This window comes from Dactylosporangium sp. NPDC049140, from assembly GCF_040648435.1.
The window spans coordinates 1-56839 of sequence record NZ_JBEZDS010000011.1 but is presented as its reverse complement, the minus strand read 5'-3'; the positions used below and the strand labels follow the sequence as shown (position 1 = coordinate 56839).

At 75.2% G+C, this 56839-nt stretch carries 48 protein-coding genes and 6 tRNA genes (1 of these 54 cut by a window edge); 25 read left to right on the top strand and 29 right to left on the bottom strand.

From position 1 onward, the window contains the following. The 6 genes from AB0B76_RS19860 to AB0B76_RS19835 form a co-directional block, all read right to left on the bottom strand. On the bottom strand, positions 1–1049 hold the 5' portion of the coding sequence (locus tag AB0B76_RS19860) for an AAA family ATPase (RefSeq protein WP_360376904.1). The gene continues 547 nt to the left of window position 1, outside the view; 1049 of the gene's 1596 nt are visible here — the first part of the coding sequence; the start codon lies at positions 1047–1049; the stop codon falls past the left edge of the window. A 1-nt stretch (position 1050) separates the two neighbouring features. After that, entirely contained in the window at positions 1051–1626 is a 576-nt protein-coding gene (locus tag AB0B76_RS19855; protein ID WP_360376902.1) for a 4Fe-4S single cluster domain-containing protein, read from the bottom strand. Then, positions 1623–1829 carry a DUF2997 domain-containing protein gene (locus AB0B76_RS19850; RefSeq protein ID WP_360376899.1) on the bottom strand — a complete coding sequence of 69 codons (207 nt, stop codon included), beginning with the start codon at positions 1827–1829 and terminating at the stop codon, positions 1623–1625. The genes AB0B76_RS19855 and AB0B76_RS19850 overlap by 4 nt, the downstream gene beginning before the upstream one ends. Before the next feature lie 188 nt (positions 1830–2017). Then, positions 2018–2986 carry an aldo/keto reductase gene (locus tag AB0B76_RS19845; RefSeq protein WP_360376897.1) on the bottom strand — a complete coding sequence of 323 codons (969 nt, stop codon included), beginning with the start codon at positions 2984–2986 and terminating at the stop codon, positions 2018–2020. 143 nt (positions 2987–3129) lie between these two features. Then, positions 3130–4119 (bottom strand): carboxymuconolactone decarboxylase family protein, encoded by a 990-nt coding sequence (locus tag AB0B76_RS19840; RefSeq protein WP_360376895.1) that lies wholly within the window; start codon positions 4117–4119, stop codon positions 3130–3132. A gap of 16 nt (positions 4120–4135) precedes the next feature. Then, complete coding sequence (locus AB0B76_RS19835; RefSeq protein ID WP_360376893.1) at positions 4136–5572, bottom strand: MFS transporter; 1437 nt, start codon at positions 5570–5572, stop codon at positions 4136–4138. 83 nt (positions 5573–5655) lie between these two features. On the opposite strand from AB0B76_RS19835, the gene AB0B76_RS19830 reads away from it, so the two are divergent. Next, on the top strand, positions 5656–6627 hold the full coding sequence (locus AB0B76_RS19830; protein WP_360376890.1) for an Lrp/AsnC family transcriptional regulator: 972 nt from the start codon (positions 5656–5658) through the stop codon (positions 6625–6627). A 1-nt stretch (position 6628) separates the two neighbouring features. Here AB0B76_RS19830 and AB0B76_RS19825 read toward each other — a convergent pair whose 3' ends face one another. Together AB0B76_RS19825 and AB0B76_RS19820 are read right to left on the bottom strand one after the other, a co-directional pair. Further along, on the bottom strand, positions 6629–7642 hold the full coding sequence (locus AB0B76_RS19825) for a winged helix-turn-helix domain-containing protein (protein ID WP_360376887.1): 1014 nt from the start codon (positions 7640–7642) through the stop codon (positions 6629–6631). A gap of 40 nt (positions 7643–7682) precedes the next feature. Next, positions 7683–8336 carry a class I SAM-dependent methyltransferase gene (locus AB0B76_RS19820; RefSeq protein ID WP_360376885.1) on the bottom strand — a complete coding sequence of 218 codons (654 nt, stop codon included), beginning with the start codon at positions 8334–8336 and terminating at the stop codon, positions 7683–7685. 107 nt (positions 8337–8443) lie between these two features. On the opposite strand from AB0B76_RS19820, the gene AB0B76_RS19815 reads away from it, so the two are divergent. Continuing rightward, entirely contained in the window at positions 8444–9148 is a 705-nt protein-coding gene (locus AB0B76_RS19815) for a DUF998 domain-containing protein (protein ID WP_360376883.1), read from the top strand. Here AB0B76_RS19815 and AB0B76_RS19810 read toward each other — a convergent pair. Then, complete coding sequence (locus AB0B76_RS19810; protein ID WP_360376881.1) at positions 9120–11948, bottom strand: glycoside hydrolase family 2 TIM barrel-domain containing protein; 2829 nt, start codon at positions 11946–11948, stop codon at positions 9120–9122. The two genes, AB0B76_RS19815 and AB0B76_RS19810, sit on opposite strands and share 29 nt — an antisense overlap. A 25-nt stretch (positions 11949–11973) precedes the next feature. Beyond that, entirely contained in the window at positions 11974–13434 is a 1461-nt protein-coding gene (locus tag AB0B76_RS19805; protein ID WP_360376879.1) for an RICIN domain-containing protein, read from the bottom strand. A 140-nt stretch (positions 13435–13574) separates the two neighbouring features. Between AB0B76_RS19805 and AB0B76_RS19800 the strand changes: the two genes are divergently transcribed. Together AB0B76_RS19800 and AB0B76_RS19795 are read left to right on the top strand one after the other, a co-directional pair. Next, positions 13575–16448, top strand: coding sequence for a BTAD domain-containing putative transcriptional regulator (locus tag AB0B76_RS19800; protein WP_360376877.1), 2874 nt, complete (start codon positions 13575–13577; stop codon positions 16446–16448). 63 nt (positions 16449–16511) lie between these two features. Beyond that, positions 16512–17654 (top strand): NAD(P)/FAD-dependent oxidoreductase, encoded by a 1143-nt coding sequence (locus AB0B76_RS19795; RefSeq protein ID WP_360376875.1) that lies wholly within the window; start codon positions 16512–16514, stop codon positions 17652–17654. A gap of 12 nt (positions 17655–17666) precedes the next feature. Here the strand turns inward: AB0B76_RS19795 and AB0B76_RS19790 are convergent, their stop codons facing one another. From AB0B76_RS19790 to AB0B76_RS19780, 3 genes are all read right to left on the bottom strand, one after another. Beyond that, positions 17667–19076, bottom strand: coding sequence for a hypothetical protein (locus AB0B76_RS19790; RefSeq protein WP_360376873.1), 1410 nt, complete (start codon positions 19074–19076; stop codon positions 17667–17669). Positions 19077–19143: 67 nt separating this feature from the next. Further along, the gene (locus AB0B76_RS19785) at positions 19144–19809 is read right to left on the bottom strand and encodes a response regulator transcription factor (protein ID WP_360376871.1); all 666 of its coding nucleotides are present in this window, start codon (positions 19807–19809) and stop codon (positions 19144–19146) included. Continuing rightward, complete coding sequence (locus tag AB0B76_RS19780) at positions 19806–20918, bottom strand: sensor histidine kinase (protein ID WP_360376869.1); 1113 nt, start codon at positions 20916–20918, stop codon at positions 19806–19808. Before AB0B76_RS19780 ends, AB0B76_RS19785 begins: the two co-directional genes overlap by 4 nt. 274 nt (positions 20919–21192) lie before the next feature. Here AB0B76_RS19780 and AB0B76_RS19775 point away from each other — a divergent pair. The 7 genes from AB0B76_RS19775 (at position 21193) to AB0B76_RS19745 (ending at position 22051) form a co-directional block, all read left to right on the top strand. Then, positions 21193–21265, top strand: a tRNA-Trp gene (locus AB0B76_RS19775). A 45-nt stretch (positions 21266–21310) separates the two neighbouring features. Continuing rightward, positions 21311–21385, top strand: a tRNA-Glu gene (locus AB0B76_RS19770). 1 nt (position 21386) lies between these two features. Continuing rightward, positions 21387–21458: transfer RNA gene (locus tag AB0B76_RS19765), tRNA-Gly, on the top strand. A 9-nt stretch (positions 21459–21467) separates the two neighbouring features. Continuing rightward, a tRNA-Gln gene (locus AB0B76_RS19760) sits at positions 21468–21539 on the top strand. A gap of 6 nt (positions 21540–21545) precedes the next feature. Beyond that, positions 21546–21617: transfer RNA gene (locus AB0B76_RS19755), tRNA-Thr, on the top strand. Positions 21618–21620: 3 nt separating this feature from the next. After that, positions 21621–21694 (top strand) — tRNA-Leu (locus AB0B76_RS19750). Positions 21695–21736: 42 nt separating this feature from the next. After that, positions 21737–22051 (top strand): hypothetical protein, encoded by a 315-nt coding sequence (locus tag AB0B76_RS19745; RefSeq protein WP_360376866.1) that lies wholly within the window; start codon positions 21737–21739, stop codon positions 22049–22051. A gap of 5 nt (positions 22052–22056) precedes the next feature. Here AB0B76_RS19745 and AB0B76_RS19740 read toward each other — a convergent pair whose 3' ends face one another. The 5 genes from AB0B76_RS19740 to AB0B76_RS19720 form a co-directional block, all read right to left on the bottom strand. After that, entirely contained in the window at positions 22057–23136 is a 1080-nt protein-coding gene (locus AB0B76_RS19740; RefSeq protein ID WP_360376864.1) for a hypothetical protein, read from the bottom strand. A 6-nt stretch (positions 23137–23142) separates the two neighbouring features. Further along, a complete protein-coding gene (locus AB0B76_RS19735) occupies positions 23143–25326 on the bottom strand; it encodes a hypothetical protein (RefSeq protein ID WP_360376861.1) in 2184 nt (727 codons plus the stop codon). Beyond that, entirely contained in the window at positions 25326–26027 is a 702-nt protein-coding gene (locus AB0B76_RS19730; RefSeq protein ID WP_360376859.1) for a hypothetical protein, read from the bottom strand. The genes AB0B76_RS19735 and AB0B76_RS19730 overlap by 1 nt, the downstream gene beginning before the upstream one ends. A gap of 145 nt (positions 26028–26172) precedes the next feature. Further along, positions 26173–26562: a PPOX class F420-dependent oxidoreductase gene (locus tag AB0B76_RS19725; RefSeq protein ID WP_360376856.1), complete on the bottom strand. Its 390-nt coding sequence runs from the start codon at positions 26560–26562 to the stop codon at positions 26173–26175. 24 nt (positions 26563–26586) lie between these two features. Next, positions 26587–26979, bottom strand: a complete 393-nt coding sequence (locus tag AB0B76_RS19720) for a pilus assembly protein CpaE (RefSeq protein ID WP_360376853.1) — start codon at positions 26977–26979, stop codon at positions 26587–26589. Between the two features lie 34 nt (positions 26980–27013). Here AB0B76_RS19720 and AB0B76_RS19715 point away from each other — a divergent pair, with 34 nt between their 5' ends. Then, entirely contained in the window at positions 27014–27736 is a 723-nt protein-coding gene (locus tag AB0B76_RS19715) for an NAD(P)-dependent oxidoreductase (RefSeq protein WP_360376851.1), read from the top strand. A gap of 10 nt (positions 27737–27746) precedes the next feature. On the opposite strand, the gene AB0B76_RS19710 is transcribed toward AB0B76_RS19715, so the two are convergent. Then, a complete protein-coding gene (locus AB0B76_RS19710; protein WP_360376849.1) occupies positions 27747–28196 on the bottom strand; it encodes a hypothetical protein in 450 nt (149 codons plus the stop codon). A 67-nt stretch (positions 28197–28263) separates the two neighbouring features. Here AB0B76_RS19710 and AB0B76_RS19705 point away from each other — a divergent pair, with 67 nt between their 5' ends. The 6 genes from AB0B76_RS19705 to AB0B76_RS19680 all read left to right on the top strand — a co-directional run bounded on the left by AB0B76_RS19705 (position 28264) and on the right by AB0B76_RS19680 (position 36692). Continuing rightward, on the top strand, positions 28264–32055 hold the full coding sequence (locus AB0B76_RS19705; protein ID WP_360376846.1) for a CHAT domain-containing protein: 3792 nt from the start codon (positions 28264–28266) through the stop codon (positions 32053–32055). A gap of 116 nt (positions 32056–32171) precedes the next feature. After that, positions 32172–32663 (top strand): sigma-70 family RNA polymerase sigma factor, encoded by a 492-nt coding sequence (locus AB0B76_RS19700; protein WP_360376844.1) that lies wholly within the window; start codon positions 32172–32174, stop codon positions 32661–32663. 41 nt (positions 32664–32704) lie between these two features. Next, on the top strand, positions 32705–33790 hold the full coding sequence (locus tag AB0B76_RS19695) for a hypothetical protein (RefSeq protein ID WP_360376841.1): 1086 nt from the start codon (positions 32705–32707) through the stop codon (positions 33788–33790). After that, the gene (locus AB0B76_RS19690) at positions 33787–34713 is read left to right on the top strand and encodes an ABC transporter ATP-binding protein (protein ID WP_360376838.1); all 927 of its coding nucleotides are present in this window, start codon (positions 33787–33789) and stop codon (positions 34711–34713) included. Before AB0B76_RS19695 ends, AB0B76_RS19690 begins: the two co-directional genes overlap by 4 nt. Further along, positions 34710–35549 carry an ABC transporter permease gene (locus AB0B76_RS19685; protein WP_360376835.1) on the top strand — a complete coding sequence of 280 codons (840 nt, stop codon included), beginning with the start codon at positions 34710–34712 and terminating at the stop codon, positions 35547–35549. Before AB0B76_RS19690 ends, AB0B76_RS19685 begins: the two co-directional genes overlap by 4 nt. Before the next feature lie 36 nt (positions 35550–35585). After that, entirely contained in the window at positions 35586–36692 is a 1107-nt protein-coding gene (locus AB0B76_RS19680; protein ID WP_360376832.1) for an FAD-dependent monooxygenase, read from the top strand. Between the two features lie 6 nt (positions 36693–36698). Here the strand turns inward: AB0B76_RS19680 and AB0B76_RS19675 are convergent, their stop codons facing one another. Both AB0B76_RS19675 and AB0B76_RS19670 read right to left on the bottom strand, forming a co-directional pair. After that, positions 36699–37214 carry a GrpB family protein gene (locus AB0B76_RS19675; RefSeq protein WP_360376829.1) on the bottom strand — a complete coding sequence of 172 codons (516 nt, stop codon included), beginning with the start codon at positions 37212–37214 and terminating at the stop codon, positions 36699–36701. Beyond that, positions 37211–38341 carry a TauD/TfdA family dioxygenase gene (locus AB0B76_RS19670; protein WP_360376826.1) on the bottom strand — a complete coding sequence of 377 codons (1131 nt, stop codon included), beginning with the start codon at positions 38339–38341 and terminating at the stop codon, positions 37211–37213. The genes AB0B76_RS19675 and AB0B76_RS19670 overlap by 4 nt, the downstream gene beginning before the upstream one ends. A 121-nt stretch (positions 38342–38462) precedes the next feature. On the opposite strand from AB0B76_RS19670, the gene AB0B76_RS19665 reads away from it, so the two are divergent. Further along, a complete protein-coding gene (locus AB0B76_RS19665; RefSeq protein WP_360377428.1) occupies positions 38463–40364 on the top strand; it encodes an ABC transporter ATP-binding protein in 1902 nt (633 codons plus the stop codon). Positions 40365–40371: 7 nt separating this feature from the next. Here the strand turns inward: AB0B76_RS19665 and AB0B76_RS19660 are convergent, their stop codons facing one another. Together AB0B76_RS19660 and AB0B76_RS19655 are read right to left on the bottom strand one after the other, a co-directional pair. Further along, positions 40372–41103, bottom strand: a complete 732-nt coding sequence (locus AB0B76_RS19660) for a class I SAM-dependent methyltransferase (protein ID WP_360376823.1) — start codon at positions 41101–41103, stop codon at positions 40372–40374. 69 nt (positions 41104–41172) lie between these two features. Continuing rightward, on the bottom strand, positions 41173–42108 hold the full coding sequence (locus AB0B76_RS19655) for a LysR family transcriptional regulator (protein WP_360376820.1): 936 nt from the start codon (positions 42106–42108) through the stop codon (positions 41173–41175). A gap of 102 nt (positions 42109–42210) precedes the next feature. On the opposite strand from AB0B76_RS19655, the gene AB0B76_RS19650 reads away from it, so the two are divergent. Continuing rightward, positions 42211–43098: a hypothetical protein gene (locus AB0B76_RS19650; RefSeq protein WP_360376817.1), complete on the top strand. Its 888-nt coding sequence runs from the start codon at positions 42211–42213 to the stop codon at positions 43096–43098. Continuing rightward, the gene (locus AB0B76_RS19645) at positions 43095–43460 is read left to right on the top strand and encodes a helix-turn-helix domain-containing protein (RefSeq protein WP_360376814.1); all 366 of its coding nucleotides are present in this window, start codon (positions 43095–43097) and stop codon (positions 43458–43460) included. The genes AB0B76_RS19650 and AB0B76_RS19645 overlap by 4 nt, the downstream gene beginning before the upstream one ends. 1038 nt (positions 43461–44498) lie before the next feature. Here AB0B76_RS19645 and AB0B76_RS19640 read toward each other — a convergent pair. Beyond that, positions 44499–45011, bottom strand: coding sequence for a hypothetical protein (locus AB0B76_RS19640; RefSeq protein ID WP_360376811.1), 513 nt, complete (start codon positions 45009–45011; stop codon positions 44499–44501). A gap of 349 nt (positions 45012–45360) precedes the next feature. On the opposite strand from AB0B76_RS19640, the gene AB0B76_RS19635 reads away from it, so the two are divergent. Then, complete coding sequence (locus tag AB0B76_RS19635; protein WP_360376808.1) at positions 45361–49014, top strand: helix-turn-helix domain-containing protein; 3654 nt, start codon at positions 45361–45363, stop codon at positions 49012–49014. 46 nt (positions 49015–49060) lie between these two features. Here the strand turns inward: AB0B76_RS19635 and AB0B76_RS19630 are convergent, their stop codons facing one another. From AB0B76_RS19630 to AB0B76_RS19620, 3 genes are all read right to left on the bottom strand, one after another. Continuing rightward, on the bottom strand, positions 49061–50353 hold the full coding sequence (locus tag AB0B76_RS19630; RefSeq protein WP_360376805.1) for a GNAT family N-acetyltransferase: 1293 nt from the start codon (positions 50351–50353) through the stop codon (positions 49061–49063). Then, positions 50350–51321, bottom strand: coding sequence for a TerC/Alx family metal homeostasis membrane protein (locus AB0B76_RS19625; RefSeq protein ID WP_360376801.1), 972 nt, complete (start codon positions 51319–51321; stop codon positions 50350–50352). Before AB0B76_RS19625 ends, AB0B76_RS19630 begins: the two co-directional genes overlap by 4 nt. A gap of 182 nt (positions 51322–51503) precedes the next feature. Continuing rightward, positions 51504–53381, bottom strand: a complete 1878-nt coding sequence (locus AB0B76_RS19620) for a protein kinase (protein WP_360376798.1) — start codon at positions 53379–53381, stop codon at positions 51504–51506. Positions 53382–53547: 166 nt separating this feature from the next. Here AB0B76_RS19620 and AB0B76_RS19615 point away from each other — a divergent pair, with 166 nt between their 5' ends. Further along, positions 53548–54216 carry a M23 family metallopeptidase gene (locus tag AB0B76_RS19615; protein ID WP_360376795.1) on the top strand — a complete coding sequence of 223 codons (669 nt, stop codon included), beginning with the start codon at positions 53548–53550 and terminating at the stop codon, positions 54214–54216. Here the strand turns inward: AB0B76_RS19615 and AB0B76_RS19610 are convergent. After that, on the bottom strand, positions 54149–54460 hold the full coding sequence (locus AB0B76_RS19610; protein WP_360376792.1) for a hypothetical protein: 312 nt from the start codon (positions 54458–54460) through the stop codon (positions 54149–54151). The two genes, AB0B76_RS19615 and AB0B76_RS19610, sit on opposite strands and share 68 nt — an antisense overlap. 42 nt (positions 54461–54502) lie before the next feature. Next, positions 54503–54931, bottom strand: coding sequence for a nuclear transport factor 2 family protein (locus AB0B76_RS19605; protein ID WP_360376790.1), 429 nt, complete (start codon positions 54929–54931; stop codon positions 54503–54505). A gap of 136 nt (positions 54932–55067) precedes the next feature. Between AB0B76_RS19605 and AB0B76_RS19600 the strand changes: the two genes are divergently transcribed. Together AB0B76_RS19600 and AB0B76_RS19595 are read left to right on the top strand one after the other, a co-directional pair. Next, positions 55068–55550, top strand: a complete 483-nt coding sequence (locus AB0B76_RS19600; protein WP_360376788.1) for a TrkA C-terminal domain-containing protein — start codon at positions 55068–55070, stop codon at positions 55548–55550. A 4-nt stretch (positions 55551–55554) separates the two neighbouring features. Beyond that, positions 55555–56748 (top strand): cation:proton antiporter, encoded by a 1194-nt coding sequence (locus tag AB0B76_RS19595; protein WP_360376786.1) that lies wholly within the window; start codon positions 55555–55557, stop codon positions 56746–56748. Positions 56749–56839 lie beyond the last annotated feature (91 nt).

Here is a 56839-nt window from a genome sequence, read left to right as displayed (position 1 = left end):
CCGCCGTCGAGCCCGCCCGCGGCGAGCGCCTTCTCGATCTCGTCGATCCACAGGACGCACGGCGCGACCGTCTCGGCGAGCTGCACCGCCAGCCGCACCCGCTCCTCGCTCTCGCCGACGAGCGAGCCGAACAGCGCGCCGACGTCGAGGCGCAGCAGCGGCAGCCGCCACTGCCCGCCGATCATCTTCGCGGTCAGGCTCTTGCCGGTGCCCGGGATGCCGATCAGCGCGAGGCCCTTCGGCGCCGGCAGGCCGTACTGCGTCGCCTCCTCCGAGAACGCGCGCTCGCGCAGGGTGAGCCACCGCTTGAGCGCGTCGAGGCCGCCGACGTCCTCGGTGCTCTCCTCGACGGGGTAGAACTCCAGGGCGCCGCTCTCCCGGACGACGGCCTTCTTCTCCTGCAGTACCGTGTCGATGCCCCGCTCGTCCAGGGCCCCGTCGCGCACGATCGCCTTCGCGAAGGCCCGCTTCGCCTGGGCCACGGTCAGCCCCAGCGCGGCCTGCGCCAGCTTGGCCCGCCCCGGCCCGGTCAGCGCCGCCCGCACGCCCGTGGTGCTCGCGATGAGCGCGTCGAGCTCCTGGCGCAGCAGCGCCTCGGTCGGCAGCGGCAGCTCGACGACGACGGCGTCGTTGCGCAGCTCGACCGGCACGCCGCGGGTCGGCGCGACGACGACGAGCGAGGCGCCGGTGTACACCAGCTGCTGGGCCAGGTTCTTGAGCTTGCGCCGGATGCGCGGGTCGCGGCCCCAGAACTCGTGGAAGTCCTTGAGCACGTAGATGTCGCGCCGCTCCGGGGCCTTGTTCGCCAGCTCCTTGATCTTGTCCAGCGCGGTGCCGGGGTCGCCGGTCTCCGGCAGCGGCCGCTGCCCCGAGGGCGCCTTGGCCGCGGACGTGAAGTGGTCGGCGACGTCCCACACGACGAGGTCGGCGCCGGGGTCCCGCTCGCGCCGCACCTCGTCGAGAATGTCGATGGCCCGCTGCTCCTCGATCGTGACGAGCACGATGAGCGCGACGCGGGCGCGCAGGTACAGCCGGATCTCGTCCTTCACGTCACGCCGCCCCTATGCCCGGTGCCGCCATGCCCGTGATCGTGAGGGTCCCGTCGGCGCCGACGAGCACCTCCAGGTCGGGCACGGATTCGAGGTCGATGTGGCGGTACCGTCCGGTGCGCCACCAGTACGCCTTGTTCGACGACCCGCGCAGCCCGCCCCCGAGGTGCGCCCGGCGCTGGTACCGCCCGGCCACGACGAGGTCCGCGTCGGCGACGGCCGACAGCCGGGCGGGATCGCTCTCGATCTCCGGCCGCGAGTACCCGGTGAGGATGATCAGCCCCAGTCCGGTGCGCCGCTTGAGCCCGGCCGCGAACGCGGCGACGGCCCCGGGCTGCTGCAGCGGCTCCCCGCCGGTGAGCGTGACGCCCTCGATCCGGTCCTGCTCGGCCTCGGCCGCGGCCAGCAGCTCGTCCACGGTGCGCCGATCGCCGCGCCCGCCGTCCGGATGCGTGTCAGGGTTGAAGCAGCCCGCGCACGCGAGCGAGCAGCCCTGAACCCAAACGGTCATCCGCTCGCCGGGCCCGTTGGCGCGGCTGCGCGGGATGACCGCGTGAATCAGCAGCGACCCGGTCAATGCCAGAGCCGGTTCGGCTGGTCGATCTCGGTCTCGGTCTGCACGTAGGCCTCGGCGGTGAGCTCCTGCGCCTCGACGTCCCCGCCGAGCAGGCCGACGAGCTGCTCGGTGTGCTCGACGCAGACCATCCCGTCGACGCCGGTGACGTGCAGCTCCACCTTGCCGTCGGGCCGGATCACGACATCGACGATCTCGTCAGCCATGCCGACACTGTAATCCCTGCTCGCTACGCTCGAGGTGGGGGAGCTTCGCTCCACCCACACCCCCTCGACATCTGCGCCGGCACATTCAAGCAACGAACAGGTGCGCGACAACCGGGCCGCCGCGTCATCGCGACCGCTCGCACCGGTCCCCAGCGGCGCACGCTGCTTCCTCGCTCGCTGACGCGCGCTCACCACCAGTAGTTGTCCTGCGGTGTGTAGGGCGCCTCGAGTTCGGCGATCTCGTCGCCGGTGAGCTCGACGGCGAGCGCGGCCACGGCGTCGCGCAGGTGGTGCGGCTTGGTCGCACCCACGATCGGACAGCTCACGGCCGGCCGGGTCAGCAGCCAGGCCAGGGCGACCTGCGCCATCGGCACCTCCCGGGCCGCCGCGACCCGCTGGATCGCGTCGACGACGGGCCGGTCGACGTCGCGGTCGAACGCCTTGGCGACGGCGTCGGACGCGGATCGGGCGGTCTGCGCGCCCCACGGTCGCGCCGCCCGGCCTTTCGCGAGGGGCGAGTACGGCGTGAGACCGACGCCCTGATCGAGGCACATCGGGATCATGTCCCGCTCTTCCTCGCGTTTGAGGATGTTGTACTGGTCCTGCATCGCCGCGAACGGTGTCCACCCGCCGAGCACCGCGACGTGCTGGAGCTTGGCGAACTGCCAGGCCCACATCGACGAGGCCCCGAGGTACCGGACCTTGCCCGCCTGCACCAGCCCGTGCAGCGTGGCCATGGTCTCCTCGGCCGGCGTTTCCGGGTCGAAGCGGTGGATGTAGTACACGTCGATGTAGTCGGTGCCCAGGCGCCGCAGCGACGCGTCGGCCTGCTCCAGGACGGCCTTGCGGGACAGGCCGCGGCCGCCGGGGCGGTCGTGCATCTTCCCGCTGACCTTCGTCGCGAGCACGACGTCCTCGCGCCGGGAGAACCGGTTGATCGCGCGGCCGACAAACTCCTCCGACGTGCCGCCCTGGTACACGTTCGCCGTGTCCCAGAACGTGACGCCGAGCTCGACGGCCTGGCGGAAGAACGGCGCCGCGGCGTCCTCGTCCAGCGTCCACTGGTGCATGCCCTCGGCGGCGACGCCGTAGCTCATGCAACCCAGCCCGATCCGGCTCACGCGCAGGCCGGTCCGGCCCAGCCGTGTGTACTCCAACGTAGTGCCCTCCTCCTGGCGTCCGCCGACGTGCACCTCCAGGGTGTCAGCGCCGGACCGGTGCGGGTACCCCGGGGGTCGCGCGCACCGGCGGGAGGGTCGGCCATAGCAGGTAATGACCGAACCCCCGTGCCGGCCGCCGGTCAGGCGCTCCCTTCGGTGACCACCATCCTCCCGGCCAGTTGCCGCACCGCCGCGAACGCCCCGTATGCGAGCACCCGCACCAGCTCCTCGTCCCCGCGCGGCCCGACCGAGCTGCGCCACGCGGCCACGGCGGACTCGGTCAGCCGGTACGGCGCCAGGGCCGCGAGCAGGGCCAGCCGCGCCCCCGCCCGCTCTTCCTCCGGTACCGCGTCCAGCACGGTCCCCGGCCACCCGCCGAGCTCCGGATGCTCGCCCCGCCACGCGGCCACGGCCTCGTGCAGGACCGCCCGGGCGGCGTCGCCGAGCAGGTCGCCCCCGGCCGTGGCGGCCCGCTCGAACGCCGCCCACGCCACCGCGACCGGCCCGTCCCCGGCCCAGGGCGAGGCGACCGGGCCGGCGACCGGCTCCAGCAGGGCCAGGCTCTGCCCCGGCGTCAGGGTGCGGCGCACCGTGCGGGACAGCACGAACCCGGCCGCCCGGCGCGACGGGGAGCGCAGCGCCCCACCCGGCAGCGGCGAGCCGGGGCGCAGCGCGTCGACCATGCGGTTGATGAAGTGGTTGGCCAGCGCCGTGCCGACGTACTCCGGAGCGAGCGCGACCGGGAACGGCCAGGGTGCGGGCGCGGCCGAGCGGGTCGAGCGGGCCCAGGCGACGAGCGCGTCGGGCTCCTCGCCGCGCAGGACCGCGGCGGCCAGGCCGTGCTCGCCGGTCGCGTGCAGCATGGCCGTGTGCGCGTCGATGCAGAACGGGCAGCGGTTCACCACGGCCACGGCGGCCGCGACCGCCTCCTTGCGGGCCCGCGGGGCGGTGCCGGTGAGCATCGACTCGCGCAGCACGGCCCAGAGCGCGGCGTGCAGGTCCGGTGCGGGTGAGAGGTGCGGTGCGAAGAGCGCGCCGAGCTCGTGGGCGGACGCGGCGTACACCGCGGCGACCGTCCCGGTGGCGGCGCGGCGCGGCACCGGGACGACGAACCGATAGGGCGAGGACATCGGAGAGGACCCCCTTTCAGGAACCGATCCTTTCCGGTTCGGGGGCGGCTGTCGTCCGTCCAGGGTCGGCACTTTCGCGTACATCCGTGGTGGTACGCAGCAGCGCCAGCACGGCGATGCCGCCGGCCAGGGCGATGGCCGCGCCGATGCCGAAGATGCGGTCGAGGCCCTCGGCGAACCCGGCCGCCGAGACGCCGCCGCCCAGCACGTCGCCGGCCCCCGCGGCGAGGACGGACGCGAAGACGGGCAGCGCGAGCGCGTACCCCATCTGCCGGAACGTGTTCGACGCGCCGCTGGCCATCCCGGCGCGCTCGGCGGGTACCGCCGCCAGGGTCGCCGACGCGAGGACCGGCGTGCTCAGCCCGACCCCGACGCCGATGACCGCGAGGGCGGGCACCACCGCGGGCCAGCCCGAGCCGGGCCCCACCAGCAGGCCGAGGGCGTCGCCGGCCGCGATGAGCAGCAGGCCGACGCCGATGCTGAGCCGGGCCGGCACCGCGTGCAGCAGCCGCCCGCCGGCCCCGGCGACGACGAACGCGACGAGCGACATCGGCGCGAGGACGAGCCCGGCGTCCATCGCGTCGAGGTGCAGCACCGACTGCGCCCACACCGACACGAACACGAGCCCGGCGAACGCCGACGCGGTCAGGGCCGCCGCGCCGAACATGAGCACCGAGAACGCGGGCCGCCGGAACAGCGAGAGGTCGAGCATCGGCTCCCGGCGGCCGCGCTCCACCAGCACGAAGGCGAGCACGGCGAGCGCCCCGGCGACGAGGGCGCCGATGGTGAGGCGGTCCCGCCAGCCCGCGTCGCCGGCCCGGATCAGGCCGTACACCAGCAGCGTCGCCGCCGCCGTGAAGCTCGCGATGCCGGGCAGGTCGGGGCGCCCCGCCGGCCGGGTGCTCCGCTCGCCGGGCACGACCCGCGCCAGCAGCAGCGCCGCGGCCGCGACGGGCAGGTTGACCAGGAAGATCGAGCGCCAGCCGACGTGCTCGGTGAGCAGCCCGCCGAGGATCGGCCCGGCCGCGGCGGCGGCGCCGTTGGCCGCGCCCCAGACGCCGAACGCGAACGAACGGTCCCGGCCCTGGTACGCCCGGCCAAGCAGGGCGGCGTTGGTGGCGTACATGGCCGCGGCGCCGAGGCCCTGCACGCCCCGGGCGGCGATGAGCGCGCCGACGTTCGGGGCGAGCCCGCAGGCCAGCGACGCGGCGGCGAAGACGACGAGCCCGGCGACGAAGACACGCCGGTGGCCGGCCCGGTCCGACAGCGAGCCGGCCGCCATGAGCATCGCGGCGAGGACGAGCACGTACAGGTCGACGGTCCACTGCAGCGCGCCGAACGACGCGTGCAGGTCCCGGGCCAGGGCCGGGGCGGCGATGCTGACGATCGTGATGTCGATCAGCAGCATGAGGGTGCTCAGCGAGACCGCGAGCAGCGGCAGCCATTTGCGCATGCGCCGAGCCTCCCGCGCTTCCCCGCCTGCGACTCCGTGAGGCCGGATTTCGGCGTTATCCGGCACGCGGTACCGTTGCGGCGGTGGATCCACTCACGTTCGACGAGCTCGACCGGCGCATCGCGCACGCCCTGCAGATCGACGGCCGGGCCCCGTTCAGCCGCATCGGCGAGGTGCTCGGCGCCTCGGACCGCACGGTGGCCCGGCGGTACCGCCGGCTGCGCTCGGAGGGCCTGCTCCGCGTGGTCGGGCTGCCGGACGCGGCCGCCCTCGGCCACGTCGACTGGCTGGTGCGCATGCGCTGCACGCCCGACGCCGCCATGCCGGTCGCCACCGCCCTGGCCCGGCGCGCCGACACCTCGTGGGTGCTCATCCTGTCCGGCGGCACCGAGATCTCGTGCATCACCCGGACCCGCCGCCAGGCCGAGGAGGGCGACCTGCTGCTGCAGAAGCTGCCCCGCTCCCCCAAGGTCACCGCGGTGACCGCGCACTGCGTGCTGCGCGGCGTCGCCGGCCTCGAGGGCTGGCCGGGCCGCACCTCCGCGCTGACCCCCGGCGAGATCGCCGCCCTGCGCCCCGAGCCGACCGCCCCCGGGCCCGGCCCGGTCACCGCGACGCCCGCCGACAACGCGCTGCTCACCGAGCTCGCCCGGGACGGCCGCGCGGACTTCCCCGCGCTCGCCCGCGCCACGGGCTGGTCGGAGACGACGGTCCGCCGCCGCCTGGAGGAACTGCACAGGAGCAAGGTGTTGTACTTCGACGTCGACGTCGAGCCCGCGTCGTTCGGCTACCACGCCGAGGCGCTGCTCTGGCTGACCGTCGCCCCGTCCGCGCTGACGCCGGTCACGCGGGCGCTCGCGGCCCACGAGCAGATCGGGTACGCCGCCGCCATCACCGGCCCGGCGAACATCTCGGCCACGGTCGTCTGCCGCGACCTGGACGCGCTGTACGACTACCTGGCCGAGCGCGTCGGCGCCCTGGAGGGCGTCACCGGCGCCGAGACGTCCCCGGTCGTACGCCGCCTGAAGGGCGCGGGCACGCTGCTGGTCCCGTAGCTCAGGCGGCCGGGCCGAGCAGGCGCAGCAGCACGGTGGCGTCGGGGGTGAGGGCGTACAGGACCGAGGTACCGGCCCGGTGCCGCTCGGCCAGCCCGGCCGCCAGCAGTGTCGACAGGTGCTGCGACACGGTGCTGGGGGCCAGGCCGAGCTCCCGGGCCAGGCCGGTCGTCGTCGCCGGCGCCACCAGCGCACGCAGGACGGCGGCCCGCGCCGGGCCCGTCAGCAGCGCGAGCCGATCGTCGCCACCACCACCGGCGCGCGCGGCCCGCCGCGCCGCGAGCACCCCGGCGCCTCGGGCCTGGTAGGTGACCATGAGCACCTCCGGGTCGTCGGTGGAGCACATGAGCACGTCCTGCGCGAACAGCACCGGCACGAGCAGCAGCCGGCGGCCGGCGGCGTCGACCGCGGACTCGACCGGCTTGACGAGCCCGAGCACCGGCGGCTCCCACCGGACCCGCCCGCGCAGCTCGCCGAGCACCGCGGCCGGCCCGGCGGTCGCCAGCGAGCGCGACCGGGCGAGCACCTCCTCGTCGAGCGCGGTGCGGATCGCGGGCCAGAACGGCGCCATCGCGGCCTGCCAGAACACCGCGAGCGCGGCGGCGAGCCGGTCGAGCGCCGCGGCGGGATCGTCCCGGTACGGCGCGAGCGCCGCCGGGCCGCCGCCCGGGTAGTGCTTGGCCAGCTGTGCGCGGACGGTCGGCGGCGGCGTCGAGCGCAACGCCGCCAGCTCCTCGTCGATCGAGGGCCCGGCCGACGGCGGCGGCGGCGAGAACACGTCCGGCGTGGGGCGCTCGTGCCATCGGCCGTGCAGCGCCGGGTACAACCGCAGCGGTCCCAGCCGCGGGTCGTCGCGCAACGCGGCCCGGGCCCGCTCCGCCCACGCCGTGTAGGGCCACGGCACCGCTCCCGGGCTGCGCAACAGCAGGTAGAGCGCCCCGACGACCTCATTGAGCGGGCTGGTCGCGAGCCGGGTCCGGGCCAGTGTCCGCGCGTCGAGCCGAATGCGAATCACGGCCCGGACGCTTCCCGGCGGCCGGCCGTTTGTCCAGCCCTCACCGCACCCGGGCGATGGTGATCCCGTCGGCGACGGGCAGCATGACCGAGTCGACCCGGGGATCGGCGAGCACCTGCCGGTTGAACTCGGCCACGATCCGGCTCGGCTCGTCGACCGGTTCGAGCACCCGCCCGCCGCGCAGCACGTTGTCCACGACGATGACACCGCCGGCCCGCATCCGGGGCACGACCTCCGCCCAGTACCGCGGGTACGACACCTTGTCCGCGTCGATGAACGCCAGGTCGAACGCGGGCCCGGCCGGCATCGCGGCGAGCGTCCCGGCCGCCGGCCCGAGCCGCAGCTCGACCCGTGGCCCGACCCCGGCCCGATCCCAGTACCGCCGAGCGACCGCTGTCCACTCGGCCGACACGTCGCAGCACACGAGCCGGCCGCCCGCCGGCAGCGCCCGGGCGATCGCGAGCGACGAGAGCCCGGTGAACGTGCCGATCTCCAGCGCATCCCGCGCCCCGGTGATCCGGGTCAGCAGGGCGAGCAGCCCGGCCTCCTCCGAGGACACCTGCAGGTCGTACTCCTCCGGCAACGCGGCCCGCGTCTCCTCGATCAGCTCGACGGTCAGGGCGTCGCGGGCGCTGTCGAACGCGGCGACGTAGTCGAGCAGCGCATCGGTAAGGGCAATGGTTCGAGTCGTCATACCGCGGACCGTACGAAGGGCGGGCCGCCCTCAGGAAGCCATTCGGCTCCCGCCGAATCACGTCAACTCGGGTTGACGCGCCATCGCCTGTCAACTATGGTTGACACATGACGGGGACTCAGACTCTCGTGGCGGCGGCGACGCCCGGTCGCCCACCGCGCCGCCCCAACCGCCTGCTCCGCGCCGGCCTGCTCGCCGGCCCGCTGTTCACCGTGACCTTCCTGGTCGAGCCGGTTCTCCACGCCGGGTACGACCCCCTGCGGCACCCGGTCAGCTCGCTCGCGCTCGGGCCCGGCGGCTGGGTGCAGACCGTCAACTTCGTGGTCGCCGGCCTGCTGTGCCTGGTCTTCGCCGTGGGCCTGCGCCGCGCCCTGCGTCCCGGGCCCGGCGCCGTCGCCGCCCCGCTGCTGCTGGCCGTCTGGGCCGTGGGACTGCTGGGCGCGGGCGCGTTCACCACCGACCCGGTGAGCGGGTACCCGGCCGGCACGCCGCCCGTGCCGGACCCGCCGACGTGGCCCGGGCGGCTGCACGACCTGGCGTTCTCGCTGCCGGGCTTCGTCGCGTTCGCCGGGGCGATGCTCGTCCTCGCCTACGCGTACGCCCGCCGCCGCTCCCCGCTCCGGGCGGCGTACTCCGCCCTGAGCGCCGTCGCCTTCGTCACCCTCTTCGTCCTCGCGACCGCCGGCTTCGGCCAGAGCCCGCACCTCGTCGACATCGCGGGCCTCCTGCAGCGCCTGACCATCGGCGTCGGCTGGCTGTGGCTGACGCTGGTCGCGGCCGGCGCTATGAGAAGGCCCGCAGCGTCACCGTGAAGGTCGCGGGTTCGGGGCGCAGCTCGTACTGCGGCAGCACGCCCGGCCCGCAGGCGGCGCTGCCCAGCCCGTGGTGGGCGTGGTCCAGGTGCAGATGGATGCGGTCCTCCGCCACCAGCTCCGAGCGGTGGCGGGCCGCGTCCAGGGCCGCCGTCGACCAGCGCCGCGCGGTGAAGTCGATGCGCGGCGCCGCCTCGACGCGCAGGCCGTGGCCGTCCGGCCCGGTGAGCGTGAGCCAGCGCGCGTCGGCGCGGTTGCCGTTCTCCTGCGGGTACACGTAAGGCGTCGTCAAATCGTCCACAGTGGACTCGTAGCGGCCGGTCAGCGCGGCGGTGCGCGAGTCCGGGTACGCCTCGCCCGGGCCGGCCCCGAACCAGGCCACGGCGCCGAGGTCCGCGGGCAGTTCGAGGTGCACGCCGAGGCGCGGGAGCGGCACGTCCCAGTCGCCGGCCGGCTCGACCCGCACGGTCAGCTCGACGGCCTCGCCGACGGTCCGCCAGGTGTACCAGGCCAGCAGCGCCCGATCCGCCGCCGCCGGCGCCACCCGGGTCGCCACCACCAGGGCGTCGGGGCCGAGCTCGAGGCCGAGCAGCCGGTGGGTCATCCGGTGCAGCCCCGCGGCCCGCCAACGGTCGGCGACCGGATCGTGGCCGAGGCGGTCGTTGTCGATCGGCGCCCGCCAGATGTCGAGCACGGGCCCGCGCAGCGCGAGGTTCCCGAGCCTCGTGAGCGTCCCGTGCACCGGATCGAACTCGGCCGCCCCGAGCCGGATGACGCCCCCGTCCCGCCGCGGCCCCGCCCCGGCCGGCACACCCGGAACGGAGGCGGCCGCGCGGAGCTGGACCTGCCCACGGCCCAGCACAAGCCCGTCCGGCGCAACGGCGTCCACGGTCAGCCAGGCCTCGGATCCCGCTGAGTCGGGCGCTCCGCTCCCCGACTTATCGGACATATCATTTAGTGCGACGACGACCGTCTCCCCCGCCGCCACCACCGGCAGCGGCACCGCCCCCTCCGCCCCCGGACCCCCGTCGACCGTGACCGACCAGCGCAGCTCCGCCCCGGCCAGGCTCCGGAAGACGTACCGGCTGCGCACCGTCACCGCGCCGGCCCCGACGTTCAGGCGAACCGGCGCGTACACGGCCGCCAGCTCGGTGAGCCCCGGCGACGGCGTGCGGTCCGGGAAGACGAGCCCGTCGATGACGAAGTTGCCGTCGTGCAGCGGCTCGCCGAAGTCGCCGCCGTAGGCGTAGTCGCCCTCGGGCCGGCGGATGCCGTGGTCGAGCCACTCCCACACGAAGCCGCCCTGGCAGCGCGGATGGCGGTCGAACAGCTCGTCGTACTCGGCGAGCCCGCCCGGCCCGTTGCCCATCGCGTGCGCGTACTCGCACAGGATGAACGGCAGGTGCGGCACGTGGCCCTCGCCGCGCCCGATGGCGTCGACCTCGGCGTGGCCGGCGTACATCCGGCTGTAGACGTCGACGTGCGCGCAGCTGCGGTCGCCCTCGTAGTGCAGCGGCCGGCCCGGGTCGCGCTCGCGGGCCCAGTCCGCCATCCGGCCCAGGTTCGCCCCGACGCCGGCCTCGTTGCCCAGCGACCACATGATGACCGAGGGGTGGTTCTTGTCCCGCTCCACCATCCGCCGCATGCGGTCGACGCACGCCTCGGCGAACCGCGGGTCGTCGCTGGGGTTGCCGCGCCAGCCCACCGGCTCGAAGCCGTGCGTCTCGTAGTCGCACTCGTCGATGACCCAGAAGCCGAGCTCGTCGCACAGGTCGAGCACCGCCGGGTGGGGCGGGTAGTGGCTGGTGCGGATCGCGTTGACGTGGTGGCGCTTCATGAGCTCGAGCTCGGCGCGCACGACGTCGGGCGGCACGACCCGGCCGAGCTCGGGGTGGAACTCGTGGCGGTTGACGCCGCGCAGGACGATCCGCCGGCCGTTGACGGTGAGGATGCCGCCAGTGACCGCCACCGTGCGGAAGCCGATGCGCAGGGTCGCCGTCTCGGTGGCGGTGGCGACGACGAGCTCGTACAACCGCGGGGTCTCGGCCGTCCACGGCTCGACCGGGCCGGCGTCGTGCGCGGTCCCGGCCGGCAGGCGGTCGAGCCCGAGCTCGGGGATGCTCACGACCGCGTCCGCCGGACCTTCGACCCGCAGCCGGCCGCGGCCGTCGGGCTCGTACGCCGCCTGCACGAACACGTCGTCGACGCCGCCGGCCGGCCGCGCGAGCAGGGTGACGTCGCGGAAGATGCCCGGCAGCCACCACTGGTCCTGGTCCTCGAGGTAGCTGCCCGCCGACCACTGGTGTACCCGCACGGCGAGGACATTCGCGCCGCCCGGCCGCAGCGCGGCGGTCACGTCGAACTCGGCGGGCAGGCGGCTGCCCTGGGTGACGCCGAGCTCGACGCCGTTGAGCCACACCCGCCCGCACGAGTCGATGCCGTCGAAGCGCAGCCGCGCCCCGAGCCCCGCGAACCCGGCCGGGACGTCGAAGACGAGGCGGTGGTCGCCGGTCGGGTTGTCGGTCGGCACGTGCGGCGGGTCGACCGGGAACGGGTAGACGACGTTCGTGTACGCCGGGCGGCCGAACCCGTGCATCGGCCAGCTCGACGGCACCGGCAGCTCCGCCCAGCCGGTGTCGTCGAAGTCGGGTGCCCAGAACCCGGCGGCCGCCTCGGCCACGGTGGGCGCGAGCCGGAACCGCCAGGTGCCGTTGAGGCTCAGGCGGGGCGCGTCGGTGCCGAACGCGGCCCGCGGCGCGGTGGTGCCGAGCGGACGGCCGAAGCCGGTCAGGTAATCCACCCGGTCACCGTAGCGCCACGGGCCTTCAGCCGGCCGCCACGATCGACCATTGCTGGTTGGCGGAGCTGCTGTCGCCGTACTGGGCCAGGTCGGAGCCGTTGGCGGTGCGGCCCATGCCGTCCAGGTACAGGCCGGTGCCCCGGTTCTTGATCCGCACGGTGTTGGCCACGGTGACGACCGTCCACTGCTGGTTGGTCGCGTTGGTGTCGCCGTACTGGCCGGCCGCGCTCCCGTTGGCGGTGCGGCCCATTCCGTCGAGGTACAGCCCGGTGGCGCGGTTCTTGATCCGCACGTAGCTGCCGTCGTTCTCGATGACCCACTGCTGGTTCGTGGCGCTGCCGAGCGCGTACTGGCCCGCGTTCGACCCGTTGGCGGTGCGCCCCATGCCGTCGACGGCCAGGGCGGTGCCGCCGTTGCGGATGGTGACGTACGTGCCGCCGCCGGTGCCGACGCCCCAGGCGTACTGCAGGCGGGCCAGCCCGGAGGCGTTGGCGAGCGTCAGCCGGATCCCGGAGCCGCTGCCCGTCTTCGTGGTCAGGCTGTACCAGTCGCCGTCGCGCAGGCCCGGCCAGTACACGCTGCCGACGCCGAGGCTGCGCAGCTTGCTGCTGACCCCGCGCAGGTAGTCGGCGAAGAACGTGCCGCTGGGCACGCTGTAGTCGATTTTGTCGTAGTTGACGCCGTTCTTGCTGCCCGGGCCCATCGGGCCGCCCCACTCGGTGACGATGGTGCGCGAGGCGTAGGAGCCGATGTAGTTGCCGACGTGGTTGGCCCAGTCGGTCTCGTCCTCGTACGGCGGGCTGACGAAGAACGAGTAGTCGTGCGCGGCCAGCAGCGTGTTGTCGAGCCGGCTGTCGCCGCCGACCGCGGCCAGGTTCTGCGCGTAGCCGGCGCCGTCGAGGATGACGCGGCCGCGGGGCACGGACGGGTACCGGGCCAGCCAGCCGTTGTAGAGGTTGTTCAGGTCGGTGGTGCTGTAGCCGTACGGCTCGTTGATGACCTCGAAGTAGGCGTTGGGGTTGCTGCCGTACTTCGCCACGACGGTGTCCCACATCTGGTTGAAGCCCGCCGTGGTCGCCGGCTTGCCGTTGCTGTAAGCCCAGTACGCCAGGATCACGTTGCCCTTGGCGAGCGCGGCGTCGACGGCGCCGGTGTACGTGGCCCAGTACCCGGACACCGTCGGCTCGTTGATTGGCATCCGGACGGTGTTCGCGCCGGTGATGGAGTACAGCTGCCCCACCACCTGGCTGGCGACGGTGCCGGCGGACGCGTACGTGTCCGAGGCGCTCAGGCCGGACACGTACAGCACGCCGTTGACGAAGTTGTCTCGGGTGTCGGCCCAGTTCACACCCTTCAGCTGGCTCGTCGCCGCGCCGGCCGGGGCCGGGACCCCCACGGCGGCGACGGCCACCGTGGCGAGTACCACGCACATCCGCAGCGCGGCGGTCAGGCGATGGCGGCCCGCCGCGGTTCGGGACAGATTCACAGCTCTCCTTCCGCTCGGTCGGAACCGACCGATGTCCGTGAGCACATCCGAACCGGCGCCGAGGGCGGTCGCCACGATTCGTACAGAACCGTTCGCGATCGTTCAGATTCGTTAGCCGCTGTGGCGGATAGATTGCCGGCATGCAGATCAGGCTGCTGGGTCCGGTCGACCTCACCGACGGCGGCGGCATCCGCACGCTCGCCGGGGACCGCCGTACGGCCCTGCTCGCCGTGCTCGCGCTCGCGCACGGTGAGGTCGTCGGCACCGGCCGGCTCATCGAGGCCGTCTGGGGCGCCGACCCGCCCGCGACCGCGCTCAACACGCTGCAACAGCACGTGTCGTACCTGCGGCGCGCCCTCGCCGGCGGCGGCGCCGTCACGGCCCGGGCGCCCGGCTACGTGCTGCACGTCGACGGCGGCGAGGACCCGACGGACGTGGCCGCGGCCGACCGGCTGATCCGCGCCACCGCCGACACCGACGACCCCCGCGAGCGGGTGCGGCTGCTGCGCGCCGCCGTCGCGCTGTGGCGCGGCCGGCCGCTGGCCGGCGTCGCCGGGCTCGAGGACGACGCCGAGCGGCTGCACACCGTCTGGCTGCGGGCGCAGGTCGCGCTGGCCGAGGACCGGCTGCGGCTGGGCGAGCACGCGGCCGTGGTGACCGACCTGGAGCGGCTGGCCGGGGACCATCCGCTCGACGAGCGGCTGCACGGGCTGCTCATGCTCGCGCAGTACCGCTGCGGAGACCACCGGGCCGCCCGGGAAACGGCCCGGCGGCTGCGCGAGACCCTCGGCGCCGACCTCGGGCTCGACCCGGGGCCGACGGTGCGCGACCTGGAGGCGGCGATCGAGCGCCGCGACCCCGCGCTCGCCGCCGGCACCGCCCCGGCCGCCGCGCCCCCGCCGGCCCCGGCCCAGCTGCCGCTGGCTGTGCGCGGCTTCAGCGGCCGGGCCGGCGAACTGGCCCGGCTGGACGCGGCCGCGGCGCAGGACGGGCCGGTCGTGTGCGCCATCACCGGGCCGCCGGGCGTGGGCAAGACCAGCCTGGCCGTGTACTGGGCCCAGGGGGTCGCGGACCGGTTCCCGGACGGCCAGCTGTACGTGAACCTGCGCGGCTTCGACCCGCGCGGCGCCGCCACCGACCCGGCCGAGGCGCTGCGCGGGTTCCTCGCCGCCCTCAACGGGCCGGAGACGCTGCCCGACGAGCCGGACGAGCTCGCCGCACGGTTCCGCGCCACCGTCGCCGGCCGCCGGCTGCTCGTGGTGCTCGACAACGCCCGCGACGCCGACCAGGTGCGCCCGCTGCTGCCGGGCTCCGGGCCGTCGGTGACCCTGGTGACCAGCCGCTCCGGCCTGGGCCCGGCGCAAGGACATCCGACCCCGCCGGGACTGCTCGACGACGACGTGCACCCGATCACGCTGGGCCTGCTCGACGACGCGCACCCGATCACGTTGGGCCTGCTCGACGACGCGCACCCGATCACGCTGGGCCTGCTCGACGACGCGCACCCGATCACGCTGGGCCTGCTCGACGACGACGAGGCCCGGGAGCTGCTCGCCGCGCGGCTGGGCCGGGACCGGCTGGCGGCCGAGCCGGACGCGGTGGACGAGATCGTCGCCCGCTGCGCCCGGCTGCCGCTCGCCCTGGCGATCGCGGCGGCCCAGGTGGCGACGCGGGCCGGGGTGTCGCTCGCCGACCAGGCGGCCCAGCTGCGCGCGGCCGGCGGCGGGCTGGACGCGCTCGACGGCGGCGACCCGGCCACCGACGTGCGGGCGGTCTTCTCCTGGTCGTACCGCGCGCTGAACCCGGCCGCGGCCCGGCTCTTCCGCCTGCTGGGCCTGCACCCGGGCCCGGACCTGACCGCGCCCGGCGCCGCGAGCCTCGCGGGCGAGCCGCTGGAGCCGGCCCAGGCCGGGCTGCGGGCGCTGCGGCACGCGAACCTGCTCGCCGAGCCCGTGCCCGGGCGCTACGCGCTGCACGATCTGCTGCGCGCGTACGCCACCGGGCTCGCGCAGACCGAGGACCCGCCCGGGGACCGGCGCGCCGCGGTGCACCGGGTGCTCGACCACCACCTGCACACGGCGCACGCCGCGGCGCTGGCCATCGACCCGGGCCGCCGCCCGCTGAACCCGCCGGAGCCGGTGGCGGGGCTGACCGTCCCGCGCCTCGGCGACCCGAGCCGGGCGCTGGCCTGGTTCGAGGCGAACCACCGGGTGCTGACCGCGGCCGTGCAGCTCGCCGCGGACGAGGGCTTCGACGTGCACGCGTGGCAGCTGCCGTGGACGATGACGACGTACCTCGACTGGCGCGGCCACCGCCCCGAGCTCATCGCCGCGCAGACCGCCGCGCTCGGCGTCATGCACCGCATCGGCGAGGTGCCCGGGCGCGCCAACGCCCACCGCGAGATCGGCCGGATCCTGCACCGCCTGGGCCGGCGCGAGGAGGCCGCCGAGCACCTCGCCGAGTCGGTGCGGCTCTACGCGGAGCTGGGCGACGCGATCGGGGAGGCGCGGGCGCGGTACAGCACCGGCATGCTCCTGACCGCGCAGGCGCGCCACAAGGAGGCGACCGAGGAGTTCGGCCGGACCCTGGCCCTCGCGGAGCAGGCCGGGGACCTGCTCTGGCAGGGCCGCACGCTGAACGCGCTGTCCTGGGCCCACGTCGAGAACGGCGACCTCGCCCTCGCGCTCGAGGTCGGCGCGCGCTCCCAGGCGCTGCTGCAGCGCGCGGGCGACCGGCACGGGGAGGCGTTCGCCTGGAACAACAACGCCGACATCCACCACCGCGGCGGCGACTACGCGGAGGCGACCCGCGCCCACCGCCAGGCCATCCGGCTCATGGACGACTTCGGCGACCGCGCCTCCCACGCCCGGATGCTCGTCGAGCTCGGCGAGACCCGCCTGGCCGCGGGCGACCGGGCGGGCACCCGGGAGGCGTGGCGACGGGCACTGCGGCTGTACGAGGAGCTGGGCGACGCCGGCGCCGAGCCGACCCGGCGGCGCCTCGACGACTTGTGAGGGTGTCGCGGAGGTTCGGTGCACGGGCGCGGATCTCAGCCTCGCCCGGCCTAGCGTCGGGGCGTGCGGACAATCGATGTGCTGGTCGTCGGGGCGGGCCTGGCCGGCCTGCACACGGCGCGGTTGCTGGCCCTGCACGGGCTCGACGTCGTCGTGGTGGACAAGCGGCGGTCGCTCGCGGCCGGGGTGCGCACGACCGGGATCTTCGTACGCCGCACCCTCGACGACTTCGACCTGCCGGAGCACCTGCTCGGGCCCGGGGTGCGGGACGTGGTGCTGTATCCGCCCTCGCGCCGCGACCCGGTCCGGCTCACCAGTGAACGTGACGAGTACCGCGTCGCCGACATGCCGGGCGTCTACGAGCACGCGCGGCGGCAGGCGGAGGCGGCCGGGGCCGAGGTGCGCCTGGGCACCCGGTACGACGGCGCGGACGGCGGGGTGGTCCGCCTGCACGGGTGGGAGCCGGTGCGGGTCCGCTTCCTCGTGGGCGCGGACGGGGCCCGCTCGCGGGTGGCCCGGGACCTCGGGCTCGACGTCAACCGGCGGCTGCTGGTCGGGGCCGAGCTGGTCCACCCGGTCGCCGCCGGGAGCCGGGTGCCGACGTTCCACTGCGTGCTCGATCCGCGGGTGGCGCCCGGGTACCTCGGCTGGGTCATCGACGACGGCCGTCACGCGCACGTCGGGGTGGCCGGGTACCCGCACGCGATGCCCAGGGGCGTCCGGCACCTGCTCGACGAGTTCGCCGCCGGCGCGCCGGGGCGGGCGGCCCCGACTGGCCCGGTCGACCGGCGCGGCGGCCTGATCCCGGTCGGCGGGGTGCTGCGGCGGCTGGCGGGCCCGGGCGGCCTGCTGGTCGGGGACGCGGCCGGGGCGGTGTCGCCGCTGACCGCCGGTGGGCTCGATCCCTGCCTGCGCCTGTCGCGGCTGGCCGCGTCGGTCGCCGTGGCCTATCTGCGCAGCGGCGATCCGCGGGAGCTCCGGCGGTACGACGGCGGAATCCTGCGATCCCGGTTCCGCGGGCGGCTGCTGTTGCGCCGGGCCTTCGCCGGGATGCGGTCACCGGCGCTGGCGGAGGCGGCGGTCGGGGCGATGCGTGGCCGGGCCGGACGGGCGGCGGCCGCGCGCGTGCTGTTCGGCGACGGCTCGTTCCCGGACGTCGGGCCGGGTTCCCGCCGGGGCGGCCGCACGGTGACCACCACCGGGTGACCCGCTCCCCGATCACGCCGGCACCAGCGTCGGGCCGCGCAGCGCCGCCGCGCCCAGGGCCGCCGTCAGCACCGCCAGCGCGGCCAGGAAGCCGCGGTCCAGGGCGCCGTCCGCCTGGCCCAGCAGCCCGAACACCGTGTGCGCCACGAGCGCCCCCGTCACCGCCGCGATCAGGTGCTCCCGCGACCAGGAGACGCCGGCGCTCCACCGGCGCATGCGGTACGCCAGCAGCACCACCACCGCCGTCGCGGCCGCCATCGGCAGCAGGGCCCACGAGCCGTGGGTGAACAGCGGCTGCCGCGCGCCGCCGAAGGGCCGGGCCAGCCCGAAGAACAGCAGGGCGGCGGCGCCGGTGGTCAGGGCCAGCGGCAGAGGGCTCGGCGCGCGCAGCGCAAGAGCCGGTTTCGGGTGTACCCGCAGAGCCACCACGGCCACCCCCAGCGCGACGGCCGCGAAGCCGAGCACCGCGCCCAGCGGCATCGTGTAGCCGGGGTCCTCCGCCGGCGGCACCGCCAGCCGCACGATCGCGGCCCCGGCCAGCGCGACGACGCCGGTCGCGACGAGGCCGCCGCGGCGCAGGTAGGGGCGGGTGCCGTGGGCCGGGAAGCAGAGCTCGACGAGCACGACCGGGATCGTGAGGCTGAACACCGCGTGGTAGACCAGGTTCAGCAGCGTGTAGTCGGTGTTCAGGCCGAACAGCCGCGGCGCCCAGTCCGCCGCGTGGTAGAGGTGCGGGCTGGTCAGGCTCTGCAGCACCAGGCCCTCCTCGACGATCCCGTAGGCGACGCCCATCAGCAGCAGGTTCGCGTAGCCGCCGCCGGTGCGCCGCACGATCTCGCGGAGGAAGAGCGCGCCCCCGCCGTACATCGGCGCGAACACGAGCAGGACCCAAGCCGTGCGCAGCGGGATCGTGCCCAGGCTGAGCTCGGCGACGAGCGGCGCGGCGAGCACGAGCAGCCACGCGGCCCGGCGGTTGCGGGGGCGCTCGTCCGGCACGGCCGGGAACGCCGAGCGCATCACGGGACGGTTCACCGCGACGATCAGCAGGGCCAGGAGCGCCAGTTGTACCCCCTGCAGGCCGCGCAGCCACGCCGGGTACTCGGCGGTCAGGAACAGGTACGCCACCGCGAGGAAGCCCACCGCGGAGACGATCCGCACCCGGCGGTAGGCCCCGGCGGCCCCGGCGCGGAGCCGGCGGATCACCCAGACGTAGAGCACCGTGACCGCCAGGATCGGGATCGGCCGCGTCCACAGGGTGCGTTCGAGGGCGGCGGGGTCGGCGCCGGGGTGCCGGGCGTGCTGGTAGGCCAGCACGTCGTGGCGGAAGACGAGCGTGAGCACGGCGAAGGAGACGCTCACCGTCAGGGCGGCGATGAGCAGGCCCACGACGAGGCGGATCGCGTTGCGCTGCTGCGGGTTCATGCCGTCGACGTTATGGATTTCGGCGGCGCGGCACCTCGGCCCGGGGACCGGTCTATCTCCTCATTCTTTAGGCTGAGGGGCGCGGCTTGACCAGCCCGAGGTCGTACGCGAGCACGACCGCCTGCACCCGGTCGCGGACGCCGAGCTTGCGCAGGATCGCCGACACGTGCGTCTTCACTGTCGCCTCGGTCACCACCAGCTGCGCCGCGATCTCCGCGTTGGCCGCGCCCCGCGCCAGCCGCCCCAGCACCTCCCGCTCCCGCTCGGTGAGCTGTGCGAGCGCCCCGACCGGGGCCGGCGGGGTGGTGTCCGTGGCCACGAACCGGTCCAGCAGCCGCCGCGTCGCCGTCGGGGCCAGCAGCGCCTCCCCGCGGGCCACGACCCGGATCGCCTCCACCAGCTCGGCCGGCCGGACGTCCTTGAGCAGGAACCCGCTCGCCCCGGCCCGCAGCGCCGCGTAGAGCGTCTCGTCCAGGTCGTACGTCGTCAGGATGATGACCCGCGGCGCCGGCCCGGCCGCGGTCAGCCGCTGGGTCGCCGTGACCCCGTCGGTGCCCGGCATCCGCACGTCCATGAGGACCACGTCCGGCGCCGTCTCGGCGGCGAGCCGCACCGCCTCCGCGCCGTCGCCGGCCTCCCCCACGACCTCGAGGTCGTCGCGCGCCTCGATGATCATCCGGAACCCGGACCGGACCAGCGCCTGGTCGTCCGCGATGAGCACCCTGATCGTCACGCCGTTCCTCCCGTTGCTTCCCCGATCGGCAGCCGCGCCTCCACCCGGAACCCGCCGCCCGGGTGCGGCCCCGCCGTGAACACCCCGCCCAGCAGCCGGGCCCGTTCCCGCATGCCCGCGAGGCCCTGCCCGCTGCCCTTGTTCGCCCACGGCGACGCTCCGCCGCGACCGTCGTCCTGCACGTGTACCACCAGCGCTCCGTCGTCGATCCGGACGTGCACGGTCGCCCTGGACCCCCGCGCGTGGCGCAGCGCGTTCGTGAGGGCCTCCTGCACGATGCGGTACGCCCCCAGCTGCACCGCCATCGGCACCGCGCCCTCGCCTTCCCGCACCACCTCGACCGCGAGCCCGGCCCCGCGCACCGACTCGGCGAGCCGCTCGAGGTCGTCCAGCGACGGCTGCGGCCCGCTCTCGTCGCCGTCGGACTCCCGCACGGTACGCAGGAACCAGCGCAGCTCCGCCAGCGCCTGCCGCCCGGTCTCCTCGGTGCGCCGCAGCGCCTCCCGCGCCTTCGCCGGGTTCACGTCGAACACGTCGCCGGCCGCGGCCGCCTGCACCACCATCACCGACACCGTGTGCGACAGCACGTCGTGCAGCTCCCGCGCGATGCGCGCCCGCTCCTCCAGCGCCGCCTGCCGCCGCTCCGCCGCCCGCCGCGCCCCGCGGGCCCGGGCCTGGGCGCCCCAGCTCCACGCGAGCAGGCACGCCCCGAGCCACAGCCCCGCCGCCAGCCACCGCTGCTGCGCCGCCGCCGGCCCGCACACCGCCACCACCGCGAGCCCGAGCATCCGCAGCGAGTCCGAGGCGGGACGCAGCCAGGCGTACGTGCACAGCACCACGAACGCGATCCCCGGCCCGAACGCCGGGAACAGCACCTGGAAGCCGGCGCCGGCCGCCAGCACGACCGCCGTCCCGGCCCACGGCCGCACATCCACGAGCCACAGCGCGAGCGCCTGTACCACCACGAGCACGGCGGCCACGACCCGCGCGCCGGCCACGCCGAGCACCGCCGGCTCGAACCACAGCACCGGCACCGACACGGCGAGCGAGGCGACCACGAGCAGCCACCGCCACCGCGGCGCCAGCCGAGCCGTGTACCCGTCGCCCATACGTCCGAACCTAACGCATTTAATGCGTTGCCCAGGCTCGAGCGCCGCGCGTACCGTTGTTCATGTAAGCGAACGGGGCACACACACCGAGAGGCCGCAGCGATGACGACGTGGACCGAGACCGAAGCCGGGCAGCAGCAGCTGCTGGGCACCGGGCTGTTCACGCCGGCCGAGCGGCCGGGACGGTGGCGAGGGTAAGCGCTCTTTCGAGAGCCTCCCTCAGCCGCCCGCCCCGCACCCGGGGCCGGGCGGTTTTGCTTATCCGCTTTTGCTCAGGGGCGTAGCTCAACTGGTTGAGCACCGGTCTCCAAAACCGACGGCTGCAGGTTCGAATCCTGTCGCCCCTGCGTCACGTGCGTTCGTTGACAACTCCACAGCGGATGGATCATCTTGGCGGGTTCGGCCAGCGGTCAGGCCGCCGCGTTCTCAGCGCGGAAACAGGGGTTCGACTCCCCTACTCGCTACCAGGCCATCGGGGTGTACACGGCGACATGCTTGGCTTCCACCCAAGAGTAACGGGTTCGATTCCCGTCGATGGCTCTCAGACCTTCCCTCATCGTCTAGCCGGCAGGACACAGCACTCTGGATGCTGGAAGCGTGGTTCGAATCCATGTGAGGGAGCGCGATGCCAGCGCAGCACGAACGGTGGTGCACCGGATTCGTAACCCGGAGGAGGGAGTTCGATTCTCCCCGTTGGCTCAGGCCCAGGTAGCCCAACTGGAAGAGGCCGCCGGCTCAGACCCGGCGCGTTGGGGGTTCGAGTCCCTCTCTGGGTACCGCAATCCATCCACTGTGGAGTATCGCCGGAAGGGGGACCCATGCACAAGCTGCGCACACTGCACGTCGGCCCGCGGGACTTCCTGTGGCGCGCCGCGGTCCGGTACGGGCCGGCGGCCGGCGGCGGGCTGCACCGCACCGTTCGCGTGCGGGTCTGGGACGGCGGCAAGAACGGGCGCGTGCTGCAGGCGCACCTGCAGCCGGCCGCGCCCGACGAGTCGTGCTTCGCGACGCCGCGCGACGTGCGCGCGGTCGTCGAGTACGCCCTCGGCCACGGCTGGCGCCCCGAGGCCCGCGGCGGCATGTTCGTCGTGCGCGGGACGCTCGCACCACGGGCCGCCGCGGCCTCGAACTAGCCGGCTCAGGAGTCCGCTGACGGCGGGATCGGGATGCCCGTGATCGTCTCGACGTCCGCGGTCAGGCTGGGCAGCGACTGGTTGGGGCGCGGCTGGTTGGGCAGCGGCGCCCCCGCCTCGGCGCGCACCTGCAGGACCTTCAGCGGGTCCTCCTTGACCGTCTGCAGGATGCGGCGCAGGTTCTCGTCGCGGATCTCCTGCAGGTCGATGTTCTGGATGAGGTTGTTCTCCATCATGCTCTCCAGGAGCTTGAACAGCCCGTCGCGGTCGGCCTCGTTGCTCTTGGCGACCATCTCCAGCGCGGTCCGGGTGTCGGCGGGGTTCTTCGCCATGTGCAGCATGAGCAGGCCGTGGTCGCCGTGGATGGCGTTGCGCACGGCCTCCATGCGGGCCGTCTCCAGCTCGTGCTGGTACGTCAGGCGCAGCTGCTCGAGGCGGTGCGACGTCTGCTCGTACTGGTAGTCGTGCTCGACCGCGCGGCGGCGGCGCATCGCCTCCTGGGTCTGCTGGTCCAGGGACAGGAACGCGGCGAACCGGTACACGGTGATGCCCTCGCTGAGCTCCAGCGGCTCCTGGCCGAGCGAGTCGTTGATCTCGTCGTTGGCGTCCGCGCACTCCTCCGGCGTGTAGCGGCGGCTGATGCGCCGCATGCGCTCCATGAGCCGCCAGCCGGCCACCATGAAGCCGTCCTGGACGCGGCGGCGGACGACCTCGGCCGGGTCGTGCACCCGGAAGCCGAACTGCAGCCGGGCGTAGAACCGGAAGATGTCCTCCTTGCTGGGCAGCTCGTCGCTGATGTGGAACTCGTCCTCGCGGTCCGCGGTGCCGACGTCGTAGCGGTAGCGGTAGCCGCGCATCGTGTTCTCGAACGGGTACAACGGACGCCCCAACGCGACGAGGTCGCCGTTGGGGCGGGCGTAGACGGCGGTCACGGCCGCGCGCAGGGGCTTGGCGCCCTGCCCGGGGCCGAGCCGGGTGAGCGGCTCCTCGTGCAGGATGACGCGGCCGTTGCGGCCGGAGAAGGGCGACGCCGTCCCCGGGACGGGGGCGGGCGACATCGGGACGTTCGGGGTCTGCTGGTTCATGACGCCTCACTTCGTTTCGGACAACGCCTGGATGACACTCGCCGCCACGCGCGGCGTCGGTTCGGGGTTGCGGCCCGTGGTCCAGTCATGGGCCAGCTGGAGCAGGATCTTGCGGGTGCGGATGTCGCGGGCGATCGCGCCGGCGAGGCGGCCCATCGCCTCGCAGGAGCGCCGGTCCGGTTCGACGGTCACGGCCCAGCTGCTCAGGGCCCACTGGGCGTCCTGGAAGATGGGGCCGTTGAGGGTGGCGTGCCACAGCCCCGCGATCGTCGGCCACAGCTCGGGGCGGGTCTCGGCGAAGTACAGCAGCAGCGGCCAGCGCAGCGTGTCGTCGTCCTCGCCGACGGCCTCGGCCTTGCGGGTCACGTCGAGCGCGATGCGCAGGAAGGCGATGTGGCCGTTGGTGATCCGTTCCGGGTACCGCCGGTCGCCGAGCCACCGCACGATGACCGTCAGCACCGCCGCGGCCAGCTTGTCGTCCCAGTCGATGAGCTCGGCGAGGCTGAGCCCGATCGCGTTGGCCACGTCGTTGTCCGGGGAGTCGGCGAGGTACTCCAGCCCGGCGAGGGCCTGGTGCGGGGCGGACGGGCCGAGCCCGGAGCCGTAGACGCGGGCGGCGGTGGCGCGCAGCTCGGCGGCGTCGTCGTCCTCGTCGTCGGGCGTGCTCCAGGCCCGCACGACCCGGCGGACCTGCTCGGTCAGGCCGCCGACGCTGGCCGGCACGCCGAGGGCGATGGCCGCGGCCTCGCGCTGGCCCTTCGCGCCGCTGCGGGCCCACGGTTCGATGACCGCGTTGAGCAGGTACTCGAACGCGCGGGTCGCGAGCAGGCCGACCGCGGTGGCGACCCAGGTGCGGACCTGCTCCGACGGGTCGCCGCCGAGCTCCCGGAACCAGTCGACCAGCGCCGGGCGCACGTCGTCGTACTCGTCCCAGACGCGGTTGATGACGGCCGGGCCGTACTCGGCGTCGTCGTAGGACATCACCTGCGCCGGGGTGTCGCCGTACCGCGACGGCAGCGTGGTGTGGGTGATCCGGGCCCGCAGGCGGCGCAGCCGGACCGCGCGGGTCTCGCGGAACGGGTCGGGGCGCGGCGCGAGCGGGTTCACCAGGCGGATGCCCGTGTCGGTGGTGCGCATGGCGGCCGGGTCGTCGAGGCGCGACCGCAGCCGCGCGGCCGCGTAGTTGACGATCTCGAAGGGCAGGCCGTTGAAGAGCGCGAGCGCGACCGCGGTGCAGCGCAGCGGCAGGTCGTCGAGGCGGTCGAACCACGCGTCGAAGTGCTCGGCCGCCCGCTGCCGCATCGCGTCGAGCACCCACGCGACGTCGACCGCGCCGCCGCCGGTGCCGTGCGCCTCGGCCAGCAGCCGGGCCAGGTCGGCGACGTCACGGCAGCTGGGCTCGCCCTGCAGGAACTCCCGTACCGCCACGGCCACCTCGGCGCGGCGCAGCAGCTCCTCGGCGGCGACGGCGCTGCGCAGCCGCCAGCGCAGGTGCGCGGTGAGCACGTCGGCGGCGGCCGGGGACGCGCCGAGGGTCCGCACGTAGCCGCGCAGGCCCTGGTCGGCGAGCGTCGCCCCGACCGGCACGATGATCACCAGCCGGGAGCCCAGCGGCCGCAGCCGGGCCTCCAGGCCGTCCACGTCGAGGCAGGTCAGCGAGCGCACGGCGGCGTCGGACAGGCCGGAGAGCAGATACCCGGCGGCCGCCTCGAGCGACTCGACGGCGAGGTCGGCCAGCGGGCGGCGGGGGTCGAGCCGGTACATCGGCCCGGCCCCGAGGTCCAGCAGCAGCCGCAGCGCCGCAGTGTCGGCGCCCTCGCGCGGGGTGGCCCGCAGCAGCACCACGTGCACGCCGCCGACCAGCCGGCTGAGCTCGGCGAAGCCCTCGGGCGGCACGAAGGCCGCGCGCACCGCGTCGGCGCTGTCGGGCCCCAGCCGCCGCAGCAACTCCGGGGCCTTGGCCTCGGCGCCGTGGTAGTGGACGGTGACGTCACGGCCGGCGACGGTGCCGCGGTTGAACGCGTACGCGCCCATGGTCGCCTGCGCGGCGCGCAGCAGCTCGTTGGTGGTGCTGACGGCGCCCAGGTTCAGCACGCCGCTGCCGACCCCGCGGGACGGGGCGTCGCCGTCGGCGGTGCCGGCGCCGGTGCCGGCGGCACCCACGGTGGGCGGCGGCGCCTCGTCGGCCATCAGTCGGTCCCGATGCGCAGGTCGCGGCCGATGGTGACGTCACGGCCGGCGATGATGCCGCGGTTGCCGGCGTGATCACCGGGCGGCGGTGCGGGCGGGGCCGATCCGGCCAGGCCGTCGGGGCGCGCGTAGCCGGGCACGTGAATCCACGCCGGGGTGTCGAGCTCCTTCTCGCTGACCCGCACCTCGTGGAACGAGTCGGGGTCGAGCCCGAGGTGGCCCTGGCGGACGATCGAGCGGTACATCTCGTCGGAGACGATGAGCGCCGTCTGCGCCCGCCGGCTCGCCGCGAGCGCCGCCTTGAGCGCGGGCGCGTTGAGCAGCCGGGCCGTCGCGTTGACCATGGTGCCGATCCAGCCGGCGCCGTCGATCGCGGCGTATCCGGCGTTGACGGCGACCCGCATCCGCACGGCCGCCTCGGCGCCGGCGAGCGCGTTGTGCCGGCGCAGCAGGCCGTCGAGGCGGGCGACGAACGGGTCGATGAGCCCGGTCACCGGCACGTACGCGGGGGCCAGCACCAGCAGGCTGTCGCCTTGGTCCTGCCGCTCGCACTCGTCCCACGGGATGCCCGCCTCGTGGGCGGCCTGCCGGACGGTGTCGTGCATCGCCCGGCGTACCGCCGCCTGCCCGGCTTCCGTGCGGCTCGCGTAGGCCTCGACGTCGACCGCGAGCAGTGAACTGTGGCGTGGCACGGGAGCCATCGCGCCTCCATGGGCCCGTTCGGCAGTGACGATTTCCGAACGGGACGTTATCGGGGCGCTACGCGGAGTGTCATCGGCAAACGGACCGCCACCGTCGCATGAACGGGGCGGCGGCCGCGTGTTTCGGGGATGCCGTTCCGGACTGTCAGTGGCCGGTGATGTGCTCCGGCTCGATGGTGAGCAGGAGGCGGACCTGGTCGCGGCCGCCGAACCACGGGTACGGGCCGCCGAGGTAGCGCTGGGCCAGGACGTCGATGTGCTCGGCCGCGCCCTCCTCGGTCACGGACACGACCCGGCCGCGGACCTGGAAGTAGCGGCGGGACTCGGCCGGGTCGCCGATGGCCACGGCGACGCGCGCGTCGCGCTCGATGTTGCGCACCTTCTGGTGGCCGCGCACCGTGTTGATCAGGACGTGCTTGCCGTCGGTGTCGGCCCAGGTCTGGGTGATCTGGGGCGAGCCGTCGGGCATGAGGGTGGTCAGGTAGCACAGACTGTTGCGCTCGAGCAGCTCGCGCAGGCCATCGGGAAGATCCACGGCGCCACGGTACCCCGGAGCCGGTCAGGCGCGCAGCACGCGCAGCAGCGCCAGGGCGTAGGCGTCGCCGGGCGTGGCCCCGAACGAGTCGGCGTGACCGTCCACGGCCACGCGCCAGCCGTCGCCGGAGCGCTCGAGGGCGCGGAAGCCGGAGCCGAGCCGTTCGCGCAGCTGGTGCTCGTGCGGCAGCCAGATGGCCTCGTCGCGCTCGATGTCGTCGAGGGCCCACTCGGTGGTGCCGTTGAAGCCGATGACCGTCTCGCCGCCGGGGAGGTCGTGCACCTGGATGATCATGTCGCTGAGCACGAAGGCCTGGTCGTCGAGGTCGCGGTCCGGGATGGCGAAGCGGTCGCCCGGGGCCGGCCGCCACTGCAGGCCCGCCGCGCGCAGCTCGACGGCCAGTTCGATACTGATCACCGTTCCATGGTGCCCGATCACGTAGGGTTTGTTCATGATCGTGATTACGGGAGCCGCCGGCGGGGTCGCGGGGCGGCTGCGCCTCGACGTCGAGGTGCGGCGCACGGACATCGCGGCGCGGCCGGGGTTCGTCACCGGGGACCTGACCGACGCCGGGTTCGCCCGCGAGGTCCTGGCCGGCGCCGACGCGGTCGTGCACCTCGCCGGGCAGGCGGACCCGGGCACGCCGTGGGCGGGGCTGCGTGGCCCCAACGCCGACGTCACCGTCAACGTGCTCGACGCCGCCGTGGCCAACGGCGTGCGCCGGGTCGTGCTGGCGTCCTCGCTGCACGCGATGGCCGGGCACGTCGACGCCGGCCGGACCTTCGTGGCCGAGGACCTCCCGCCGTACGCCTGCTGCCCCTACGGCGCCGCCAAGGTCCTCGCCGAGCAGCTGGCCCGCTCCTACACAGACGTGTGGGGCCTGTCGGCCGTGTGCCTGCGCCTGGGCGGCGTCGCCGAGCGCCCGCTCGGGCGCAGCTGGTGCGCCGGCTGGCTGAGCCCGGGCGACCTCAACCGCCTGGTCGCGGCGGCGCTCGCGGCCGACGTCGGCTTCGGGGTGTACCACGGCGTCTCCGCCAACACCCCGCGCGTCTACGGCTGCACGCTGCCCGGCTACGAGCCCCGCGACGACTCGGCCGCGTTCGGCGACCTGCCCGACGACCTGGCCCCACCGTCGGCGGCCCGCCCGCGCTGGGGCATCGCGCACCGCAGCTGAGCCCGCGGCCTCAGCGTTCGGCCAGCGCGGCCAGGATGCCGCGGCGCAGCCGCCGGGACGCGCCCGGCAGGTTGGTCAGCGCTCGCACCTCGGCGTCGGTGAGCTCGGGCCGGGCGGCGAGGGCGAGCACGGCGGCGTAGGGCCGCTCGACCGCCGTTTCGAGCAGCCGGGCCGCCGCCCCCCGCACCTCGAGCAGCAGCCCGCGGTCGGCGGCCGGGTGCACGGCGAGGAGACGCAGGAGGTGGTTGAAGTCGTACCCGTTGCACTCCCCCGCCTCCCACACGCGCCGCAGCGCGGCCAGGTCGGCGTTCGGGTGCCCGGCGACGGCGAAGCGGACGAAGAGGTACGGGGAGCCGGCCAGCTCGCGCAGCACCGCCGCCGGCAGCTCGGGATCGCGGGCCAGGCGCACGTAGTCGGCCGGTGACCGGTTGTGTGCCGGCAGCCGCGACTCGAGGTCCACCTGGGCATCCTGGCACGCGCCCACCGTGACGCAACCGGGTATCGACGGCCCTGCCATGATGGCGCGCATGGCGGTGATCACGATTGCCTTCGCGCCCGGGGACGCGGCGCACCTCGACGCGGTACGGGACCTGTGGGTGCTGGTCCGGGCGGCCGGCTTCGACGCGCGGCTGGAGGCCCGTGACGGCCTCGCCACCGACGGTGTCGTGTTCGAGGCCGGGTCGCGGCACCGGACGGTGACGAAGCTCGGCGACGACGACCTCGCGTGGCTGCGCGAGCACGACGCGGCCCGCACGACGCGGCACGACCTGCGCCTGGCCGTGGCCGTGGACGGCGGCCGGGTCCGGTGCACCGCCACCCTCGCCGGGGAGGTGCTCGGCGAGCGCGACGAGCCGCTGCCGTTCGGCCGCGACGAGGTGTGGGAGCTGCTCGACCGGCCCGACGCCGAGGCGCGGCTGGCGCGGCTCGGGCAGCGGCTGAGCGGCGCGCTGTTCGACGCCGACGCGCTGGACTACGTGACCGTCCTGCTCACCGCGGGCGTGGACGGCACCGTGCTCGACGTCGTCGTCGAGGGTGACGGGCCCGCGCACGAGCTGCCGTTCGAGCTGCTGCGCCTCACCGACCAGCGGGTGCTCGTCGGCGTCGGCGGGGTGCGGCTGACGCGGATGGTCACCGGCGTGCGGGTACCGTCGCATCCGGCGTCGCCCGGGCCGCTGAAGATCCTCGTGGCGGTCGGGGCGCCCGAGCGGACCGCCAACCCGCCGCTGGACGTCGAGGCCGAGATGCAGGCGATCGTCTCCGTCGCCGGCGGGGTCGGGCGGGCCGAGCTCACCATCCTCGAGGTGGCCGGGGTCGCCGAGATCGCCGCGGCGCTGCGCGCCGACGCCTACCACGTGCTGCACCTGTCCGCCCACGGCTCGCCCTACGGCGTGGAGCTCGAGGACCGCGACGGCAACGCGGTCGAGGTGAGCGCCGAGGACCTCGTGCGCGCGCTGCGCCGCGGCGGGCGGGCGCTGCCCCTCATCGTGCTGTCCAGCTGCGGCGGGGCCGCCGACGCCGACGCCGGGCTGGCGGTCACGCTGCTGCGCCACGGCGCCGACCGGGTGCTGGCGATGCAGACCTCGATCACCGACTGGTACGCGACGCGCCTGCTGACCGGCGTGTACCGCGCGCTCGCCGAGGACAACGCGACCGTCGCCGCGGCCGTCGCCCGGGCGCGGGCCGAGCTGTTCGACACGGCGGCCGGGCGGCGGCCCGAGTACGCGGTGCCGGCGCTGTTCGCCGCGTCCGACGGGCCGCTGTGGGACGGCGGGGCTCCCGCGGTACACCTGGAGAACCCCACCGATCTGCCGACCGGCGCGGGCGTGCGCGAGCTGCTGCTGGGCGACCTGGTCGGGCGGCGCGGGCTGCTGCGCACGGTGACGCAGACGCTGCGCGACGACGTCGCCGGCGCGCCGCTGGCCAACGGGGTCGTGCTCACCGGCCCGGCCGGGATCGGCAAGACGGCGCTGGCGGGCCGGGTCGTGACCCGGCTGCGCGACGACGCCGACCCGTGGGCGATCGTCGTGCACGCGGGCGTGTGGAACCCGCCGCAGCTCTTCGCGGACCTGGCCGCGGCGGGTGTCGCGGCGGCCGGCCCGGACGAGCTGGCCGATGCGCTGCGCGAGCGGCGGATCCTGCTCGTTTTCGACGACTTCGAGCAGAACCTGACCGTCGGCGGTGACGCCTTCGCCGACCCGGGCTTCGCGGAGGTGTTCGCGACGCTCACCGGCGCCGCCGAGCGGGGCAAGGTCCTGGTGACGAGCCGTTATCCGGTACCGGGCGCGGCCGCACTGTCGCGTGTGGACGTCGGGCCGCTGAGCGACGCCGAACTGGCCCGGCTCCTGCTGCGCCTGCCCGGCGTGCGCGCACTGTCCACCGAGGACATGCAGCTGATCGTGGCGACCGTCGGCGGGCACCCGCGGCTCGTCGAGTTCGTCGACGCGCTGCTGCACGGCGGCGCGCGCCTGCCCGAGGTGACCGAGCGGCTGCGCACGCTCACGCGGCTCGAGCACCTGCGGCGCGCCGCCGCGCCGGACGCCGCCCGCCAGGCGGTCGCCCTCGGCGCCCAGGACGTGCTGCTGACCGAGCTGCTCGGCCTCGTCCCGGCCGACGCCCGCGAGACGCTGCTGCAGCTGGCCGTGTCCCGGATCCCGGTGGGCGCCGAGGACCTCGCCTTCGCCGTGCTCGGCCGCGAACCGTCCACGGAGGACACCGCGGCCGTCGCCGCGCACCTGGACCGGCTCCGCGACCTGACCCTCGCCGGCCTCGCCGACGACGGCGCGGTGGTCGAGCCCTGGCTGCGCGAGGCGCTCACGAAGGCGCAGGGCGACCGGCGGCCCGAACGCCACCGGCGCGCCGCGGCCGCGTGCCGGCGCATCCTCGACGCGGGCCGGGCCGCCTTCGCGACCGTGACCGAGGGGGTGTACCACCTCGACGGCGACGAGCTCGCCGACTTCGCCGCGCTCGTGCTGCCGAAGCTCTCGGGCGAGGTGGCGGTCGCGGCGTTCCTCGGCGACGTGACGCAGAAGCTGCCGGCCGGGCACCCGGCGTACCTGTCGCTGCTCACCCGCGAGCGCGACGCCCTGGAGGCCACGGGCAGCACCGCCGCCGCCGCGGAGAAGGGCGCGGAGGCGGTCGCCGTCACCGGCCGCGCCGCCGGCGCCGACGCCGACGACACCGGCGCGCAGATCGCGCTCAGCTCCGCCCTCGACAGCCAGGGCCGGCTGCTGCACCGCCTCGGCCGCCTCGCCGACGCCCGCCGCCACTACGAGCGGGCGCTGGCGATCGACGTCCGGCTCGCCGAGGCCGACCCCGCCGACGTCCAGCTGCGGCGCAACGTCGGCACGAGCTACCTGAAGATGGTGCGGCTGGCCCTGGACGACTCCGACCCGGACCGGGCCCGCACGATGGGGGATGAGGCACTGCGGATCCGCCGCGAGCTGGTCGCGGCCGACCCGGACAACCCCGGGCTGCGCTGGGATCTGGCGGTCGGCCTCGGCAGCGTCGCCGCCGGCGCCCGGGCCCCGCTGGAGGAGGCGCTGGGCATCTGGCGCAAGCTCGACGCCGACGACCCCGACAACGGCCCCCTGCTCGGCCACCTCTTCGACTGCCTCGACGCCCTCGCCGGCCTCGACCCCGGCAACGCCCGCGACCTCACCATGGAGGCGGCGGCGATCGCGGGCCGGCTCACCGACGCGGACTCCGGCAACGCCGGCTTCCAGCGCCGGCTGCTGCAGTCGTACTGGCGCCTCGGCGACATGGACCTGCACGCCGGCGACGTCGCCTGCGCCGCGGGCCACTTCGCGGGCGCGGTCGCCCTCGCCCAGCGGCTCGCCGGCGACGACCCGGACAGCGTCGACGCCCAGCGCGACCTGGCCACCGCCCACCGCCGGCAGGCCGACTACGCCGTCGCGGCCGAGCACCCCGAGGAGGTCCGCGGCCACCTCGAAGGCGCCACGGAGGCCGCCGAGGCGCTCGTGCACCGCTTCCCGCGCACCGGCGCCCTGCACCGGGACCTGGCCGAGGCCCGCGAGCGCCTCGGCGACTGGCTGCGCGACACCGGCGACCCGGTCCTGGCCCGCGCCCTCTACCGGCTGGCCCTGGCGAGCCGGCGCCGCCGCGCGGTCCTGGACCCCGAGGACACCGGGTCGCGCCTCGCCCAGGCCGAGGTCCACGCCCGCATCGCCGCCCTCGACGAGGCGGCCGGGCACCGGGGCCGCGCCCGCCGGCAGTGGCAGGAGGCCCTCGAGCTCGCGAAAAACCTGAAGGCGGAACCGCAGATGTCGTACTTCGAGCAGCGCCTGACCGCCGTGTCCTGACCTCGGTGTCACATTCCGGGCCGCGGCGGTGCTTGGAAGATGTGAAGCAGGAACTGCTGCCGGCCGAGCGGAGGGGCGCCGAACCCGTGTCGAGTCCGCCGAGGCGAGGACCGGCCGTGCGGGCCGACCTCGAAGAGGTCTTCCGCACCGCGTACCCGCGGGTCGTCGCCGTCGCCGCCCGTGTCCTGGGCTCACGCGACCAGGCCGAGGACGTGGCGCAGGAGGCGTTCCTGGCCTTCGGCCGCTCGGCGGTGCCGGCCGGCGAGGCGCTCGGCTGGCTCTGCGTCGCCGCCGCGCACACCGCCCTGAACCATCTGCGCACCGGCCGGCGCCGCGCCTCCCGCGAGGAGGCCGCCGGCGCCGCCGACCCGGTGGCGCCGGACGTGGCCGACGACGTCGTGGCCCGCGACGAGCGCCGCCGGGTGCGGGCGGCCCTGGCCCGGCTGCCCCGCCGCCAGGCCGTCGCCCTGGTCCTGCGCCACAGCGGCCTGAGCTACGCCGAGGTCGCGGCGGCGCTGGAGCTGTCCGCGGGGAGCGTGGGCACCGTGGTACGCCGCGCCGAGGTCGCGCTGCGCAAGGAGCTGAACCGCCATGAACGCCACGAGTGACCGCACTCCCTGCGCGGACCCGGAGAAGGAGTTGAACCGTCATGCGCCATCCGAGTGACGGCACGCTGCGCCGCCTGCTCGACGAGCCGGCCGGCATCGCCGACGCCGACCGCGAGCACGTGGCCGGCTGCCCCGTGTGCCGGGCCGGGCTCGCCGCGGCCGGCGAGGACGCCGGCCTGATCGAGACGCTGCTGCGCCAGGAGCCGGAGGTCGACGTCGACGCGGGCTGGCGGCGGCTGTCGGTGAACCTCGACACGCCCGAGGGCCGCAGCGCGACCGTGGCCCGGCCCGGGCGGTGGCGGACCGGCTGGCGCAGCCCGGTGATCGCCGCGGCCGCCGCCGTCGCGCTGCTGACCGGGGCCACGGCCGCGGCCGCCACGGACTGGCTGCCCATCTTCCGCACCGAACGGGTCGCCCCGGTGACGGTCTCGCCGGCCGACCTGGTGAAGCTGCCGGACCTGTCGGCGTACGGCGACGTCGCCTTCACCGAGCGCGCCGACGTGCGCGAGGTCCCCGACGCCGACGCGGCCCGGGCCGCCTCCGGGCTCGGGGTGCCCCGGCTGGCCGGCCCGCCCCGCGGGGTGAGCGGCGCCCCCACGTACCACGTCGGCAACCGCGCCAGCGCCGTGTTCACCTTCTCCGCCGCCAAGGCCGCCCGCACCGCCCAGGCCCTCGGCCGGCCGTTGCCGCCGCCGCCCCCGGGCCTGGACGGCAGCCACTTCCGGTTCACCGCCGGGCCCGGCGTGGCCGTCGTGTGGCCGTCGGCATCGGGGGCGCCCGCGCTGACGGCCGGCCGCGTGCACGCCCCGACCGTGGACTCCTCCGGCATCGCGTTCGCCACCGCCCGCGACTACATGCTGTCGCTGCCGGGCCTGCCCGAGTCGGTCGCGGCCCAGCTGCGCACGTTCACCGCCGACGGCACCACGCTGCCGCTCATCGTGAAGTCGGGCCAGGAGACCAACGCGACCGCGGACGTCAACGGCGCCCCGGCGATCGTGCTGAGCCTGCGCGACGGCACGATGTCGGCCGTGTTCTGGGTCAGCGACGGGGTCGTGACCGCCGTGGCCGGGACGATGAGCGCCGACGAGGTGCTGGCGGTGGCCCGGGGGCTGCGGTGGAACCCGTGAGCGAACCGTCGGCCGCGGTGTGGTGCTCGGGGCTGCGCAAACGGTACCGCAAGCGCACCGCCGTCGACGGTGTCTCGTTCTCCGTGGCGCGCGGTGAGGTCCTGGGCCTGCTCGGCCCCAACGGCGCCGGGAAGTCCACCGCGATCAAGATCCTGCTCGGGCTGGTCCGTGCCGACGCCGGCGAGGTGCTGCTGCTCGGGCGCCCCGCGGCGGACCCGATGTCCCGGGCGCGGGTCGGCTATCTGCCGGAGCTGTTCCGGTACCAACCCTGGCTCACCGCCCTTGAAGTGCTCAACCTGCACGTCCGGCTCGCGGGGACCCGCGTCCCGGAGCCGGACCGGCGCGAGTGCCTGGGCCTGGTCGGGCTCGCGGACCGCGCCGGCGACCGGGTCGGCGGCTTCTCCAAGGGCATGCAGCAGCGCCTGGGCCTCGCCGTCGCGCTCGTGGCCCGGCCCGAGCTGGTCGTCCTCGACGAGCCGACGAGCGCGCTGGACCCGATCGGCCGCGCCGACGTGCGGGACCTGCTGCTGTCGCTGCGGGCGCGCGGCGTCGCGGTCCTGCTCAACTCGCACCTGATCGGCGAGGTGGAGCGCGTCTGCGACCGGGTCGTGATCCTCGACCACGGCCGGGTCGCCGCCGCCGGCACCCTGGCCGAGCTGCTCGGCCGCCGCGAACTGCGCCTGCGCCTCGGCGACGTCGGGGCCGGCGCGCAGGCCCGGCTGGCCGCGGCCGGCCCGCTGGCGAAGGACGGCGACACGTACACCGTGACCCTCCCCGCCGAACCGGACGAGTCAACGGTGCCGGCCCTCGTCGCCGACCTGGTCGGCCTCGGCGTACGCGTGCACGCCGTCGAGCCCGGCCGGATCACGCTCGAGGAGCGCCTGCTGGACATCCTGCGCACCGGCACGGGGGACCAGCCGTGAACACCGTGCTGACGATCGCCGCCCTCACCCTGCACGAGGCGGCCCGGCGCAAGGTGCTGCGCTCGCTCGCCGTGCTCACCGTCATCCTGCTCGGCCTGAGCGCGTGGGGCTTCGACCGCCTCGACGCCGAGTTCGGCGACCTGACCACCGGCGAGTCCCGCATCGCCGCGTCGGTGGTGCTCAACCTCGTCATGTTCGGGCTGTCGCTCATCGCCGCGCTCGGCACCGCGTTCCTGGCCGGCCCGACCCTGGCCGGCGACGTCGAGTCCGGCATCGCCCAGGCCATCCTCGCCCGCCCGGTCCGCCGCCCCGCCGTCCTGCTCGGCAAGTGGCTCGGTCTGGTCATCTTCGGCGGCAGCTTCGTCAGCCTGGCCGGCCTCGCCCAGCTCGTCATCGTGCGGGCCACCGTCGGGTACTGGCCGCCGCACCCCGTCGCCGGGCTCGCCCTGCTCGCGGGCCAGACGACGGTCCTGCTCACCCTCGGCCTGCTGCTGTCCGCCGTCATCTCCCCGATGGCCTCCGGCGTCGTGGCCGTCGGCCTGTTCGGCGCGACCTGGGTCGCCGGCGTCGTCGGCGCGATCGGCGCGGCCCTGGGCAACACCGGCGTGGCCCGCGTCGGCGCCGTGTCGCGCGTGCTGCTGCCCACCGACGGCCTCTGGCGGGGCGCGATGAACGCCCTGGAGAGCCCGGGCCTGACCAGCTTCGAACCGTCGATGGCGGGCCACCCGTTCCTCAGCGACGCCCCGGCCACGGGCGGGTACGTGGCGTGGTCGGCGCTGTGGGTGGCGGTCATCCTGGGCCTGGCGGCCACGGCCTTCTCGCGGCGCGACCTGTGACGCCGCGGTTTGGTGGCGGGCGTTAGCCTCGGTGGGATGCGGGTCCTGGTGGTCGGCGGCGGCGTGGGCGGGCTGGGCCTGGCCCAGGGCCTGCGCCGCCGCGGCGTCGACGTGACGGTCTTCGAGCGGGACGCCGGCCCGCGGGCCCGCCGGCAGGGGTACCGCCTGCACCTGGACACCCGGGCCACGTCGGCCCTGCGTTCGTGCCTGTCGCCGGCCCTGTTCGCGCGGCTCCCCTCGATCACGGGCACCCCGAGCCGCCGCGTGACGGTCCTGACGCCCCAGCTGAAGACCCTGCACACGGTGGAGATCACCGACCCCGACAGCACGTCGGTCGACCGCGGCGCCCTGCGGAGCCTCCTGCTGGCCGGCCTGGACGGCACCGTCCACTTCGGATCGGCCTTCGAGCGCTACGCGTCGCTCCCCGGCAACCGCATCCGGGTGCACCTCACCGACGGCTCCCACGCCGACGGCGACGTCCTCGTGGGCGCGGACGGGATCGGCTCGAGAGTGCGGGCCCAGTACCTCCCGGACGCCCGGCTCATCGACGTCGGCACCCACTGCATCTACGGCCGGACCCCGCTGGAGGGCGTCCGGTCGTCGGTTCCGCCGCCGCTGTGGGACGGCTTCTGCCCGGTGACCGACCGCCGCCGCCTGGGCCTGGCCCTGGGCCTGGTCCGCTCCGCCGCCGTGGAGGACTACGTGATGTGGTGCCTTTCGGCGCGCGCGGGCGTCCTCGGCCCCGACCTCGAGTCCCTCTCCCCCGCCGCCCTGCACGCCTTGGTCGCCGCCCGCCTGGCTTCCTGGCACCCGAACCTGCGCCACCTCATCGCGGAGGCGACGGTCGCGGAGACGTTCGCGTTGTCGGTCCGCTCGTCGGTACCGTGTCCACGGTGGACCCCGACCCGGGTGACCCTGCTGGGCGACGCGATCCACGCGATGGCCCCGTCCCAGGGCTCGGGCGCGAACCTGGCCCTGCTGGACGCGGCCCGGCTGTGCGAGGCCCTGACCTGCCCCGGCGACCTCATCCCGGCGATCGGCGCCTACGAGACGCACATGACCGCGACCGGCTTCGCCGCCGTGCGGGCCTCCTTGAAGGCCTCCCGCCCGTCGCTGCTGGGCCGCCTGCCGACCCGCCGCTGAGCCGCGTCACTCCTCCCAGACGGACACCAGCGGCAGGCCCCGCTCACGCCGGGCCGCGTCGACGAGCCGCTGGATGAGCCCGGTCTTCGCGCGCGTGTACGAGTCACCGTCGGACCCGGCCGCGGCCAGGCCCTGCTTCAGCCGCCCGTACTCCGCACGGGCCGCCGCATGCGCCAGGAGATGATCGCGCAGGAGCCGCTCGTTGCGGGTGGGCCAGGACGCCGCGGTGACAATGTGCAGGTGCACGGCGGGCCCGGCCCCCGGTTCGCGGCGGTAGAAGAGCCGCTCGGGCATCCCGGTCTCGATCGGCGCGTACCCGAGCCCGATCCCGGGGACCGCGTCGAGGGCGGCGACCGCCGCCATGAGGTCGATCACCGGCTTCGCCGGCAGCCCGGGCACCGCGGTGCTGCCGACGTGCTCGATGACGGCGAACACACCCGGGTGCGCGTCCCGCAGCTCGGCGATCGCCGCACCGGCGCGGGCCGGCCAGGCGGGGTCGTGGTCGTGGACCTCGATGCTCATCCCGGGAAGTCTGCCTCCAGCGATGGGACCCCGCCAGAACGAACCGCGGTGGCTCGGGTCGCGCCTACGGCCTGCGGGCGGGCGACGAGCCACTGGACGGCGTCGAGGTCGGCGTAGCAGCCCTGCAGGTGCCGGTCCGCGGCCGCGCGAGGGTCGAACGCGGTGCGGGCGTGCAGCACGCGCGTGTTGTCGAAGATCACGCAGTCGCCGGGCCCGAGCCCGAAGGTGACCATGGCGCCGGCCCGGTTGAGCAGCGCATCGAACGCCCGGTACGCCGCATAGAACGCCTCCAGCCCCTCCCGCGGCCCGGCGAGCGGCTGCAGTGAGCGATTGTTGTACCGGATCTCGCGAATGCGTCCGATCTCGTCCACCCCGATCATCGGCCGCTGCGCGCTCAGCCGGCCCCACGCGAACGTGGCCGGCGTGCGCGACAGCACCGCGAAGTGCTCGGGATGCCGATCCCGCAGCAGTACCGCGGCCCGGAACCCGTCCACCAGCCCCGACTCGCCGCCGCCGTCGGCCGCGGCGCGCAGGCAGTGCAGCAGTTGCAGCGTCGGCACCGGGTCGCGGTACGGGTTGTCCGTGTGCGGCGCGATCGCGCGCGACGTGAACGCCAGGTTGCCCGGTTGCCGCTCGATGCGCACATCGAACAGCTCGCCGTAGTTCGTCGTGCGCACATGTCCGAACGTGCGCGCGACGGCCAGGACCGTGCCGGGCGCGACCGGCGTGTCGCGCAGCAGCACGAACCCGGTGCGCCACAGCGCGTCCAGCGCCGGCCCCGGGTCGGCCCGGAACCCGGCCCACCCCGCCTCGGGCGGCGCGACGCGGTCCCACAGGTCCTTGCCGGTCTCGGTGCGCCCGTCGCCGGCCGCGTCGACGTCGCGGTGCCGGTCCAGCCAGGCGCGCTCGAACCGCGCGACGTGCCCGTCCGAGAAGTGCACGGACACGGTACCGCCGGATTCGGCCGAGGCCGCGACGCTCACCTCGCCGTCGAGGTCGGCGACCGTGTGCAGCTTCTGGCCGCTGCGCGGGTCGCGGCAGGCCGGGCACGGGCAGTTGTCGCGCAGCCACAGCGCCGGGAACGGCAGGTCCATGCCGCGCAGGGTGTCACTGATGAATGAACACATGAACAACGGCACCCTTCCGGTGGAGTCGCCTTGTCCCGGCCCCCGCCGTCGGGCATCGTCGGATGTCGACGGACGGAGGCTCCCCGTGGCCGCACCCAGCGCCGAGGACTCGACCGACACCGTGGCCCGGCCCGTGCCGCGCCAGGCCGGGCCCGCGGACTCGGTGCTGCCCGAGCTGCGGGAGATGTGGTGGGAGAGCGGGGTGCGGGCCCGGGCCGAGGCCGGCACCTGGGCGGTCTTCTCGGAGCTGCCGCGCCTGCTCGCGGCCGCGGTCCGGCTCAGCTGGCGGGCCGACCGGGCCCGCACGCTGCTGGTCGGCGTGGCGACCGTCGGCTCGGGGGCGCTGGCCTCGTTCGGGCTGCTCGCGACCCGGCGGGTGCTCGTCGAGCTGTTCGCGGGCGGCCCGACACCGCAGCGGGTCACCGCGGCCCTGCCCGCGCTCGCGGTGCTCGCCGCGGTCACCGGATTGCGCGCGGGTCTGGGCATCGCGACCGGATACGCGCAGAACGGGCTGACCCCGCGGGTCGACCGGGAGGTCGAACGCGCACTGTTCGAGGTGACGACGGCGGTGCGCCTGGACGCCTTCGACGCCGACGCGTTCGCCGACGACATGGAACGCGCGTCGCGGGGCACCGACTCCGCGGTCGGCCTCGTGCAGGGCGCCATGAACCTGCTCGCGGGCCTCGCGGGGCTGCTCGCCGTGGCCGCCGCGGTGATCGTCATCCACCCGTTGCTGCTGTTCGCGCTGCTCGTGGCGACGGTGCCGAACGCGTGGGCGGCGCTGCGGGCCGGGCACCACCGGTACCAGACCTTCATCGCCGGCTCGGTGCGCCGCCGGCGGCTGTGGCTGCTGCACCGGCTCATGGCCGAGCGCGACTCGGCGACCGAGCTGCGCTCCTACGGCCTGCGCCGGTTCCTGCTCGACCAGTACGACCGCGTGATGGGCGCCGAGACCGACATCCAGCTGGCCCTGGCCCGGCGGGTCACGACCACGACCAGCGTCGGGTCGGTCGTCGGCGGGATCGCGACCGTCGGGGTGTACACCCTGCTCGGTTTCCTGCTCGTTCGTGGTCAGATCCCGATCGCGGCGGCGGCAACGTGCGTCATCGCCGTGCAGACCGCGCAACGTTCGCTCACCACGGTGACCCTGCAGATGGACCGCATCTACACCGACGGCCGGCACTTCGGCGACTACACCGGGTTCATGCAGCGCGCCGCGCAGTACCTGCCCGGCGACGACACCGGCGAGCGGGCCACGCCCGGCCCGCTGCGCCGGCTCGACGTGCGCGGGGTGAGCCTGGCCTATCCGGACCGCGACACGCCGGCCGTCGACGATGTTTCCCTGTCGGTGTACGCCGGGCAGACGGTCGCGTTCGTCGGCGAGAACGGGTCCGGCAAAACCACGCTCGCCTCGATCATCGCCGGCCTGCGCACGCCGGACGCGGGCACCATCGACTGGAACGGCCGCCCGCTGCCCGACTGGGACCCGGCCGCGTTGCAGGCGCGCATCGCCGTGGTGACACAGGAGTACCACAAGTGGCCGTTCACGGCCGCCACGAACATCGCCATCGGCGACACGGCCACCGAACCGTCACAACCGCGCATCGAGTCCGCGGCCGGCCGGGCCGCGGCCCACGAGATGATCGTGGAGCTGCCGCACGGGTACGAGACGCTGCTGGACCGCACGTTCGCCAACGGCCAGGACCTCTCCGGCGGCCAGTGGCAACGCATCACGGCGGCGCGCGGCTTCCTGCGCACCGCCGACCTGCTCATCATGGACGAACCGTCCTCGGCGCTGGACCCGCGCGCGGAGGACGCCCTGTTCCAGGCGATCCGCGACCGCCAGGGCCGCCTGACGACCCTGCTCATCACCCACCGGCTGGCCAACGTCCGCCACGCCGACCGCATCTACGTGCTGCACCACGGCCGCATCGTCGAGGAGGGCACCCACGACGAACTGATCGGCACGGGCGGCCGCTACAGCGAACTGTTCCGCCTCCAGGCCGCGGGCTACCTCGCCTAGCCCGGCCTCACCGCAACACCAGCAGGTCGAGGGCGTCGACGACCGGACCGGGCACCGTGCGTGCCGCCTCGCGCAGACGGGCGGCGCCGGCCGCGTACGCCTCGTCGCTGATCAGCTTCAGCGGGGTGTGCGCGTCACGCCGCAGTCCCGCGGCGAACTCGGCGAGCGACGCGGCGGTCACCTGCGGGACGGGCCCGCCACCCGCGGTCACGAAACCGGCGGTGGCGAACGCCGCCTCGACGCCGGCGACGCTCGGATAGCGGTCGAGCACGGCGACGGCCTCCGGGAACCAGCGGAACAGGCTGATCCCCTCGTGCCGGCCGGCGAACGCGGACCGGATCAGCACGGGCGCGCCCGGCTTCAGCACCCGCCGGATCTCCCGCGCGGCCGCCGGCAGGTCGGGAACATGGTGGATCACGGTGGAGAGCCAGACCGCGTCGAGGCCGGCGTCCGCGCACGGGATGTCGTCGGCGGCACCGGGTACGACCGGCTCGAACACGGCACGCTCACGCATCGCCGCGGCCGGTTCCACCGCGACGACGTCGACCTCGGGCCACCACGTGCGGAAGGCCCGCGCCCAGCTGCCGGTGCCGCAGCCGAGGTCGAGCACGCGCATCCCGGCCCGGGCTTCGAAGTGCCGTTCGATCGCGGCCCGCCAGGTCGCAAGGCCTTCGTCCCGCAGGTGCCGGGTCGCCTGGAACGCGGCCGCGTCCGCACCGTCGTACGCGATCAGAGCCATGCCCCGACCCAACCCTCCAACCGCGGCGCAGGCAAGGCGAAGTGCAACGATTCACACCGCGCGCGTCCACTATGGATATACGTCGAGGATGCGGCGGCGGGACGCTATCCGGCGGGCCGTGTGGCGCAGCGCCTCCCGCACCGCCTCGACCGCGGGGGCGCCGCTCGCGCTCGTGCGGGCCGCGGTGAACACGGTGCGCTGTACGCGCTCCTCGCGCAGTCGTCGCGCCGTCAGCTGGGGCATGCCGGTGGCCAGCAGGCCCGGCAGCAGCGTCACCGCCCGGCCCGACGAGACCAGGGCGCTCAGGATCAGACCGTCGTCGCTGCGGTGGCGGATGTCGGGCGCGAACCCGCCGAGGCGGTTGCACACGTTGCGGATGACCGCGTCCAGCCCCGTGCCGGGGTGACCGGCCGCCCACGCCGACTCCGCGCACGCGGCGATGCGCACCGGTCCGCGCGCAGGCAGCGCCGGGTGCCGCGGGTGCAGGGCGAGCAGGACGTCCTCGCGCAGCAGGTCGCGCCGCTCGACGTCGCGGTGGCGGCCGACCGGCACCGCCTCGTACTCGATGCCGACCACCAGGTCGACCGCCCGCGAACGCAGCTCCTCCAGCGCCGGCGCGGTCTCGCGATGGATCACGTCGACCTCCAGGCCGGGGGCCGTGTCACCGATCCGCGCCAGTACGCCCGGCAGCAGCGCCAGGGCCATCGACTGCACGAACGTGAGCCGCAACCGTCCGCGGGGGCCGCCGCCGAGGCGGGCCAGCTCGGTCCGGACGGTCTCGTCGGCGGCCAGGGCCTCGGCCGCGTGCTCGGCGAGGCGCCAACCGGCCGCGGTGAGCTCGACGTTGCGCCCGGCGCGCCGCAGCAGCTTCGCCCCCGCCTCCCGCTCGAGCTCGGCCAGTTGCACCGACACCGACGACGGACTGTACGACAACGCCTCCGCGACCGCCGCCACCGTTCCCCGCCGGGAGAACTCGTGCAGCAGCCGCAGCCTCCGCAGCTCCACCGCCCGAATCCTGCCACGCCGCCGATCGTTCGTCCTGTCCCACGGGTTTGCGTGCGAAACGTGCGCTGGTCTCGACGTATGGCTCCGGCGAAGGTTGACGGCATGGTGCTCATCCCGGTGCTGCTCGCCCCGCTCGTGATGGCCCTCGCCGCGCTCGCCGAGCGACGCGCCGGGGCGGCCGCGGCGGGCTGGGTGGCGGCGCTGCCCGTCAGTCTCGCCGTCGCCGTGACCGCGGTCGGCCTCACCTCCGGGCCGCACGATGCCCGGGCGATGGCACTGTCGGCCGCCGCCCATGTGCCCGGTCAGGTCGCGTTCGCCGTCGCCCTCGCCCGGGCCGGGGGCGGTGCGGCGGTGCGGCTCGCGGCCGGTACCGCCGCGTATGTCGTTTGCACGTTCGCCCTGCTGTGGCTGCCCATGCCCGTCGCCGTGGCGCTCGGGATCCCGGCGCTCGCGGCCGGGCGCCGGCTCGTCGCCCCGGGGATGCCTGAGCCGGGACGTTCATCCAGCCCGGCGCTGACCTGTGTCGCCAGCGCCGCCGTCGTCGCCGGCGCGTTGGGGACGGCCGCGGCCGTCGGGCCGGTCGCCGCCGGCGTGGTCGCCGCGTTTCCCGCCATGAGTGCCACCCTCGCGGTCGCCGTCACGCTGCGGGGCCGGAGCCGGGCCGCCTCCGACGCCCGAACCGGGGACACCCTCGCGGGTGAGCAGGGCGGGAAACGCCGCACCATTCGGGTGCGGGCCGCCGCCGGGCGGGTCGGCGACGGGGAGACGCACGCGCTGACCTGCGCGGACGGGCGCGGCGCAGCGGCTCGGCAGGTCATGGGAGGGCTCGTCCGCAGTCTGCCCTGCTACTGGACGTTCGCCCTGGTCACCGGGGTCGCCGCCGGAACGGTCGGGGCGGCCGCGGCCGGCGTCGCGCTGCCCGTCGCGTTCGCCGCCGGGTGGCTTACGTGGCGGTCCGTGCCCGCGAAGGCGACGATTACGGCAACATGAGTCCCACGTGGGTCGATGTGGCTGGAGGTCGGCTTGGCAAGTCCCGGATACTTCGAGGTCCGCACCCACGGCAAGTAGAGCCGCTCACCGCCGCCAAGATCGCCGCCGCGGCCGGGATCGGGGTGCGGGGACTGCAGGTCGCGTTCCGCCGGCATCTGAACCAGACGCCCCTGGAGTACCTGCGGCAGGTCCGCCTCGACCGGGTGCACCGCGAGCTGCAGGCGTCCGACCCGGGCGCGGGCGCGACGGTGAAGGCGATCGCCCGGCGGTGGGGGTACGCGAACCCGGGCCGGTTCACCGCCGAGTACCGCACGGTCTACGGCCGCCTACCCAGCCGCACGCTGCGGCCCGACAGGCGATAAATCCGATAGAAGCGACCGACAGTAGGTCAAGGTCACGCCCGATGCGCCGGCCGGATGTTGTCGCTCGCTTTTCATTGCGTGCCGCGAGCGGGCGGCGTTGGAGCCATTTGGGCCCGGCTCGAATCGCTGTGGCGGACCGGCAATACATCGAACGTGCCGGTTCGGGTTGTCGTGCAGCACATTGGCGGTGCGGGTGCCGTGTGGGGGCAGTGGCCCGTTGTTGCCGGTTTTCGGTGGCGTCGGCGGAACGCGTGCTGCGCCGGGCTCCGTTCGATTGTCCAATGTTTCGTGGGGCACGTGCGGCCTCGGAACGTTCGGCGTCGTGCCGGCCGGGCGGCGGCGCGGGATCGCCGCCGGTGTCGGCGGCGGGCCCCGCGGGGCGCCCATCCGGCCGGACGGGGCATCCGGCCTGCTCAACCTGCGACACCATCGGCACGGGGCGTCCGGCCGGTTCGATCTGCGTGGCGCTCGGTGTCGGGCGTCCGGCCGGTTGGACCCGCGTGGCGTTCGGTGTCGCGCGTCCGGCCGGTTCGACCCGCCCGGCGTTCGGCGTCAGAACTTCCGCCGACTCAACCGCCGGTTCCGGCGGGACCGGCGGGACCGGCGGGACCGGCGCGAGAACGGCCCGGGCCCGCTGCTGAAAATACGCCTCGGCCGCCTCGACACGGCCGAACATCCGCTCAAGCTTCGTATTGTGCCGCCGCACAAGCCCCCAGTTCCGACGCTCCTGATGTTCCCGCCGAAACCGCTCAGCACTCGCAGAATAGTTACGCCGCCGAGTCGGATCGCGCATCGCGGCCAATTCGGCCCGGCTGAACAACCCCCGCTGCCCCCGCATATATCGATTATCCCAAACCACCGCCGCCGATCCCGCCCCGTTTCATATGGCGCACGGTCCGGACCACCGAATGACGACCCGCGCGAACCCGCCAGGAAACAACGGCCAAGAGGCATAACCGCAAGAAACAACGAACCGGGACCACGCTTACACGTTGCGGGGGCCGGAGGCTCCCGCCACCACCGGCCGAGCGTCGTCGGTCAGCCCCCCGTCCAAGTGACCCCGCGCTCGTACCACAACGAACCCCGACCTGGCGCACCAGCCGCCGCTGGTAGCCGGTCGCGGCGAGCGTGAACACAACGATCATGCCCAGCCCGACGGCGAAGGACGGCAGCGTCGCCACGAACACCAGCTGCTCGACCCGGTCGAGGCGGGCGCCGACGGCCCGGGCTGCCGGCGTCCTGGGCGTCCTCGGCGTCGTGCAGCAGCGTCTTGATCCGGCCCTCGGCCGGGTCGACCTCGTCCTGGTCGACGCGGCGGATCCCCACCGGGTCGGCCCGGTCGACCGCCAGGAACAGGGTCTCCATCGCGGTCCGGTACTGCCGGTGCAGCGTGCGGGTCCGCGCCGTCAGCACCCGGTCGGTCGCGCCGCCGCGCCCCTCGATGTCCTCGAGCGCCGCCTCCAGCTCGCCGGCCGCGCCGGCGTGCTCGACGCGGGCGTGCCGCTCGGGCTCCAGGCGGTACTGCTGCTCGGCGATCTCCTCCAGCGACACCGCCTCGTGGGCGCGGTGGTACGCCTCGGCCAGCGACGACGCCGTGCGCGCCGACGTCGCCGCGTGCCGCGTGCCGCGTCGTGACCGTGCCGGCCACGCTCACCCCGGTGAGCACCAGCAGCACCGCGGCCAGCCCGATGAACGCGACGCGCCGCTTGGCTTGCGATCGTGGCACCGCTGCTCCCGTCCGCGCCCGGCCCACGGTGGGCCGCACTACCCGGATCGTCGGCACCGTTCGGGCTCCGTTGACCGTCCCGCGGTTGCGACTCGGGATCACACGGCCTTACGCGTCCTAGGATCCTAGGTGTTGTTCCCCCGAACCGTCGCGTTCGGTACGTTCTCATGCGCGATGAGTACTCCCCCCGCCGTACCGGACCCTCGGCGCGTCGACGACCGCGCCGCCTTCGCCGAGGCCCTCACCGCGCTGCGCGAGCGGGCCGGCCTCTCCGTGCGCCAGGTCGCCGCGAAGGCGGGCGCCCGCACCTCGCTGAGCACCCTCGGCGACTGGTTCTCCGGCCGGGGCCTGCCGTCGCTGCACTCGCAGCCGCTGTTCGTGCGCGTCCTCGAGGCGTGCGCGGTGCCCGCCGGGGCGACCGGGGACTGGCTCGACGCCTGGCACCGCATCCGGCACCGGCCCGTGAGCCGCGGCGCCGACGGGGAGCCGTACCGGGGCCTGGCCAGCTTCCAGCCCGCCGACGCCGCCTGGTTCTTCGGCCGCGAACGGATGACGGCCGCGCTGCGGGAACGGGTCGAGGCCCGCCACGCCGCCGGGGGCGGGCTGCTGCTCGTCGTCGGCGCGTCCGGCTCCGGCAAGTCGTCGCTGCTGCGGGCCGGCCTGGTCGCGACCCTGCGGGCCGAGGGCTGGACGGCCGAGGTCGTGACGCCGGTCGCCGGCACGCCGGAACTGCCGGCGACCGGCCGGGTCCTGCTCGTCGTGGACCAGGCCGAGGAGCTGCTCGATACGGGCGGCTTCCTCGAACCGCCGGACGGCACCGTCGTCGTGTTCGGCCTGCGCGCCGACTTCTACGCCCAGGCCCTGGCGCACCCGGCGCTGCTGGAGGCGGCCCAGGAGCACCAGTTCACCGTCGGGCCGATGACCCGCGAGGAACTGCGCGCCGTCATCACCGAGCCCGCCCGCCGCGCCGGCGTCGACGTCGAGGCCGGCCTGGTCGAGGTGCTGCTGGCCGACCTCGGCTCCGAACAGGCCACCCTGCCGCTGCTCGCGCACGTGCTGTTCACGATGTGGCGCGCCGACCGCCGGCTCACCCTCGCCGGCTACCGGCGGGCCGGCGGCATCAGCGGCGCCGTCGCCGCCACCGCCGAGGAGGTGTACACGGGCCTTCCCGAACAGCGCCGCGACCTCGCCCGGCGCCTCCTCACCGCCCTCGTGCACGTCGGCGTCGACACCGTCGACACGCGCCGGGTCGTGCCCACCACCGGGCTGCTCGCCGAGCTCGCCGTCGACACCGCCGACGCCGCCGGGGCCGAGGCGACCCTCGAGCGCTTCGTGCGCCACCGGCTCGTCACCGCCGAGGACGGCACCGTCCGGCTCAGCCACGAGGCCCTGCTCACCGCGTGGCCGCGGCTGCACGGGTGGCTGCGGGCCGGGCGGTCCGGGCTGGTCGTGCGCCAGCAGCTCGCCGCGGCCGCCACGACCTGGCAGCAGGAGCGGCGGGACCCGAGCGCGCTCTACGGCGGCACCCGGCTGTCCGCGGCGCAGGACTGGGCCGCCGAGCACCCGGCCGAGCTCGCCCCGCCGCTGGCCGAGTTCCTGCGGGCGAGCGCCCGGCACGCGCGGAGAACGACGCGGCGGTTGTACCGCACGATCGCCGCCCTGTCCGTCCTGGCGCTCAGCACGCTGCTGCTGGCCGGGTACGCCTTCCAGGAGCGCCACGCCGCCGTCGGCCAGCGCAACGCGGCCCTCTCCCGGATGATCGCCGGGCGGGCCGACTGGCTGCGCGACCGCGACCCCACCCTGGCCCGGCAGGTGGCCCTGGCCGCGTACCGGACCGCCCCGACGCTCGAGGCGCGCTCCAGCCTGCTCGACGCGACCGCCACCCCGACCCCGGCCCGCCTCGGCCCGTTCGACCGCGCGGCCCAGGCGGTCGTGCGGCTGCCCGGCGGCCCCCTGCTCGCGGCGGCGGGCGCCGATCACACGGTACGACTCTGGGACACCTCGGCCACCCCCGCCCGCGCCCTCACGCCCCTGCCCGGACCGGCCGCGGCCCTGTTCGCCCTCGCCGCCGCCCCCGACGGGCACACCCTGGCCGCGGCCGGCGCCGACGGGAAGGTCTACCTCTGGGCCGACGCGGTCCGGTCCGCGGCCCCGGCCATCCTCGACGGCCCGGCCGGCACCGTCTACGCCCTGGCCTTCAGCCCCGACGGGCACACCCTGGCGGCGGCCGGCACGGACCGGAAGGTCCACCTCTGGCGCCTCGACGCCGGCCCGCCGTCGGCCACGACCGCCGACGGACCGGCCGACACCGTGCAGTCCCTCGCCTACAGCCCCGACGGGCGCACCCTCGCCGCCGGCACCGCCGACCGGCTCGTGCACCTGTGGAGCGTCGCCGGCCCGGCCGCGCCCGTGCACCTCGCCGCTCTGCCCGGGCACACCGGCAAGGTCCTCGCCGTCGCGTTCAGCCCCGACGGCCGGCTCCTGGCCAGCGGCGGCGGCGACGCGACCGTCCGCCTCTGGGACGTCGCCGACCCCGCCCGCGCGGCCGCGCACGGAGCCCCGATCACGGGCCCGGCCAGCTGGGTCAACGCGGTCGCCTTCGGACCCGGCGGCGGTACCGTGCTCGCCGGCTCCAGCGACAAGAGCGTCACCGTGTTCGAGGCCGCCACCGGCCGCCGCCTGCAGTCGCTGCCGCACCCGGCCCCCGTCACCGCCGTCGCCCTCACCGCCGACGGGCACGAGCTGGCCACCGCGAGCACCGACGGGTACGTGCGCACCTGGACCCTGCCCGGCCCGCTGCTCACCGGCCCGAGCGGCGGCGTGTTCGCCACCGCGTACAGCCCCGACGGCGCCACCCTCGCCGTGGCCGGCAAGGACCAGACCGTCCGGCTCTGGCACGTCACCGACCCGGCCGGCCCCACCCTGTGGACCGCCCCGCTGAGCCGCCCGGCCGGCGCCGACGGGTACGCCGGAACCGCCGCCTACGCCCCGGGCGGCAAGCTCCTCGCCGCCGCCACCCGCAAGGGCGAGATCGACCTGTGGGACGTCGCCGACCCGGCCCGCCCGGCCCGGCTCGGCGCCCCGCTGACCGGCGCGAAGGACCTCATCGAGACCCTCGCGTTCAGCCCCGACGGCACCGTCCTGGCCGCGGCCGGCGACGACGGCGGCGTGTACCTGTGGGACGTCGCCGGATCCCGGCTGCTGGCCACGGTCCCCGGCTCCAAGGCGATCGTGCTCTCTGTCGCGTTCCACCCGGACCGCCCGCTGCTGGCCGCGACCGACACCGACGGCAACGTGCGCCTCCTCGACATCGCCGACCGCGCGCACCCGCGGCTGCTGACGACCCTGGACGGGTTCGCCGGCTACGCGTACAGCGCCGCCTTCAGCCCCGACGGCCGCCTCCTCGCCGCGGGCAGCGCCGACAAGAGCATCCAGCTGTGGACCATCGCCGACCCGGCCCACCCGGTGCCGCTCCCCCGCCGCCTGACCGGCCCGGCCAGCTACGTCGACTGGATCGCGTTCGCCCCCGGCGGCCACCGCCTCGCCGCCGCGTCGACGGACGGCACCGTCTGGGTCTGGGACGTGCACGACCCGGCCCGCCCGGCCGCGGTCGCGACCCTGGGCCGCGCCGACGAGGCCTACTACGTCGTCGCGTACAGCCCGGACGGCCGGACCCTGGCCGCGGGCGGCGACGACGCCACGACCCGCCTGTGGGACACCGACCCGGCCCGCGCGGCCGCGGCGATCTGCACCGGCGCGGGCGCGGCGATCAGCCGGTCGGAGTGGGAGCAGTACATCCCGTCGGCGCCCTTCACCCAGCCGTGCTGAGCACCGCTGCGCAACGGCCCGCGTGCGGGCGGCGTGAGCCGGCGGCTCAGAACGCGAACGCGTTGAAGGGCTCCGGGTCCGTGCGCAGCGCCCGGCCGAGCGCGGCGACCGCGCCCGCCCGGTGCTCCCGGACCCGGCCCGCCGCGGCGAGCAGGGCCGCGGACATGCCGCCCAGGTACAGCGCGCCCAGCGACTGGATCGACAGGGTCAGGTCGGGCGCGGCGGTCGTACGCGTGCACGAGGCCCCGTCCGGGGACAGCTCCAGGCGCCAGGTACCGGCGTTGGGCGGGGCCATCGGGTCGGCCTCGACCTCGACGACGAGGGTCGCGGCGGCCTCGTACGCGCGCGCCGGCACCGCCCGCGGCAGGTCCAGGATGCGCAGCCAGAGGCTGTCGGACTGGCGGGTGACGCGCATCGCGCGCGGGTTGCGCAGCATCCAGCGCAGCGGCTCGTCGGCGGGGCGGGCCGGCGCCACGATGCGGCGGGTCAGGTCGAAGTCGGTGAGCAGCGCCCACAGCGCCCGGTAGGCGTCCGGGGTCGCGGCCTCCAGGGCCTCCACGACGAGGGTGCCGGTGTCCTCGACGCGGGTGGCGTAGGGCAGGCGGTACTGCGCGATGCCGTCGGCCGCGCCGGAGCCGTCGCGGTGCACGAGGTACCGCATCGGCCCGAACGTGCCGGCCGGCTCGTCGGTCAGGCCGTCCCACCGGCCGGGCTGCGGGCTCAGCTCGCCGACCCGCTCGCGGCGCACCCGCGCGTGGACGGCCGGCCACACCGTCCGGGCCGTGGCCGCGTCGGCCAGCTCCAGCTCGCCCGCGGGCGGGTCGGCGTCGGCGAACGCGGCCTCGGCCCGGTCGAGCTCCCAGCGGGTACGGCGAGTGGCGGGCGCGAAGCCGTACCGGCCGTAGATGCCGCCCTCGCTGGCGCTCAGCCCCGCGACCGCCTCGCCGCGGGCCCGGGCCTCGTCGAACATCGCCTGCATCAGGCCCCGCAGCAGCCCGCGGCGGCGGTGGGTGGCGCTGACCGCGGTGGCCGTCACCCCGCCCAGGGCGACGGGCCGCGGCCCCGGGACGGTGACATCCATGGCGAGCATCGCCGAGCCGCCGACGAGCCGCCCGTCGACGAACGCGGCCTGCGGGTGGAAGCCCTCCCCCAGCACCCGCTCGGCCCAGGCGTCGAGCTGGGCCGCCGAGGCGGGCGCGTTCGGCGGCGGCCACGCCTCCGGCCCGCCGTGCCACGCCGCGGGGGCGGGCTCCCAGTGCGGCAGGCCGTTGACGTACGGCAGCACCTTCAGGTACGCGTGCGCCTCGGCGGGCTCGATGGGCCGGATCTCGATCGTCACGCGTCCATTCGTACCCGATCCTGCCGGTTCGCGATCAAGCTGGTCGCCGTCACCGCACCCAGGGTCGCGAGGATGACGACGAGCGAGAGCGGGGTCGGGATGTCCGGCACCGCGGACCACACGGTGTGCGCCCAGTGCAGCACCAGCTTGACGCCGATGAACGCCAGGATGATCGCCAGGCCGTGGTTGAGGTGACGCAGCTGGGCGAGGGCGTTGCGCAGCACGAAGTACAGGGCCCGCAGGCCGAGCAGCGCGAACGCGTTGGTGGCGAAGACCAGGTACGGGTCGCTCGTCACGCCGTACACCGCCGGGACGGAGTCGACCGCGAACACCACGTCGGTCAGGAACACCGCGGCCACGACGAGGGCCATCGGGGTGAGCGCGCGCCGCCCGGCCTGCCGGATCGTCAGGCGGGCGCCGTGGTACTCGTCCGTGACCGGCATGAGCCGCCGCAGCAGCCGGGTGACACGCATCTGCCCGGGGTCGACCGTGTGCTCGGTGCTGCGCAGCGCGTCGCGCAGCACCTTGGCCGCGGTCACGATGAGCACGGCCCCGAAGAGCAGGAACGCCCACGTGCCGGCGCTGAGCAGGGCGGCCCCGGCGGCGATGAAGATGCCGCGCAGCACGAGCGCGCCGACGATGCCGTAGAGCAGGACGCGCTGGGTGAGCTTCGTCGGTACCGCGAACGCGGTGAGCAGCAGCATGAAGACGAACAGGTTGTCGACCGAGAGCGACTTCTCGACCACGTAGCCGGTGAAGAACTCGACGCCGGGCTCCGCGCCGTGGGCGAGCCACACGTAGACGCCGAACGCGGCCGGGAGCGCCAGGTAGAACACGGACCACGCGAGCGCCTCGCGCATCGGCACGTCGTGGGGCTTGCGGGTCAGGACGAAGTCGAGGGCGAGCAGCCCCAGCAGGACCGCGATGGACACCGCCCACAGCTGGGGCGACGCGATGGTGGATGACATTCGGGCTCCTCGAACGCAGCCTTGCACGTTCTAGGTCTCCCTCACCCACCTGCGGTGGGTGGCCGCCCGGGAGCCGCGTCGGCGGCTCGTACTGACCGGGAACGGCCTTGCGAGGTACTCCCCTCAGGCCACGAGGGTACCGGGCCCACCTGGACGTTTCCTGAACGTCCCGGCGCCGGGCGCTATCCGGACGTCAGCTCGAAGCCCGCCGGCGCCCCGGCCTCCGTGCCGGCGCCGGCACCCGTGCCCGGGTCCGTCCCGGTGCCGCCGGTCGCGGGCGGGTCGGTGCTCACGTTCGCCGGCTGCGACTCCGACGGGTCCGGGATCGCCGTGCCGGTCGGCGACGGCGTCTCGGTGGGGGTCGGGGTCGGCGTGGGCGTCGGGGTCGGCGTCGCCGTCGGGGACGCGGTCGGCGAGGCCGTGGACGACTCGGCCGGCCGGGTCGGCGTGCCGGTCGACCCCGGCCGCCCGGGCGGGCGGGTCGTGCTCGTGACCGGCCGGGTCTTCGACGTCGTCTCCTCGGTCGCGGCCGGCTGGGGCGCGCCGGTGGTCGGCGCCGCGCTGGCCGGCGGCGCGACGTCCTGCCCGGTGGGCGGGGTGTCGACCGGCGGCACCGCGGCCACCTCGGGCGGCCGCCCGAACCACGGCACCACCCCGGTCTGCGACGAGCCGAGCGCGCCGACCGCCCCGGCGAGCACGGCCACGACGCCGACGCTCACCGCCCCGGTGCGAAACGCCCAGCGCCGAGACCGGAACCGCCCGGCCCGCTCCCACAGCCGGTGGCTGAAGTCCCGCATGTCGCCGTTGAGCCCGCCCTCCCCGACCAGCCCGATGCGCGCCAGCGCCTCGAGCACCGGCGGCCGGGCGGCCGAGTGCCGGGAAGCCGCATGCCGGTCGGCTTGGTGTTGGCCAGCTTGGTGCTGGTCGGCTGAGTGCCGGGCCATGGGGCGCTCGGCCAGCGGGCGGGTCGCCTCGTCCTCGGGCGACTCGACGGCGGAGCGGATGACGACGGCGTTGTCGCTGGCCAGGAGCCCGGCCGAGGGACCGCGGTCCGGGCGCCCGACGAGGTACTTCGGGTCGAGAGGGCCGGTGGGGATGTCCGTGCGGCCGGGGTCGGTGGCCCAGGCCAGGTCCTCGGCGGGGTGGCCCAGGTCCTCGGGGGTGCGGGCGCGCTCGGCCCGGGCGGAGGCCGCGAAGCGGTCGGCGAACGCGGCGCGGGCCGCGAAGCCGAGGCGGTCGGACAGCACCGAGCGGCCGGAGCGCAGGGACCGGCCGAAGCGGGCGGCGCGCGACGGGCGCCCGGCGTAGGGCACCTCGGGGCGGAAGTTGGCCAGGACCGCGGTGCGGCGCGACTCGGCCGCCTCGCTCAGCCAGGCCGGCAGGTCGACGGTGGTGCCGGAGAGCTCGGCGAGCACGAGCGCGATCTCGTCGCTGGAGGGCCGGACCGCGGCGTCGGGGTCGATGCAGCGGTCGACGAGCTCGAACAGCTCGGCCGGCACGGCGTTGCCGACCTGCCCGCCGATGCAGCCGGCGAGCACGGTGCCGAGCGCGCGGACGTCGGCGGCGGCCTCGGCCGGGTCGTACTCGCTGTCCCCAGCGAACCCGATGACCTTGGCGCCGAGCTCGCCGAGCAGGATCTTGGCCGGGCTCAGGCTGCCGTGGGTGATCCACTGCCCGTGCGCGTGGGCGAGCGCGGCCGCGACCTGGGCGCCGATGCGGGCGGCGGTGCGCCACGACATCGGCCCCTCGTCGAGGCGCCCGTCGAGCGACGGGCCGTCGGCGAGCTCCATGACGACGTACGGCACGGAGGTCCGCTCGTCCAGGTCGGCGATGCCCACGTCGTAGACGGCGGCGATGTTGGCGTGCACGAGCCGCGCGGCGGTGCGACCGTCGGCGAGAAACCGGTCGGTGGCGTCCGCACTGGTCTCGTGCGGGCTGGTCTCGTGCGGGATACGAACCGCGACGGGCCGATGCAACAGCCGGTCGGCGCCGCGCCAGATCTCTGCGGTGCCACCGGCCCCGGTCACCCGGTCCAGGCGATACCGCCCATCAAGCTCCATGGTCTCCTGCAACGCCCCCCAGCTCTGCCCGGATGCCCCACCCTTTGCCGCACTGCAACACTACCGTCCACGACCCAACCACCACGTGACGGTTAGGTGTCAGTTCGGCTGGTCCCGGGGCATGTGCAGGACAACACCGGCGTGATCGGTGTCGTACCATCCGCCAATGAGCCCGCACGGCCGCTCGGTGTACCGGTGGGCGGTGCTGGCGATCATCGCCGGCTGCGTCGCGGTGTCCTACCTCGTCATCACCCACCGGGCCGCGCGGCCCGGGCCCACGGCCGCCGCCGGTCCGCGGCCGGCGTTCCAGCTGCCGTTCCCCTGCGGCGAGGTGTGGACGCTCACGACGTACCCGGGCCACGACGACTTCGACATCGACTTCTTCGCCGCGAGCGGGGCGACCGCCGGCCGCAGCGTTCTCGCCTCGGCCGCCGGCACCGTGACCTGGGCGGGGTGGAGCGCGACGCTCGAGGACGGCCGGCCAGCCGCGCCGGGGGCGTCCGGGACCCGCGGCGGGCTCGGGTACGGGGTGATCATCGACCACGGAGGCGGCTGGTTCACCGAGTACGGCCACCTGGCCGCCGCGCCGGGGGTGCGCACCGGGGAGACGGTCAAGGGCGGGCAGGGGCTGGGCGTGGTCGGGCACACCGGCTCGACGACCATCGACCACCTGCACTACGAGCAGCTCAACGACACCCTCGACCCGAAGCGGACCCGCGGCAACGGCGACAAGGTCGAGGCCGTGTTCGACGGGGTGCCGTCCGGCATCACGAGCGACGACCGCTCCCCCGAACAGACGCGCACGAGCCGCAACTGCGCGCCGCCCGGGGCCTGAGCCCGGCCCGCCGCGCCGCGAGCAGCAGCAGGGCGGCGAGCAGCACCGCGGCCGGCACCGACAGCTCCGCGAGCAGCGTGTGCCACCGGGCCGTCAGGGCGTCGTGGACCCCGGCGGCGTCGCCGGACAGGCGCGCGCTCAGGGTGCGGGTGAGGTACGCGGACGCGACGGCGCGGCCGCGGTACACCATAATCAGGGCGACCCCCGCGGCAACGGCGGCCAGGAACGCCAGGCGACGTGTCACGCCCCCGGGGCGGTCCGGGCGGGGACACGGGATGGAACGGGCTCAGCGCTCCCGCGGCCCGAAGATGGTGCGTTCCGACTCGGCGATCGGCACGTCGTTGATGCTCGCCTCGCGGCGGGCCATGAGCCCGTCGGCGTCGAACTCCCACAGCTCGTTGCCGTAGCTGCGCCACCACTGGCCGGACTCGTCGTGGCACTCGTACTGGAAGTGCACGGCGATGCGGTCGTCGTGGTACGTCCACAGCTCCTTGCGCAGCGCATAGTCCAGCTCCCGGGCCCACTTCCCGCGCAGGAACGCCACGATCTCGTCCCGCCCGCGCAGGAAGCGGTCGCGGTTTCGCCACACCGAGTCGGGCGTGTAGGCGAGCGCGACGCGCTCCGGGTCGCGGGTGTTCCACGCGTCCTCGGCCGCCTGCACCTTGGCGCGGGCGGTCTCGAGCGTGAAGGGCGGCAGCGGCGGTCGCGGGCTCATGCCCGCGACGCTACCCGCGCCGCGGCGAAGCATGCCGGCGGCGAACCGTCATGCGACTGTCACGGCGCCGCGGAAGTTCGGTCATATCGATTCGTCACATTTGCAGCGGTCCCCTTGACGAAGGAGCGAACGCACCGTGGACGTCGAACGCACCGCCCTGCCCGGAATCGGCCTGCGGCACGAGTTCGTGACCGCCAAGGGTCAGCACGCGGCGGTCGTGTCGCACGTCTCGGGGCGGCGCGACGTGGTGCTGTACAGCAGCGAGGACCCCGACACCGTCGTCGCCACGCTCTCCCTGAACACCGACGAGGCCAACGGCGTCGCCGAGCTGCTCGGCACCGCGCGCATCGTCGAGCGCCTGGCCGACCTGCAGCGGCAGGTGACCGGGCTCAAGACGGTCCAGGTGCCGATCACGGCCGGCTCCCCGTACGACGGGCGCAACCTCGGCGCCACCCAGGCCCGCGCGCGCACGGGCGCCTCGATCGTGGCCGTGATCCGGGCCGGGCAGATCCTCGCCAGCCCGCGGCCCGACTTCGGGTTCGTCCCCGGCGACCTCGTCGTCGTGGTCGGGACGGCCGACGGTACCGCCGCCGTCTCCGACATCTTCGCCAACGGCTGAGCGCATGCACGGTGCTGCCGTCCTGATCGAGATCGGGGCCGTCATCCTGAGCCTGGGGCTGCTCGGCGCGGTCTCGGCGAAGTTCGCGATCTCCCCCATCCCGCTGTACCTCATCGCCGGCCTCGCGTTCGGCCGGGGCGGCATCCTGCCGCTGGCCACGAGCGAGGAGTTCACCGCGACCGGCGCCGAGATCGGCGTCATCCTGCTGCTGTTCACGCTCGGGCTGGAGTACACCGCGCCGGAGCTCGTCGGCACGCTGCGGCACAACGCCGTGGCGGGCGTCGTCGACCTCGTGCTCAACGCGGCGCCCGGGGTCGCGACCGCGCTCATCCTCGGCTGGGGCCCGGTGGCCGCGGTGGCGCTGGGCGGCGTGACGTACGTGACCTCGTCCGGCATCACCGCGAAGGTCCTCGCCGACCTCAACTGGCTCGGCAACCGCGAGGTGCCGGTCGTGCTGTCGCTGCTGGTCTTCGAGGACCTCACGATGGCCGTGTACCTGCCGATCCTGACCGCCCTGCTGGCCGGCGTCGGGCTCGTGGCCGGCCTGACGACCCTCGCCATCGCGGCCGCCACGATCACCGTCATCCTCGTCATCGCGCTGCGCTTCGGCCGCTACGTGGAGATGTTCGTCGCCTCCCCCAACGAGGAGGTGCTGCTGCTCAAGGCGCTCGGCCTCACCGTGCTCGTGGCCGGCGTCGCGCAGCTGCTGCAGGTCTCGGCCGCGGTGGGCGCGTTCCTCGTCGGCATCGCCCTGTCCGGCCCGCTCGCCCACACTGCCCGGCAGCTGCTCAGCCCCCTGCGCGACCTGTTCGCCGCGGTGTTCTTCGTCTTCTTCGGCCTGCACACCGACCCGGCCGCGCTGCCGCCGATGCTCGGCATCGCCCTGCTGCTGGCGGTCGTCGGCGTGCTCACGAAGCTCGCCACCGGCTGGTGGGCGGCGCGGCGGGCCGGGATCAGCCCGATCGGCCGGGCCCGGGCCGGCGTGGCCCTGACCCCGCGCGGCGAGTTCAACATCGTCATCGCCGGGCTGGCCGTGTCGGCCGGGCTCAACGAGAGCATCGGCCCGCTCGCCGCCGCGTACGTGCTCGTGCTCGCGGTGCTCGGCCCGGTCCTGGCGCGGTCGCTGGAGCCGCTGAGCCGGCGCATCGCCCGGCGCCGCGGCGGCGGTGCGGATGGAGCGCCCGAGCCGGCGGCCTAGGCAGTGTCTTCAAAGGGTTATAGCCACTGCAGGATTGCGGCGATGGTGACGGTGGCGTGGAATGACGTGGTGGTTTTGTCGTAGCGGGTGG

What these genes read in the sequence shown, in the direction of transcription:
- AB0B76_RS19850 (WP_360376899.1), bottom strand. Translation starts at nt 1,829, where the DNA reads ATGGCTGACGAGATCGTCGATGTCGTGATCCGGCCCGACGGCAAGGTG.
- AB0B76_RS19840 (WP_360376895.1), bottom strand. Translation starts at nt 4,119, where the DNA reads ATGTCCTCGCCCTATCGGTTCGTCGTCCCGGTGCCGCGCCGCGCCGCC.
- AB0B76_RS19835 (WP_360376893.1), bottom strand. Translation starts at nt 5,572, where the DNA reads ATGCGCAAATGGCTGCCGCTGCTCGCGGTCTCGCTGAGCACCCTCATG.
- AB0B76_RS19820 (WP_360376885.1), bottom strand. Translation starts at nt 8,336, where the DNA reads ATGACGACTCGAACCATTGCCCTTACCGATGCGCTGCTCGACTACGTC.
- AB0B76_RS19815 (WP_360376883.1), top strand. Translation starts at nt 8,444, where the DNA reads ATGACGGGGACTCAGACTCTCGTGGCGGCGGCGACGCCCGGTCGCCCA.
- AB0B76_RS19800 (WP_360376877.1), top strand. Translation starts at nt 13,575, where the DNA reads ATGCAGATCAGGCTGCTGGGTCCGGTCGACCTCACCGACGGCGGCGGC.
- AB0B76_RS19790 (WP_360376873.1), bottom strand. Translation starts at nt 19,076, where the DNA reads ATGAACCCGCAGCAGCGCAACGCGATCCGCCTCGTCGTGGGCCTGCTC.
- AB0B76_RS19780 (WP_360376869.1), bottom strand. Translation starts at nt 20,918, where the DNA reads ATGGGCGACGGGTACACGGCTCGGCTGGCGCCGCGGTGGCGGTGGCTG.
- AB0B76_RS19745 (WP_360376866.1), top strand. Translation starts at nt 21,737, where the DNA reads ATGCACAAGCTGCGCACACTGCACGTCGGCCCGCGGGACTTCCTGTGG.
- AB0B76_RS19740 (WP_360376864.1), bottom strand. Translation starts at nt 23,136, where the DNA reads ATGAACCAGCAGACCCCGAACGTCCCGATGTCGCCCGCCCCCGTCCCG.
- AB0B76_RS19735 (WP_360376861.1), bottom strand. Translation starts at nt 25,326, where the DNA reads ATGGCCGACGAGGCGCCGCCGCCCACCGTGGGTGCCGCCGGCACCGGC.
- AB0B76_RS19730 (WP_360376859.1), bottom strand. Translation starts at nt 26,027, where the DNA reads ATGGCTCCCGTGCCACGCCACAGTTCACTGCTCGCGGTCGACGTCGAG.
- AB0B76_RS19715 (WP_360376851.1), top strand. Translation starts at nt 27,014, where the DNA reads ATGATCGTGATTACGGGAGCCGCCGGCGGGGTCGCGGGGCGGCTGCGC.
- AB0B76_RS19705 (WP_360376846.1), top strand. Translation starts at nt 28,264, where the DNA reads ATGGCGGTGATCACGATTGCCTTCGCGCCCGGGGACGCGGCGCACCTC.
- AB0B76_RS19695 (WP_360376841.1), top strand. Translation starts at nt 32,705, where the DNA reads ATGCGCCATCCGAGTGACGGCACGCTGCGCCGCCTGCTCGACGAGCCG.
- AB0B76_RS19680 (WP_360376832.1), top strand. Translation starts at nt 35,586, where the DNA reads ATGCGGGTCCTGGTGGTCGGCGGCGGCGTGGGCGGGCTGGGCCTGGCC.
- AB0B76_RS19675 (WP_360376829.1), bottom strand. Translation starts at nt 37,214, where the DNA reads ATGAGCATCGAGGTCCACGACCACGACCCCGCCTGGCCGGCCCGCGCC.
- AB0B76_RS19670 (WP_360376826.1), bottom strand. Translation starts at nt 38,341, where the DNA reads ATGTGTTCATTCATCAGTGACACCCTGCGCGGCATGGACCTGCCGTTC.
- AB0B76_RS19660 (WP_360376823.1), bottom strand. Translation starts at nt 41,103, where the DNA reads ATGGCTCTGATCGCGTACGACGGTGCGGACGCGGCCGCGTTCCAGGCG.
- AB0B76_RS19650 (WP_360376817.1), top strand. Translation starts at nt 42,211, where the DNA reads ATGGTGCTCATCCCGGTGCTGCTCGCCCCGCTCGTGATGGCCCTCGCC.
- AB0B76_RS19645 (WP_360376814.1), top strand. Translation starts at nt 43,095, where the DNA reads ATGAGTCCCACGTGGGTCGATGTGGCTGGAGGTCGGCTTGGCAAGTCC.
- AB0B76_RS19635 (WP_360376808.1), top strand. Translation starts at nt 45,361, where the DNA reads ATGAGTACTCCCCCCGCCGTACCGGACCCTCGGCGCGTCGACGACCGC.
- AB0B76_RS19625 (WP_360376801.1), bottom strand. Translation starts at nt 51,321, where the DNA reads ATGTCATCCACCATCGCGTCGCCCCAGCTGTGGGCGGTGTCCATCGCG.
- AB0B76_RS19620 (WP_360376798.1), bottom strand. Translation starts at nt 53,381, where the DNA reads ATGGAGCTTGATGGGCGGTATCGCCTGGACCGGGTGACCGGGGCCGGT.
- AB0B76_RS19615 (WP_360376795.1), top strand. Translation starts at nt 53,548, where the DNA reads ATGAGCCCGCACGGCCGCTCGGTGTACCGGTGGGCGGTGCTGGCGATC.
- AB0B76_RS19605 (WP_360376790.1), bottom strand. Translation starts at nt 54,931, where the DNA reads ATGAGCCCGCGACCGCCGCTGCCGCCCTTCACGCTCGAGACCGCCCGC.
- AB0B76_RS19595 (WP_360376786.1), top strand. Translation starts at nt 55,555, where the DNA reads ATGCACGGTGCTGCCGTCCTGATCGAGATCGGGGCCGTCATCCTGAGC.